Consider the following 56,459-nt stretch of genomic DNA (forward strand, 5'->3'; position numbering starts at 1 on the left):
CTCCACCTCGATGTGACCGCCGACGGGGCGAGGATGCTGCGGACGAAGTCGAAGAAGACCGGGTTCTTCCTGCGCGCGGAGACCGCGCGGCAGATGGTCGAGCAGGACCGGCTCGGCAAGAAATACCGCGCTCGGGCGGGCGACGTGCTGTCGATGAGCCACGGCCAGGGCTATTGGGCGATGTTCGCGGCAATCCTGAACGAGCCCGGCGTCTATCTTTTGGACGAGCCGGAGTCCGGGTTGTCGTTCGAGGCCTCGTTGCGCCTGGTCGCGCTGCTCTCCGAGGTGGCGGGCTCCGGCGGGCAGGTGATCTGCGCGACGCATTCGCCCGTGCTCAGCGCGGTGCCGGGGGCGCAAATCCTGGAGCTCGGCCCCCACGGCGTCCGGGAGACCACGTGGGAGCGGCTCGCTGTCGTCGACCAGTGGCGGAGGTTTCTCGCCGTGCCCGACAAGTACCTGCGGTCGTTGGCCTAGCGTGGCCGCTCGCGGCGGGAGCGGCTGGACCGGCAGGGAGAATTGCTACCATGGCCAGCTATGAGAATCAGCAAATGGACGCAGCCGCTGTTGTTGGCGGCCGTGGCGGCCGCCGCCACGACCCCTGTCGCCGCCGCTGCGCCTGACCAGCACGCGTGCCAGGCGTTGCAGTCGATCGGGTCTCCGTTCCACCAGCTCGACGAGAAACGAACCGCCCTGCAGAACCAGCTGAAAGCCTTGCACGGCTCGCATCCGCAGCAGGGCGACCTGGAGAAGTGGCGGGACCTGCAACGCCAGCTCGGCGGGTCGTTCCGCGACAGCCAGCAGCTCTTGGAGCGCACCGCGGACGGCGTCGCCAACGAGGCGGCCGAGAAGGCGCTGCGCGAGCAGGCCTCGGCGTACCAAGACCTCGCGGACGCCCAGGACGAGATCGTCTCGTCCGACGAAGACAGCGTTCGAGACGACGCCACGAACAAGTTCAACGCGGCGGCTGCCAGGGTCGCGCCTGCCGCAGACCGGCTGAACGTCGTCGAGCGGGACGTCTGCGCGAGCGGCTAAAGGCGGGCTCGCGCCGGTCCGGGCGCGCGGAGCTCCCGCTGGGCCGCTTCGCCGCGATGTCCGGCCCACACCGGGCTCTCGACGAAGTGGTTGTCGTAGCGCTCTTGCGCCGCGACTAGCTGGTCGGGGGCGGCTTCGCCCCGCGCGATCCGGTCGAGCAAGCGGAAATAGTCGAACCGCTGCGTGCCCGGCGCGAGCACCGTGAAGAGATGCGCCGGGCTGTCCGGCGCCGCGGCGAAGGCGTGGACGGTGTTGGGCGGGACGAAAGCTGTGTCCCCCTCGGACAACGTGTGGATCTTCTCGCCGCACAGGAGCTCGGCCTGCCCGGACACAACGTGGAACAGCTCGCCGGAATGTCGGTGGATATGCGGCGGAGCGCCGTGCCCGCCTGCGGCGAGACGGATCGCCAGTGCCCCCAGCAGGCCGTTCGTGGCTTCGGAGTCGAGAATCAGCCCGATCTGGTTCCCCTCGCGCGCCGCGCTCAGCTTTTCTTGGTCCGCGCTCCGGACGAGGGGGACCGTGTTCTCGGCGAAAAGCTCAAGCGCCATGAGGCTTCCTTTCTTCGGCTGTGCTTTCTTCGGCTGTGCTTTCTTCGGCTGTGCTTTCTTCGAAAATGCTCTCGTTCGCTTGCGACGCTAATACCTCAAGCGAGCTTGAGGTCAATGGGCCGATCCGGGGAGGGCTGCCGGCTCGGGGTGAGTTTTCGATCACTCTGTCATTGACCCTCGGGCCAATATCGCGCTACTGTTGAGAGGGTCTTGATAGTGCAAAATGTCGAGCCCAGGAGGAGCGCCATGGCGCCAGTTCAATCGAAATCCCCCACCGCGAAAGAGTCGGCGCGTGCCAAGGGCACGCCGTCGAAAGCGTCTGTGAGCAAGGCGAAGGCCACCACTGCGCTTCGGCGCAAAGGGGTGCGCGTGCTGGGCTCCGACCGGACCGAGCTCCAAGCCGATCTCAAAGCGAAATACGAGGCGGGAGCCAGTATTCGTAGCCTCGCGCAGGAGACAGGCCGCTCCTATGGCTTTGTCCACAAGGTGCTTGTCGAGTCGAAGACGGCGTTGCGCGCCCGTGGTGGGGCGCACACCTCTGAGCCAGAGCCCGCGAAAAAGTCGAGCGGCAAGAAGAAATAGCCGTTCTCCTCTCGCCCGTGGCGCGTCTGGCGGGAGAGGCGTGTCCGTTTCATGGGAGCCGCGGCGCTCGGGCTCGACGTGTCGCGGCGCCCGCCTGCCATGGCGTTGACGGATCCGCCTCGCCCGGCGCGTGATTTTTCCTCGCTAGGCAGGAGCGCGGTCGGCAGGTGGTTCCGCGCTCACCCGGATCGCCGTCTCCACCATGTCAAGGACTGCTTCGAGCCGGGCGATGTCCTCGCCGCTGGCGAGGTGGCTGACGAGCCCGTCGAGCATCAGCTGCAGGTATTCGTAAAGCACCTCGACCGGTATGTCGGCGCGCACCCGCCCGTCGCTCTGCTTGTGCGCCAAACGGGCGAGCGCGGCTTCGCGCACTGCGGTGGAGCGATGCGTCCAGCGCTCGCGGAACTGCGGCTCGGTGCGCAGCCGCCGGGTGATCTCAAGGCGCGTGGTCAGCCAGTCCAGCTCTTCAGGCCTGCGCAAAAGGTCGCGCATCACCTGCACCAGGCCGTGCGAGGCAGCGAGCTGCGCCATCCGCTCGTCGTCTTCTTTCGCGAGCGCGAAGAAGAGCTCGGCCTTGTCCTGGTAGTGGTGGAAGATCGCTCCTCGAGAGAGCCCGGTCGCCGCTTCGAGCCTGCGGACGGTCGCGCCGTCGTAGCCGTGCTCGGCGAAGCAGCGCCGGGCCCCGTCGAGGATCTGCCCCTTTGTCGCCGCGATGCGGTCGGGGCTTACTCGGGGCATGAGCCGGACTAGCCCGCGATCATGTTGCGGAGGACGAACTGCAGGATGCCGCCGTTGCGGTAGTAGTCCGCCTCGCCCGGGGTGTCGATCCGCACCACTGCGTCGAACTCGACCTTCGAGCCGTCTTCCTTCGTGGCCGTCACATGGACGGTCTTCGGGGTGACGCCCTCGTTGAGCTTCTCGATGCCGCTGATGTCGTACACCTCGGTCCCGTTCAGCTTGAGCGAGTACGCGGACTCGCCCTTCGGGAACTGCAGCGGGATGACGCCCATGCCGATGAGGTTCGAGCGGTGGATGCGCTCGAAGCTCTCCGTGATCACGGCGCGCACGCCGAGGAGCGTGGTGCCCTTCGCGGCCCAGTCGCGGGACGATCCGGAGCCGTACTCCTTGCCGCCGAGCACGACGAGCGGCACGCCCGCCTTCTGGTAGTTCACCGACGCGTCGTAGATGAACGCCTGCGGGCCGCCCGGAAGGGTGAAGTCGCGGGTGTAGCCGCCGGAGACGCCGTCGAGCAGCTGGTTCTGCAGCCGGATGTTGGCGAAGGTGCCCCGGACCATGACCTCGTGGTTGCCTCGGCGCGAGCCCAAGGAGTTGTAGTCCTTGGCCGCCACGCCGTGCGCGTCGAGGTACTGCGCGGCAGGGGTGCCCGGCTTGATCGACCCCGCGGGGGAGATGTGGTCGGTGGTCACCGAGTCGCCGAGCAGCGCCAAGACGCGGGCGCCGTGGATGTCGGCGACCGGCGCGGGCTGGAGCGGCATGCCGTCGAAGTACGGGGCCTTGCGGACGTACGTCGAGGAGTCCTGCCAGTCGAAGGTGTTGCCCTCGGGGGTGGGGAGCCCGCGCCAGCGCTCGTCGCCCTTGAAGACGTCGGCGTAGGACTTGGTGAACATCTCGCGGTCGATCGTCGCCTTGATGGTGTCCTCGATGTCCTTCGGCGAGGGCCAGATGTCCTTGAGGTACACCGGCTGGCCGTCCGTGCCGGTCCCGAGCGGCTCGTGCTCGAAGTCGAAGTCCATCGTCCCGGCGAGCGCGTACGCGATGACCAGCGGCGGGGAGGCCAGGTAGTTCATCTTCACGTCGGGGGAGATGCGGCCTTCGAAGTTCCGGTTGCCGGAGAGCACGGCGGTGGCGGTGAGGTCGTTCTCGTTGATCGCCGCAGAGATCTCCTCGGGCAGCGGGCCGGTGTTGCCGATACAGGTGGTGCAGCCGTACCCGCCGAGGTAGAACCCGAGCTTCTCGAGGTAGGGCCACAGGCCCGCCTTCTCGTAGTAGTCCGTGACGACCTGGGAGCCGGGCGCGAGGTTGGTCTTCACCCACGGCTTGGAGGCCAGTCCCTTCTCCACAGCGTTCTTGGCCAGCAGGGCGGCGCCGAGCATGACGGAGGGGTTCGAGGTGTTGGTGCAGGAGGTGATGCCCGCGACGACCACTGCGCCGTGGTCGAGGATGAACTCGCCTCGCTCGTCGGACTTGACCAGCACCGGCTTCGACGGGCGGCCCTCAGCGCCGTTCGCGGCGGAGAGCACCGGCACGGCGTCGTCCTCGGCGAAGGACAGCCGGGCTCCGGGGTCGCTCGCGGGGAAGGTCTCCTCGACCACTTCGTCCAGCTGGGTGTGCGGAGTCGGGGCCGACTCGCCGACGTAGTTGTGGATGTCCTTGCGGAACGCCACCTTCGACTCGGAGAGCAGGATCCGGTCCTGCGGGCGCTTCGGGCCTGCGATGGAGGGCACAACGTCGCCGAGGTTCAGCTCGAGGTACTCGGAGTAGGCGGGCTCGTGCGCGGCGTCGTGCCACAGGCCCTGCTCCTTGGCGTAGGCCTCCACGAGGGCGAGCTGGTGCTCGTCGCGGCCGGTCAGGCGCAGGTAGCTGATGGTCTCCTCGTCGATCGGGAAGATCGCGGCGGTGGAGCCGAACTCCGGGCTCATGTTGCCGAGGGTCGCGCGGTTCGCGAGCGGCACTGCCGCCACGCCTGCGCCGTAGAACTCGACGAACTTGCCGACCACGCCGTGCTTGCGGAGGATCTCGGTGATGGTGAGCACCACGTCGGTCGCGGTCACGCCCGGCTTGATGGAGCCGGTGAGCTTGAAGCCGACCACGCGCGGGATGAGCATCGACACCGGCTGGCCGAGCATCGCGGCCTCGGCCTCGATGCCGCCGACGCCCCAGCCGAGGACGCCGAGGCCGTTGACCATGGTGGTGTGCGAGTCGGTGCCGACGCAGGTGTCCGGGTAGGCCTGGCCGTTGCGCGTGAAGACGGTGCGGGCGAGGTACTCGATGTTCACCTGGTGGACGATGCCGGTGCCCGGCGGGACCACCTTGAAGTCGTCAAAGGCGCCCTGGCCCCACCGCAGGAACTGGTAACGCTCGGTGTTGCGCTCGTACTCGAGCTCGACGTTGCGCTCGTAGGCGTCGGCGCGGCCGAAGACGTCGAGGATCACCGAGTGGTCGATGACGAGCTCGGCGGGGGAGAGCGGGTTCACCTTGTCCGGGTCGCCGCCCAGCTCGGCAACGGCCTCGCGCATGGTGGCGAGGTCCACCACGCACGGCACGCCGGTGAAGTCCTGCATGATCACGCGGGCGGGGGTGAACTGGATCTCCACCGAAGGCTCGGCGGAGGGGTCCCAGTTGGCGAGGGCCTGGACGTGGTCCTTCGTGATGTTCGCGCCGTCCTCGGTGCGCAAGAGGTTTTCGGCGAGGACTTTGAGGGAGTAGGGGAGTTTTGCGAGGCCTTCGACGCGGTCGAGGCGGAAGATCTCGTACTCCTTGTCGTCGACTTTGAGGGTGTCGCGGGAGTTGAAAGAGTTGATGCTCGTGGCCATAGGAGAACCTCCTGTTATTGGCACCCGGCGCACGGACGGCTGGTCCGCCTCGTCGGATGACCCAGGGCTGGTGGGACGGAAACTATCGTAACAGTACAAGCATACTGCTATGCAAGGGGGTGGGTCAACGGGCGACGGGGCCGCGCGCTAGGGCTGCGTCGGGGGCGTTCGCGGTAGCATGCTTGGCATGAGCCCTCGCCCGTTGAAGCAAGACCTGCCCGCCGGGGCCGATCCGGCGGCGATCCGGGCCGACCTCGTCGCGACCGGCGTGCACGCGGGGCCCTCGGACCGCGCGGGCCTCGCCCAAGTCGTGGCGCGGGCGAAGGGCCAAGGCTTGGATTTCGAGGTCCTCGTCCTTCCCCCGGGCGATTACGTCCCCACGCAGTTGCGCAACCTCGCGACCGAGGTGGCCGGCCCGGACCACGTGACCGTGCTGGCGCTCGCGCCGGGCTACGTCGGGTCCTACTCCACGAGCGTCGCCAGGGTGAAGCTGGAGAACGCGCAGGACGAGCTGGACGCGAACCCGACGGTCGCGGCCAACCAGTTCCTCGACCGGCTGCTCGCCCCGAGCGTGCCGTGGACCGGGATCAGCGCGGGATTGTCCGTGGTGGTCCTCGGCGCGGTGGTCGCGGCGCGGCTCTCCCAGAAATTCGGCGGCTTCTCCCAGAAATTCGGACGCGGCAAAACTGCGAAAGCGGAAGCCGCCCCGGGCGTCGGGCAAGAGCGTCGCCAACATTAATTCGAACGTGTATTCCAGACACTTTTCGAATTCCCTCGAATTTTCGGCCGCTTTATAAATCGGAAATCTATAAAGCGTTACTGATCTGTTGCCAGAGTTGCGTAAGTTGTCCTTGGAACGCATGGTGTGCATGTGAAAGACTGACAGCGTCTGCCGGAGCGTGGCATGAAGAACGTGCCCGAGGGGAGATGCGCAGACACAAAGGAAGCGAGGTGCACATGGCTGGCATGAAGCCTGCGGGCGAAGAGCCCGCTCGGACCAACGGACGGCGAGGCACGTCCCGGCGGGCGTTCGTCGCGTTCGGGCTCGCGGCAGGGCTGCTGGCGGCTTCCGCGCCCCTCGCGGCCGCGGACCCCGACGCGCCTTCGGAGGCGCCGCCCGCTCCCGAGGGGCCTGCGGCCTCGCCGGACGTCGAGCAGCAGCTCGCCGCGCAGGTCGCGGCCCAGGACCCGGATTTCTCCAAGTACATCTACTACGGCCCGACCCCTGCGGCGGCCACGGCGCCCCCGCCGCCCTCGGCGGGCGGGTATGTGCCGAGGCTCTACGGCCAGCAGGCGGTGGAGACCGTGATCCGGCGCGGCCTCACGCAGCTTGGCCATATCTACTCGTGGGGCGGCGGCTCCGCGTACGGCCCGTCTCGCGGCGTCCACGACGGCGGCGTCGCGGACAGCTACGGCGACTACAACATCTCTGGCTACGACTGCTCGGGCCTGATGGTCTTCGCGTTCGCGGGCGCGGGCGTCCTCCTGCCGAAGTACAGCGGCAACCAGTACCGGTCCGGCAGGCACGTGCCTGTTTCGCAGGCGCGCCGGGGCGACATGCTGTTCTACGGCCCCAATGGGACCCAGCACGTTGCGCTCTATCTCGGCAACGGCTGGATGCTCGAATCCCCGGAGTCGGGCGAGCGGGTGCACGTCGCCCGAGTGCGCACCGGCGGGATGTGCCCGGACGCGGTCCGCCTGTTCTGATTCCTCTTTTCCGCGTCGGTTTTTTCTCGTCGGCAATTTTCGATAAAGCCGTATGGCGCAAGTGTTATCGACATGTTGTCGGAGATACGCATGTTTTTCCTGATGCAGATGATGTTTCTGTGAAACACTTGTGAACGTCCAAACAATTGAAGGCCGAAGTCGCCAAGAGAGACGCGCACATGAGGAGAACCATGAGACGGACGGCTCACGTCGGAACAGAAGCTTCTGATTTGGCGCGCACGGACCGGCAGCTCGGCGGCCTCCGCCGAGCGGTCGCCGCCCTGAGCATCTCGGCGGGAGTCGTGGTCCCGTCGATCCAGTTCGCCGTGGCGGACCCGGCCCCGGCCTCGGGCGACGTGGCCGCCGCAGACAGCGAGGTGGGCCGCGACCAAGCCGCTGTCAACGGCACAGTGAGCCAGCTGGCCGAGGCGAACGGCGAAATCGACCGCCTCGACGGCGAGGTCGAGGCGAAACAGCAGGCCGCGAACAAAGCCATTGAGGATTTGCGGTCGGCGCGCTCCTCCTCGGACGGGGCGCGTCAGCGCGCGAGCGCGGCGGGCGACGAATTGCGCGGCGCGCAAGCGAAGGCGCAATCCGCGCGGGCCCAGGCCGACGCGTTGGTCGAGCTCATGTACAGCAGCGGGCCTGCGCTGTCTCCCGAGCTCGCCCTCATCGGGGCGCCCAGCGTCGGCGACGGATTGGACCGGGCCGCCGTGGTCCAAATGCTCGCGTCAGACCAGCGCCGAGTCCTCGACGACGTCCAGCGCGCCCGCAACGACGAGGCGAACCGGACAGCTGCCGCGAACGCGGCCGACCGCGAGGCGCAGCAGGCCGTCGCAGCCGCCGAGCAGGCGAAGCAGGAGGCCGACCGCACAGTCGCCGGGGCGAAGGCCGCCGCCGACGCCGGGCGCGCCAAGCGGGACGAGCTCGTGCGGGCCCGAGACGAGGCCCAACGCAAGCTCGACGAGGCGAAAGCCGCGGCCCAGGCTGCTGCGGACCAACGCGCGAGCGCGCAGCAGTCCCAGTCGGAGCAAGCGGCGGAGCAGCAGTCCCGGCCTCCCGCAGCAGCGGAGCAAGCGGCAGCGCCTGCGCAGCTGCCGCAGGCCGAGGCGGCGCCGCCCGCGCCAGGGCCAAGCGCCCCGCAGGACGTCGAACAACAGCTGGCGCAACAAGTCGCCGCGCAAGACCCAGGCCTCTCCCAGCTGATCCTCTACGGGGCGACCCCGGCGGCGGCGGAGGCTCCCGCGCCGCAGGCTCCGACCGGGTACGTGCCGAGGCTCTACGGCCAGCAGGCGGTGGAGACCGTGATCCGGCGCGGCCTGTCTCAAATCGGCCGCATCTACTCGTGGGGCGGCGGCTCCGCCTACGGCCCGACCCGGGGCATCCACGACGGCGGCGTCGCCGACCGCTACGGCGACTACATGATCTCCGGCTACGACTGCTCGGGCCTGATGATCTACGCTTTCGCGGGCGCGGGCGTCCTGTTGCCGCATTACACGGGCTACCAGTACCGCGCGGGACGGCACGTCCCGGCGGCCGAGATGCGCCGGGGCGACCTGATCTTCTACGGGGCGAACGCGAGCGAGCACGTCGCGCTCTACCTCGGCAACGGCTGGATGCTGGAGTCCCCGCAGTCGGGCGAGCGGGTGCATGTCACCCGGTTGCGCACGGGCGGCATGTGCCCGGACGTTGTCCGCATGTTCTGATCCGTTGTGGCAGCGGCCCAGATGGCGGTCTGCGGCGTTCTCGGCTCCTCGCGTACCGGCGCTCGTTCCTCGCTCTTACGTACGCGTCGTCGCCTGCGGCCTTGCATCCCATCCATCTGGATCCGCTGCGGCTGACGCGGACCCCGCTGCGCGAGTGTCGCACTAGGGCGTTTCCCATTGCTTTTGGCTAGGATGTTCGTCAGCAGGCTCTCAGCTCTCGGGAGTAAGCTGTCGGTTTCGGCCCAAGCTGGCGCGCGGGCCGAGGTCTGCGGTCGTGACGAGCGTGGGCGTTGATGAAGACTTGAAAGGCGATAGGGCTGTAGTGAGCACAGATATTCAGGCGCAGGTTGCCAAGGACGCGAAACTCCTCGAGGAGACGATGTTCGAGGTCAAGCGTGTGATCGTGGGGCAAGAACAGCTCGTGGAGCGGATCCTGGTCGGACTTCTGGCCAAGGGGCACATCCTGCTCGAAGGCGTTCCGGGGGTGGCGAAGACGCTGGCTGTGGAGACGTTCGCCAAAGTGGTCGGCGGAAAGTTCTCCCGTGTCCAGTTCACCCCGGACTTGGTCCCGACCGACCTGGTCGGCACGCGCATCTACCGGCAGGGCAGGGAGGAGTTCGACACCGAGCTCGGCCCCGTGGTGGCGAACTTCGTGCTGGCCGACGAGATCAACCGTGCGCCCGCGAAAGTCCAGTCCGCGCTCTTGGAGGTCATGGCCGAGCGGCATGTGACCATCGGCGGGCAGACGTACCCGATGCCGAGCCCGTTCCTCGTCATGGCGACGCAGAACCCCATCGAGAACGAAGGCGTCTACCCGCTGCCCGAGGCGCAGCGGGACCGCTTCCTGTTCAAGGTGCTCGTCTCCTACCCAACGGTGGAGGAGGAGCGGGAGATCATCTACCGCATGGGCACCAAGGCTCCGACGCCCCGCCCGGTGCTGGACTCGGAGACGCTCCTGCGGCTGCAGGAGACCGCGAGCGAGGTTTTCGTGCACCATGCGCTGGTCGACTACGTCGTTCGGGTGATCGCGGCGACCCGCGACCCCCGCGCGCACGGCATGGCCGATGTGGCGACCTGGCTTTCGTACGGCGCCTCCCCGCGCGCCACGCTCGGCATCGTCGCGGCGGCCCGCGCGCTCGCCCTCGTCCGGGGCCGCGACTACGTCATCCCCATCGACGTGGTCGAGGTCATCCCTGACGTGCTGCGGCACCGCCTCGTGTTGAGCTACGACGCGTTGGCCGACGAGATCACCACCGAGCATGTCATCGCGCGAGTGCTCAAGACCATCGCGCTGCCGCAGGTGAGCGCGCACCCGGTGCCGCAGGGCGCCCCGGTCCCGCCTCCGGTCAGCAACGTGGCCGGGCAGTTCGCGGGACAGGCCTGACGTGCAACAGAGCACCCCGTCCTTCGCGCAGGGCTCGCTGCGAAACCCGAAGCTCGCGGCGGCGCTGAAGACATTGGAGCTGACCGTCAAGCGCAAGCTCGACGGCCAGTTGCACGGCGACCACCTGGGCCTGCTGCCGGGACCGGGCTCCGAGCCCGGCGATTCGCGCGTGTACGTGCCCGGCGACGACGTCCGGCAGATGGACTGGTCGGTGACCGCGCGGACCACGCATCCGCACGTGCGGCAGATGGTGGCGGACCGGGAGCTGGAGACCTGGATCGTGGTCGACCTCTCGGCGAGCATGGACTTCGGCACGACGAATTGCGAGAAGCGGGATCTGGCAGTGGCGGCGGCTTCGGCGATCGTCCACCTGACCACCGCGCCGGGCAACCGGCACGGCGCGGTCATCGCGACGGGGACGGACCTCGTCCGGGTGAACGCCCGCTCGGGAAGGCAGCACATCCAGACCCTGTTGTCGGCGATCGCGACCACCCCGAAGTCGGCGGAAGGCAAGCGGGGGAACCTCGCCGAGGCCATCGACTCGCTCCGCCGCCCGCAGCGGCGCAAAGGGCTCATCGTGGTCATCAGCGACTTCCTCGGCCAAGTCGACTGGGACCGCCCGCTGCGAGGCGTCGGGGGCAGGCATGAAGTGCTCGGCGTCGAAGTGCTCGACCCCAGGGACTTGGAGCTCCCCCCGGTCGGCGATGTCGTGCTGCGCGACGCGGAGAGCGGCGAGATCAAGTCCTACCGCATCAACGAGTCGCTCAGGGCCCGCTTCGAAGAGGCAGCTCGCGAGCACCAGGACCTCGTGCACCGGACGCTGCGCGGCGCGGGCGGCGGCGTGTTGTCGTTGCGCACCGACAAAGACTGGATCGCGGAGATCGTGCGGTTCGTCGCGGCCCGCCGTCGCGGCCTGGTGAACGGGGCGGCGTGACGTCGGTCAGGCCGTTCGCGCTCGGCAGCAGCGTCGGGCTCTCGGAGTGGGGCAATCCTTTCGAGCCCATGCACGCGTGGTGGTACCTCTTCGCGGTCGTGGTGGCGTTGCTGCTCGTCCTCTACGTCCTCGTGCGGCTCTACCGCCGTTCGCGCTACCTCCGGTTCGCGAACACCGAGATCCTCGACAAAGTCGCCCCGAAGCGCTCCAGATTCCTCACGCACATCCCGGTCGCGCTGCTGTTGATCGGGCTCCTGCTGCTGACGGTGGCGTTGAGCGGGCCGACGACCCTCGCGAGGGTCCCGAAGAACCGGGCAACTGTCGTCCTTGTCGTCGACATCTCGCTCTCGATGGTGTGCGACGACGTCCGGCCGACGCGGGTGGACGCCGCGCGCGAGGCCGCCATCAGATTCGTCGACGAGATGGAGCCGACGCTGCAGCTGGGCCTGGTCACGTTCGCCGGGACGGCGCAGACTCTGATCGCGCCCTCCTCGGACCACGAGATCGTCAAACGGGCGCTCGACGAGGCGATCCGCCCGGACAAGCTCGCCGCGCGCACCGCGACCGGCGAGGGGATCTACACGGCGTTGCAGCAGATCGAGACGCTCGAAGGCATCCTCGGCGGCAAGTCGAAGGCCCCGCCCGCGCGGATCGTGCTGGAGTCGGACGGCAAGGAGACGGTCCCCGACGACCTGAACGCGCCGCGTGGCGCGTTCACCGCCGCGAAAGACGCGAAGGCGAAGGACGTGCCGATCTATTCGATCTCGTTCGGCACGACAAGCCCGATCCCGTATGTGAACATCCAGGGGTCGAGGGTGCCCGTCCCCGCGGACGACGCCTCGTTGCAGAAGGTCGCCGAGCTGTCGGGCGGCAAGTTCTTCACGGCGAGCTCGCTCGACCAGCTTTCGGAGGTCTACAGCTCGCTGAACGCCGAAATCGGATACGACCTGGTCAAGCAGGAGTCCTCGCGGGCATGGATCTTGGCAGGGACGCTCCTGGTCATCGCCGCAGTCGCGTCAAACTTCTTCCTCGGCCGCGCGTTGCCCTAACGCGTCGTCCTCTTGCTCGTCGTCCGCTTTCGACAACCGGGTGTTGACGACGAGACCGATCAGGCCGACGGTGATACAGCAGGCGCTGACCAGGAAGAACGTCGGATCGAAATGCCCAGTCGTCGCGTCGCCCAAAAGGACGACGGCGGTGGTCATGGGGATGAGCCCCATGAACGAGGCGAGCGTGTAGGGGACGAGGCGCACCGTGGACACGCCGCACAGGTAGTTCTGCAGGGCGAACGGCACCGGGGCGATCAGGCGCACCGACCAGACGGCGAGCCAGCCGCGTTGGCTGAGCTGCTGCTGGACATGCTTGGCGAGCGGATGGCTGATGTAGGACTGCACGGGTTCGCCTGCGATCCGCCGGGCGAAGAGGAAGGCGAGCACGGCGGCGAGCGTGGAGGCGGTCACCGAGACCGCGACGCCCGGCAGCGAGCCGTAGAGCAGGCCGGACGCGAGGGTGAAGATGGTCCGGGGGACGGGGGTGACCGTGATGAGCGCGTAGGCCACGAGGAAAACGACCAGGCCGACCGCGCCGAAGGACTGCGCCCAGTCCCGCATCACGGCGGGGGACGGGATCGGCAGCCAGAACACGCAGGCCGCCATGATCGCGGCGCAGACCGCGAGGAGCGCGACAGTCCGCCCCGAGGGGCGGGGGACGAGTTCGATGGCGATCGCGACACGGCGTCGCGCGTTGTTGAATATGGGGGCCCATCGAGACATTAGTAACGAGCATAGGATGTCAACCATGTATGTGCGTAGTCCATATGACGGACGGGTCGTCGGAGAGGTCGCCCTCGCGGACGACGAAGAGGTCGAGCGGGTCGTGTCGGCGGCGCACGCGCTGCGCCGCCGCGCGATTCCCGCGCACGTGCTCGCCGGGGCGCTGCGGCAGATCTCGGACGAGATCGCCGCGCGCGCGGACGAGGCCGCGGCGATATTGACCGCCGAGAGCGGGAAGCCGGTCCAATGGGCCAGGGCCGAGGTCTCACGGGCGGTGTCGACCTTCGGATGGGCGGCGCAAGAGGCTCGGACGTTCTCCGGCGAGCTGCAACGCCTGGACACCGACCCTGGCGGCGTCGGGCGGCTGGCGATCACCCGTCGCGTGCCGATCGGCCCGGTCCTGGGGATCACGCCGTTCAACTTCCCGTTGAACCTGGTGGCGCACAAAGTCGCGCCCGCGCTCGCGATCGGCGCGCCGATCATCGTCAAACCGGCTCCGCGCACGCCGCTGTCGGCGCTCTTCCTCGCCGAGGTCGTGGCGAAGACCGATCTGCCGGAGGGAATGTTCGCGGTGCTGAACATCACGAACGAGCAAACCGTCGCGCTCGTTCGCGACCCCCGGCTGCCGGTGGTCTCCTTCACCGGTTCGGTGCCGGTCGGCTGGTCGATCCGAGACTCCGTGCCGCGCAAGAAGGTCGTCCTGGAGCTCGGCGGCAACGGAGCTGCCGTGGTCTGCCCGGACTGGAGCAGCGAGGAGGACTTGGATTGGGCCGCGACACGGATCGCGACCTTCTCCAACTACCAGGCGGGGCAGTCCTGCATCTCGGTGCAGCGGGTCTACGCGGACCGGGCGCTGCACGACGACCTGCTCGAACGCATTGTGGCCAAGACCGAGGCGCTCAAGACCGGCGACCCCGCGGACGAGGCGACCCAAGTCGGGCCGCTCATCGACGAGGATTCGGCCAAACGGGTCGAGGCGTGGGTCGAGGAGGCCAAAGCTGGCGGCGCGACCGTGGCGACCGGCGGGGTCCGGTCCGGCACGAGCTACGCGCCAACAGTCCTGACGAACGTATTGGCCGAAGCCAAAGTCCTCGCCGAGGAGGTGTTCGGCCCGGTGCTGTCGGTCCTCCCGGTCGACTCCGTCGACGAGGCGTTCGCGAAAGTGAACGAGTCTCGGTTCGGCTTGCAGACCGGGGTCTTCACCCACGATCTGCAGACCGCGTTCCGCGCGGGCCGGGAGCTCGAAGTCGGGGGAGTGATCGTCGGCGACGTGCCCTCGTACCGGGCCGACCAGATGCCCTACGGCGGGGTCAAGGACTCCGGAGTCGGCCGTGAGGGCGTGCGCAGCGCCATGAACGACCTCAGCGAGGAGAAAGTCCTCGTCCTCACCAACGTCCTGTAGCCGCCGCCTCGTCGGTTTCGACCGCTGCAAGCAGAGGCCGTGGCGTGCTGCTTGCAGCTCGTGTTCCACGCGCTCCGCTTTGCTGGGAATTCCCTGTGTTACCTGGCAATCTCCTGTGTTCCAAAATCTGCTAGCGCAAAACGCTTGCAAGTGCTAGCAGCGCGCGCTAGCATGGGGTCGTGAGCCGAGAGGTGAAAGAGATCTGGGACATCCGAGAGATCGGAGACATCGGTGAGTACATCCGTACTCAGCGGGAACAGGCGCAGGTCTCTTTGCGCCAATTGGCCCAGCGGGCCGGGGTCAGCAATCCGTACCTCAGCCAAATCGAGCGAGGACTGCGCAAGCCGTCCGCCCAAGTGATGGGACAGATCGCCAGGGCTTTGCGGCTCTCGGCCGAGGCTTTGGGCACGCAGGCCGAGTTCCTGGCGGAGCGCGAGCCGAGCCGGGTTCGCGAAGCCGTGCTGGTCGACGAGTCCATCACAGAGCGGCAAAAAGACGCGCTGATCCAGGTCTATGAAGCTTTTGTCCAGGAGACCTTGCGGACGCGAGAGCTCCAAACCGATTAACCCAACCCTACAACCAATGGAGATTGATATGGCTGAGAAAACCGAGAAGAAGAGCATCCCGTCCCTCGACATCAAGGCGCCGTTCTACGCCGCGGTCGGCGTGGGCGACCTCGCCGTCGCTGCGGTGAACGACATCGTCGAGAAGATCCGCGAGACCGCCGAGAACGCGACCAGCGAGGTTCTGGCGAAGGTCAACGAGGCGAGGGGCAAGCACCTGCCGGAGAAGGCCGAGAAGGTCGAGGAGAGCGACATCCGCGATCTCGTCACGAAGTTCTCGCCCGAGGAGCTGCGCAAGGTCGCCGAGGCGTACAGCAAGGTCGCGCTCGACATCTTCAACCTCCTCGCCGAGCGGGGCGAAGAGGCCACCAAGCGTCTGCTCAAGCAGTCCGACGTCGAGAGCGTGAAGAAGACCGTCACCGACAAGGTGGAGGAAGCGAAGACCGTCGTCGCCGACAAGGTCGACGAGGTCCGCGAGCTCACCGACGAGGCGCTCGGCAAGGTCGCGAGCGGCACCCGCGCGCTGGGCGAGCAGGTCACCAAGACCGCGACCAGCACCACCCGTCGCGCCACCCCCGCGAAGAAGGACGACTCCGCCGCCAAGTGAGCGGGACGCCCCGCCAAAACCGAAAAACGCCGCAGGTTCCTGCGGCGTTTTTCGGTTTTGGCATAATGCTGCTATGAGCGCTTTGTCCAGTCTGGTCCGTTTCGCGCTCCCGTCGGTTGGCGCGCTCGCGTCGGTCGTCGGGGGGAGCCTGCTGTGGCCGGTCAAGCCCGCGACGCGGGCCGACTTCGCCCCGCCCCGGACGCCTGGCCGCGAGTCATGGGTGGAGAGCTCGGGCGGAGCGAAGCTGCGCGTGGTGGAGCATGGCCCCGTGGACGCGCCGCCCGTGGTGTTCGTCCACGGCTGGACCTGCAACGCCGAAGTTTGGCTTCCCCAAGTGCACGCGCTCTCGGGCGAGTACCGGACGATCGCGTACGACCAGCGCGGGCACGGGCAGAGCGGGGGCAAGGAGGGCCCGTTCCATATGGACCTGCTCGCAGACGACCTCTCCGCAGTGCTGGCCCATGCGTTGCGCGACGGCGAGCGAGCGGTGGTCGCGGGGCACAGCATGGGCGGCATGACCATTATGGCCTGGGCGGAGCGTTACCCCGACGAGGTGGCGCGACGCGCGAAAGCGGTGGTGCTGACCGGCACAGCTGCGCGCGACCTGCCCGGCAGGATCGAGATCCAGCCGTTGGCGTTGCTCGGCTCGGCGAAGGGGGCGATGCTCCAGCGAGGCGTGTCCGTCATCAGCGCCGCATTTTCGGCGCCGTTGGACTTTCCGCTGCTCCGGAGGTCGTGGGCGGCTCGGCTCCTCGTCCGGCACAGCGTCTTATGCGCCGAGGCGAGGGACGCGGACGTGGATTTGACGGCCAAGATGGCATTGACGTGTCCGCCTGCGACGCGGGGCGGGTGGTTCCACGCGTTGGCTTTGGCCGACATCTTCGCGGGCTTGAAGAGTTTGACGGTGCCCACGGTCGTGGTCGCGGGGGCGCAGGACCGTCTGCTGCCGATCGCGCACAGCTACGAGATGGCGGAGGCGCTCGCTCAGACGGGGTGGTTGGAGCGGCTCGTCGTCTATCCGGGCTCCGGTCACATGATCAACTTGGAGGCCACAGAGCAGTACAACGCGCTCTTGCGAGAAGTCGCCGAGAAGACAACGGCCGCGACTGTGGGAGCGGGGCGATGAGCGAGCTGCGGCGCGCGGACGTCGCCGCGATGGTCGAGCACACGCTGCTCAAGCCGGAGGCGTTGCCCGAGCATGTCGCGGCGACGGTGGCGGAGGCGCAGTCGCTCGGGGTGCTCGGCGTGTGCCTTTCCCCGTCCGTGCTGCCGGTCCAAGCCGTTGGGCTGCTGCTGGTGACTGTCGTCGGCTTTCCCTCCGGCCGTCATCACGCCGAGGTGAAGGCAGCAGAGGCGGCGCTCGCCGCCCGGCAAGGAGCCCAAGAGATCGATATGGTCATCGACCTCTCCAACCCGCTCGTCGGGGACTACGAGGCGGTGGAGCGGGAGGTCGCGACGGTCCGCGCGGCATGCGGCGACGCGCTGCTCAAGGTCATCATCGAATCGGAGGCCCTGCTCGCCCACGCCCCGGACGGAGCGAAAGCGGTGACCGAGACCTCGCGCGCGGTCGAGCGCGGCGGAGCGGAGTTCGTGAAGACCTCGACGGGATTCCACCCTGCGGGCGGGGCGAGCGTCACGGCTGTGTCGCTCATGTCGGCAGCGGTCAGCTCGCGGGTGCTGGTGAAGGCGAGCGGGGGGATCCGCACGGCGGAGCAAGCCCGAGCCTTGATCGAGGCAGGCGCGCGCCGCCTCGGCCTCTCTGGCTCCAGGACTGTGCTCGACGGCTTCCCCGCTTAAAAAGCCGCTCAGAAGCGGCGATCTCCAGCTCTGTCCCTCGGGCGCGAGCTGCCCCACCGCTTCTCGCGGACCCTGCTCGTTCGTCGCGTGCTCACTCGAACCAGCGAAGGGCGGAGCACTTCGTCCCCTTCACCAGGGGGGCGTTGTCCGCGTAGAACTGGAAGACGATCGAGTCCGGCTTGACCTGCACAGATTTCGCCTTCAGCCCCATCGGGTAGCTCGCGACCCGCTTGGCGACCTGCTCGATGGCGGGCCGGGCGAGGGTGTTCACCACGCCGGACACGTCCAGCCCGATCTTGCGGAAGTCGGGGAGGTCGATGCTCTTGACGCGGATGCGCAGGTTGTGCTGCTTGTCGATCTCGGGCTGGATGACGATGACGGCACGGGCCTGGAGCACGCCGATCTTGCCGTTCACGTCGATGGAGAACTGGTTGTGCTCCTGGTCGAGCTTGACGGCGTTGACGGCGGTGATGGGGGACTCGGACTGGTTCGGGTCCTTCAAATCCCGGTTGGCCAGGGTCTGGCGAATGCCTTCCTCGGTCCAGACGACGTTGGTCGTCATATGACCGACGGAACCGCCGCCTTTCGTGACGTGCACATTCTCCAGCAGGGCCGAGACGTTCAGGCCTTTGATGGCCTCCTTGAGCTGGACCGTCCCGTCCTGGTCGAATTTGTCCACCGACCCGTTCTGCGCTCGGACCGTGAGATACGGGATCTCGTGGTCGAGCAGGCTCGAAAGCAGGAATTTGCTGTGGTTGTAGTCGACGTCGACCTTGGTGTGCAGGATGTTCTCGGCGGCCTCGTCGGCGCAGACTCCGAGCAAGTGCCGGGCGACGAGCTCGCCGCCGAGCACTCCGACGACCCCGAGCAGCAGCGCGACCACGAGGCCGAGCGCGATAGTTTTCAGCTTGCGTTTCGGCTGCCTCCCGCCGGCCGCCTTGCCGTCTTCGCCCGGCTCGGGCTTTTCGCCCGGCTCGTCCGCCGAGGCAGCTCCGGCTGCCGCAGCTGCGGGCAGCTCGGCCGTCTCGACCGAGGGCAAGACCGTGGTGGAGTCGGCTGGGACGGGGGAGGGGAGCTCTTGGGTGGAGTCCACGCCCTCCTGCTCGGCCATGGGCAGCTCGGTCGTCTCGTCCGGGGCGCTCGGCCGCGTCGCGGGGAGTTCGGCGGTGGCATCGGCTGCTTCCCCGACGGCGGGCAAGACGGTCGTGGCGTCGTCGGCGGCAGGCAGCTTCTCCGTGGGCGGCTCCTCCGCCGAACCGGCCACAGGGCGCTCGGCTTCCTCGTGCTGGGTGCCTTCGGCCGGGTCTTTCGGATCGGAATCGTTCGAGTCGCTCATCGCCTTCGCACTTTACCAGTGTTCGCTGTGGGGACCGGTGCCACAGCGTTTCCGCTGAGGACGGGGAGTGCTGCCCGAGCCTGGTCGACAAGGCCGAGGTCGAGGTCGACGACGAGCAACTCCGGCGCGGCGCCGGCCTCTTCGAGCACGTCGCCGAATGGCGAGACTGCCCGGCTGAACCCGACTCCGGTCGGGGCGTTCCCCGGCTGCGGGCCTGTTGTTGCTCCAGGGTCTGCCTGGTCGCAGGCGAGGACGAAGGAGGTGCTGTCCAGTGCGCGGGCGGCGGTGAGCAGGCGCCATTGCGCGACTTTGCGCGGGCCTGAGCCCCACGAGGCGCTGACCACCAGAATCTGCGCGCCTTTTCGGGCCAGCTCCTGGTACAGCCACGGGAAGCGCACGTCGTAACAGGTGGTGAGCCCGATCTTCGCGGCGCCGATGTCGATGACGACGAGCTCGTCGCCCGCTTCGACGGTGCGCGACTCGGCGAATCCCAGGGCGTCGAAGAGATGGATCTTGTCGTAGTGCCGGAGTTGCGCCCCGTCGGTGGCGAGCAATGTGTTGCGGACCCTGCTGTCGCCAGTCTCGGCAGGAGAAAACATGCCGACGACGATGGCGAGGCCCAGCTCGGCGGCGAGCTCGTGGATCCGGGTCGCCCACGGCCCGTCCACCGGTTCGGCGACCGGCGCGAGCGGCTCCCCGAACCGGCGCATGCTGGCCTCGGGGAAGACCACGAGCTGCGCGCCGCGCGCCTTCGCGGCGCGCGCGGCTTCCTCGACGAGCGCCGCATTGGCCGCGGGGTCGGGGCCGGAGAGGATTTGCGCCAGCGCGACGCGCACGGTGCTCATCGGCTCACCAGGTCTGGATGATGTCGGCCGCGCTCTGGGCGATCCGCTGCGCGGTCGCACGGGGGTCGTCCTCGTCCGGGCGCCATCCTTCGAAGAAGGCGTCCACCTCGTCCTGGGTCCAGGCAGGGGGGCGCGGCGAGAGCCACTGGCACAGGTACTCCGCCTCGCCTCGGACGAGCTCTTTGAGGTGCACCAAGATGAGCTGCTCGAGTTTGGGCCCGATGATCGGGACGAACACCCGGATGTTCATGCTCCGGCGGATGAGCGTCCCGCCAGAGCCGTTGTCGATCAGGCCGACGCCGCTTTCACGCGTCGTGAGCGAGCCGCCGAACCTGCCCGGCGCGGCAGGGACGGAGGCGGAGAAGCTGCCGTTGTTCCCCTCTTCGTCGGCGAGCCCGGGGCGCAGGAACTTCTCCCTGCGGGTGATGTGCATGTCCACCTTCATGATCGACTTGGCGATCGCCGGAAGGTACTCGTGCGGAAGCTTCTGCTTGATCTCGATCTCGACGTAGTCGTCGGTCTTCTCGAACTTTGCGATTTCCGACTTGTCGGTGAGTTGCAGCCAGAGCTTCATGAGGTCTTCCCAGAACTCTTGGCTGGAAAGCCCCTCGAAGACCCGCTCAGGCGTATGCCGGTACCGGACGGGAAGGTGCAGAGTGCGTGCCATGAGCAACCATCATACTGCTGCTCCGAGTGTGCGGATGCTGGCCGATAGCAGGCCCAGGCGCCGCGCAGTTCAGTGTTTGGCGAGCCAAGTGGTGGTGAAGTCCCGCTCTTTGTCGAGGAGTTCGAGGACCTGGCCGGAGAGGCCGGACTCGAGCTTCGCGCCGAGGAAGGGCACGCTCACCTTCACCTCGCCGCTGTAGCGGATCGTGGAGCCGTTCTCGTTCGGGACGAGCTCGCCGTCGCCGCGGATGCGCGCGGGAGTCCCGGGGACGCTGACGGTGAACCAGCCGACGGCGTTGCCGTCTTCCAAGGGGCCCCAGTGCTCGCTGCGGTGGATGACCAGATCGCCGCTGCGCAGTTTCGCGATCATCGGGGGCAGCTCTTCCGCCGGGATGACATGGCTGGACCGGACCGAGAACCAGCCCTCGCCCACCGGCTCGCCGTCCGGGTCCGGGCTGAAATCGAGCGTCGCGCCCTCGCCTCCGACCTCGTTGATCCGGTCCGACCAGTAGGCCTGGTCGGTGAGCACATCATGCAGTCGCTTCGAGTCAACAGAGAACTCGGCGGAATAGTCAACGGGAGTCGCCACTAGGGCAGGCTACCGTGTCAGGTGATGGAAAGCGTGCGCCTCCCCCAAGAATTGACCGCCCTCGGCGTCGAAACGCGTGAAGACGCGACGTTCGCTCAGCTCACAACCCTGCGGGTCGGCGGGCCGATCGGACTGCTCGTGGACTGCCCCACGCGGGAGAGCGTGTTCGGAGCCGTGGAGGCGCTCGCGTCCGCGCAGGTGCCGACGATCTACCTCGGCGGCGGGAGCAACCTCGTCGCCGCCGACCAAGGCTGGGCGGGCGCGGTGCTGCGCGTCACGAGCGAGGGGCTCTCCAGCACGCTGGACTCGGACGGCGGCTTGGTGCTCGCGGACGCGGGAATCGGCTGGGACGAGCTTGTCGCTTTCACCGTGGAATCGGGGCTCGGCGGCCTGGAGTGCTTGTCCGGGATCCCCGGCAACGCCGGGGCGAGCGTGAAGCAGAACATCGGCGCGTACGGGGCGCAGCTCTCGGACTGCCTGGAAGCGGCCGAACTGTGGAATTGGAGCACCGGCGAGCGCCGATGGGCCACGGCGGAAAGCCTTCGGCTCGGCTACCGCTCTTCGGCGATCCGGCACGAGGAGTGCGTGGTCGTGCTGGGCCTGCGCCTGAGGCTCGCCTCGGACGGGTTGTCCGCGCCGATCCGCTACCGCGAGCTGGCCGCCGCCGTCGGGGTCCGAGAAGGCGAGCGAGCGCCCGTCCAGGACGTCCGCAAGGCCGTCTTGGCATTGCGGGCGGGCAAGGGGATGCTGCTCGACGCGGACGACCACGACACGTGGAGCACCGGCTCGTTCTTCGTCAACCCGGTGCTGGCGCTGCCCGAGGCCGAGCGGCTGTTCCCGAGCGAGCGGCGGCCCGAGCGCATGCCGTGGTACCCGGACAGTGGCTCGGTGAAGCTCTCGGCGGCCTGGCTCATCGAGCAGGCGGGTTTCGCCAAGGGCTTCCCCGGCGAGGGGGCGCCGGTCCGGCTCTCCACCAAGCACACCCTTGCGATCACGAACCGGGGAACAGGGACCGCCGCCGACGTGGTCGAACTCGCCAAGCAGGTCCGCGCGGGCGTGCTCGAAACCTTCGGCGTGCTGCTCGAGCCGGAGCCGATCCTGCTCGGGGTCAGCCTTTGATGGTGGCCGCGTCGACCACATAGCGGTAGCGGGCTTGCTTGTCGACGACCTTCTTCCAGATATCGCCGATCTGGTCGGCCGCGATCACCTGGGTCTGCGGCCCGATCTTGTTGGCGGCGCAGAAGTCGATCGCCTCCTGGGTCTCGCGGATCCCGCCGGTGTTCGAGGCGGCGATCACGACCTGGTTGCCGAAGATCGACATCTGCCCCCACTCGTTCGGCGTGGCGAGCTTGCCGAGGCCGACGCGGCAGAACACCCGCTGCCGCTTCATCAGCGGGAAATATGGTTCGAGGTTGTGCGCGTAGGGGACGGTGTCGAGGATGAAGTCGAACGACCTGCGCATGCCGTCCATCTGCGTTTTGTCCTCGTTCACGACCACAGCGCCCGCGCCGAACCGCTCGGCGTCGGCGGCTTTGTCGGGCGAGGTGGTGAAGGCGACGACCTCGGCTCCGAGCTTCTTCGCGACCTGCACCGCGAAATGGCCGAGGCCGCCGATCCCGACAACGCCGACCCGCCATCCTTCGCGCACGCCCCAGGCCCGCATCGGGGAGTACACGGTGACTCCGGAGCACGCCATCGGCGCCAGTTGTGCCAAGTCGAGCCCTTGCGGCGCTTTGAGCACGTAGTGCTCGCGCACGACGATGCTGTTCGAATAGCCGCCCTGGGTGTAGCCGCCGGGGTCCTGCGACTTCGCCCCGTAGGTGTGGGTGTACCCGTTGAGGCAGTAGACCTCGTTCCCGCCGACGCATTCCGCGCAGTGCCCGCAGGAGTCGACCACCGTGCCGACCGCGACCTGGTCGCCCGGTCGGAACCGGGCGACCGCCGATCCGACCTCGACGACGACTCCGGCGATCTCGTGCCCTGGCACGAGGGGATAGGGCGGCGTGCCCCAGTCGGCGTGCCCGAAGTGGACGTCCGAATGGCAGACCCCGGTGTATTTGACATCGATCCGGACGTCGTCGGGACGGACCGCGCGCCGCTTGAACGTGATCGGGGAGAGGCTCCCCGATGCGTCGTGCGCGGCCCAGCCCCGCGCGTCGGTCTCGCCGGAGGCGGCGGACGGGGTGTTCGGCGTCGAAGCGGCAGAGGCTCCGGCCGAGGAGTTCGCGGCATGGTAGCCGCCTGCCGAGGGGTTCGGCTTCGACGCGCACGCCGCGGCCCCGGCTCCCGCGACAGCGGTGGCGAGAGCGGCGCCGCGCAGGAACCCGCGCCGGTCGAAGCCGCCGGTTTCGGGATCCGTGGGCGAGAGGTCCGCTGGTCCGGCGCTGCCAGGCTCGTCGAGCTGTTCGTCGGGCATCTCGCCTCCTTCGTCAGAGATGGTCGGGATATCGCGGTGCTCGCATACGAAGTCTAGTGGAGGCTGCGCAGCCAGCCAGATGTCGCCTATAGGGCCGCGTTCGTGTCGATGGCAGCACGGAACCGTCGCGACAAGGTAACCTTTCATTCGTGGACGGACAGTTCCGTAGATTGACTGACGAGGCCGCGCGGGCTTGGGAGGCCGCGCCGGTCTCTCGTCGTGCCGCGCTCGTCGCGTTGACCGGCGCGACGGCGTTCGCCGGGTTTTTCTCGTGCGGACACCCGGACGAGAACGGCAAGCCCTCGGCCCCGACGACGCGGGCGAATCCGAGGGCGGGGCTCGCCTTCGAGCCCGCGGACGGCGCGAAAGACGTGATTCCGTCGAGCGCGACGAAGATCGTGGCGACCGGCGGGACGCTGGTGCAAGCCCATCTGATCAGCGACGACGGCAAGGTCGTCGAAGGCAAGCTCGGGCAGGACGGCACGAGTTTCGAGACCAGCGCGCCGCTCGAATTCAGCCGCAAATACTTCTTCACCGGCCAGTCGAAGGCGCCGGACGGCACGCCTGAGCCGTTCCTCTCCTCGTTCGCGACGCTCGTGCCGAAACAGGTCGCCGAGGTCAACGTGAACATCGGCGACGGGCAGCCGGTCGGGGTCGCCGCGCCGATCATCCTGCGCTTCTCCGCGCCGATCAAGAACAAGGCCGCGATCGAGCACCGGCTCAAGGTGAGCTGCGAGCCCGCGACGGAGGGCTCGTGGGCGTGGCTGCCCGACGCGGTCGGCGAGCAGGCGCACTGGCGCTCGAAAGAGTACTTCGAGCCGGGCACCAAGGTGCATCTCGAGGTGCCGCTGTTCGCCGAGGACTTCGGCGATGGCGTCTACTGCGGGACGGAGACCCTCACCAGCGACTTCACCATCGCGCGCCATCAGCTCGTGAAATGCTTCGTGCCCTCGCACCGGATGCAGGTGTACCGGGGCGATGCGGTGATCATGGACTTCCCCTGCAGCTACGGCGAGGGCAACGAGACCCGCAACACCACCCGAACCGGAATCCACGTGGTGACCGAGAAGTACGCGGACTTCTACATGTCCAACCCGCCGTACTACACCAACGCCCACGAGCGCTACGCGGTGCGGATCTCCAACAACGGCGAGTTCATCCACGCCAACCCGAACACCATCGGGGACCAAGGCTCGACCAACGTGTCGAACGGATGCGTCAACCTCTCCACAGAGAACGCGCAGCAGTACTTCGGCACGGCGCTCTACGGCGACCCGGTCGAGGTGACCGGCACCTCGGTGCAGCTCTCTCCTTCGGACGGCGAGATCTACGACTGGACGTACGACTGGGAGACCTGGCGGGGCATGAGCGCCCTCGGCTGACGGAGCCGCGCACGGGGCTTTTCTGTAGACTGGAAGCTGGCATCTCGAACCAGGAGGCATCATGCCCGGCAAACTCTTTCGCGCGGCCGCGTCGGCGCTCTGCGTCGTCGCCGCGCCGTTGTGGGCCTCGGCCGCTCAGGCGGGGCCGCCCGGCTCGCCGGGGTACTGCCCCGGGGACGGGCTCATGCACGATTGGGACAACGGAAAGGCGTTCGCGCCGTGCCCGATCGGCGGAGGGCTGGTGAGCACCCCGAAGGGCAATGTCTGGGTGGACCGCAACGGGACCGTCCATCAAGCCGCGACCCCGCAAGGCGGGGACCAGCGGGTCGGCCCAAACCCAGACGAGTACGCGCAGGACAGCGACGGCGAGCCGAACCACAGGTCGGCGCACGTCCAGCCGGGCGCTCCGCCGCCCACCCCGCAGGGGAACGCCAGCGTGGCAGGCGGCAGGCCGTAGCGGGACGCGGTATCTCGAACAAACTTTCGCGAAACGCTGATCGGGCTGCCGTCGGGAAGGGCCGATTCTCGGTAACCTCGATATCCTCATGAACGCGTCCGAGCAGATCCTCCAAGGCCTCAACCCGCAGCAAGCCGAAGCCGTCGTGCATCTCGGCGCGCCGCTGTGCATCATCGCTGGCGCGGGCTCGGGCAAAACCTCGGTCATCACCAGGCGGGTGGCGTGGCTGCTGGCCGAGCGCCAGGCGCGTCCGAGCGAAATCCTCGCGATCACGTTCACCAACAAGGCCGCAGGAGAGCTCAAGGAACGGGTCGGAGCACTGGTCGGTGGCCGGATGTGGGAGATGTGGGTCTCCACGTTCCACTCCTCCTGCGCCCGTTTGCTCCGCGCCGAGGCGGGGCAGGCTGCGGGCTTCGACCGGAACTTCACCATCTACGACGCGGACGACTCCAAGCGCTTGCTCACGATGGTCGCGGAGGAGTTGGAGCTCGACACGAACCGGTTCCCGCCGCGCATGCTGGCGGCCAAGATCGGCGAGCTCAAGAACGAGCTCATCACCCCCGAGGCGGCGCTGAAGGGCGTGGACGACCCGTTCGACCTCATTCTCGGCCAGGTGTACCGGCGCTATCAGGAACGCCTCTCCTCGGCGAACGCGATGGACTTCGACGACCTGATCATGCGGGCGGTGCAGCTGCTGCAGACGGACCCCGAGGCGGGCGGGCGGTGGCGCGAGCGGTTCCGCCACGTGCTCGTGGACGAGTACCAGGACACCAACCACGCCCAGTACGTGCTGATCCGCGAGCTGGTCGGCGCGGGCGCGGGGACCCAGGTCGGGGCGGAAACGTCCGCCTTGACCGTCGTCGGCGACTCGGACCAGTCCATCTACCGGTTCCGGGGCGCGACGATCCGCAACATCGAAGAGTTCGAGCGCGATTTCCCCAATGCCCGCACGGTGCTCTTGGAGCAGAACTACCGCTCGACGCAAAACATCCTCTCCGCGGCGAACGCGGTCATCGCGCACAACCAGGGGCGCAGGGAGAAACGGTTGTGGACCGAGGCGGGCGACGGGCAGCAGATCACCGGATACGTCGCCGACCACGAGCACGACGAAGCCGGGTTCGTCGCGACAGAGATCGCCGAGCTGGTCCGGTCGGGGGCCAAGCACGGCGACATCGCGGTCTTCTACCGCACGAACAACGCGTCGCGCGTGTTCGAGGAGGCGTTCATCCGGCACGCCGTGCCGTACCGGGTGGTCGGCGGCCAGCGCTTCTACGACCGCAGAGAGGTCCGCGACGTGATCGCCTACCTGCGGGTGATCGCGAACCCGTCGGACGCGGTCAGCCTCTCGCGGATCATCAACACGCCCCGCCGGGGGCTCGGCGACAAGGCTCAGGCGCAGATCGCGGCGTGGGCAGGCGCGCGGGGGAAGACCTTCTGGGAGGCATGCCAGGCGGCGGCTGGCGGCACGATCGCCGCGCTCGCGGCCCGGTCCCAACGCTCGGTCGCGGATTTCGTCGCGATGATCACCGGTCTGCGCGACGAGCTCTCGTCGGGAAGTCTGACAGTGGGCGAGCTCGTCGCGCAGACGGTGGAGCGCAGCGGCTATCGCGCTGTGCTCGCCGACAGCACGGACCCCCAGGACGGCGCGCGGCTGGAGAACCTCGACGAGCTCGTCTCGGTCGCGGTCGAGTACGGAGAGCTCGTGGCGGGGCGGGAGGACGGCGCCGTCGCCGACGGGCTGGCGGGCGAGATCCGTGTCGGCCTCCCCGTCGAGGAGGACGACGACCAAGGGATGGCCAAGCTGCGGGAGTTCCTCGAACAGGTCTCGCTTGTCGCGGACTCGGACCGGCTGCCCGAAGGCGGCTCCGAATCGGGCGTGGTCACGTTGATGACGCTGCACACCGCGAAAGGACTGGAGTTCCCCGTTGTGTTCCTGACGGGGCTAGAGGAGGGGCAGTTCCCGCATCTGCGCTCGCTCGGCGACCCGGTCGAGCTCGCCGAGGAGCGCAGGCTCGCGTACGTCGGGATCACCAGGGCGCGGGAGCGGCTCTATGCCAGCAGGTCGATCACCCGCACGCTGCGGGGCTCGCCGATGACCAATCCGCCGTCCCGGTTCTTGCTGGAGATCCCGCCGCACCTGGTCGCCTGGCGCCGCGGCGAGCCCGACCAGACCTGGGCGGGCTTCACGCGCAGCGATTTCGGCTCGGTGTCCGCGCCGAGGGCTGATAGCGCGGTCTCGTTCCGGAAGCAGCCTGTCGAGCGAGGCCCACGGGCGAGGCCGAACCTGCGCCACGAGAGCTTCGAGGTCGGCGACCGTGTCAACCACGACAAATACGGCCTCGGCACCGTGACCGCCAGCAGCGGTCACGGCCAGGCGGCCACGGTCACCGTCGATTTCGGCAGCGGGGGCACGGTGAAGCTGATGCTCATCGGGGGAGTCCCGATGTCGAAGCTCTGATTCCCGCAGTTCTCCCCCAGGCTCGTTAAGCTGCTGAACATGGATTTCTCGTCGAGGTTGTTGGAGCAGTTCGTCGTTTTGGCGGAGGAGAAGCACTTCGGGCGGGCTGCGGAGCGGTTGTCGATGAGCCAGCCGCCGTTGAGCCAGGCGATGCGGCGGTTGGAGCGGGGGATCGGGGTCGAGCTTCTCGCGCGCAGCACGCGAGAGGTGCGTCTCACCGCTGCGGGCAAGGCGTTCGCGGAGGACGCGAGGCGGTTGCTCGAGAGCCAAGCGGGCGCGGTCGAGCGGGCGCGGCGGATCGCCAAAGGGCTCGAAGGGGAGCTCCGGATAGGGTACGTCCCAGGCCTGGGGTATTGGTTCGTGCCGCGATTGGTGGGATTCGCCGCTGAAGAGCTTCCCGGGCTGCGCGTCCAGCTGCGGCAAGGGCGCAGCAGCGCTCTTCTGGACGAGGTTCGTTCTGGCGCTGTGGACGTCGCGTTCATTCGCAGGCCCCCGCGCAAGGCAGAGGAGGCAGATGGGATCGAGGTCCGGCTTTGCGCCGAGGAGCGGTTGTGCGTCGACGTGCCGCCGGGGCACCGGCTTGCGGGAGCCAAGTCGGTCCGGCTCGCCGAACTCGCCGACGAGGAGTTCGTTCTGCCGTCGCCCCGGACATTGCCGGAGCTGTACCACCAGGTGGTGGGAGCGTGTCAGCGCGCTGGATTCATGCCGCGCATCCGAGTCCACGCGGACGATCTGCTCGGCATCGTCAGCTACACAGCTGCGGGGCTTGGTATCAGTTTTGTCCCCGAGCCCGCCGCGGTCCTTGGCCACGGCATGGTGCTGACCATTGCGCTGGAGGAAGACGCGGGGGTCGGAGCGGCGCCTGTTTTCTCCGTGCATCGGCGAGAGCCGGATGTCGCTGTCGCCCGGCTCCTCGATCTTGTGCGTCGTCGTCGCGAGGAGTTCGAGTGGAGGGGCGTCCGCGAGGGGGGACCAGAAACTCCGGACCCCTCGTTGGGCAATGTTTGAAGGACCATCGCGCACCGGGCTTTTGGTCGAGCGCCAGTGCGCCGTCCACGGAACATAGTGTCCAACATATTTTGATGCCCGTTTTTATATCCTCAAGGATATGAAAACGGGCATCAAACGTATTCTGCTGCCCGTTTTTATATCGTACGGGATATGAAACCAGTTCAAATGTGGGATCTGACAGAAATAATCGAGATCTCTTGAGGGAACAAGTTCGCCAAATTAGAATCTCAGACGTGGCGGCCTCGCTGGCGGGCACGCGATTGTTTCCGGCGGGCACACGGTTGTTTCAAATTATTTCAGAATTGAGATTCAGGAGCCTTTTCTATGGCAGCAATTGATGGTCAAAATCACGACAGCGCCACTGGCGAGCAGCCCCTCATCGATGTCGTCCGCTCGCGCGGCTTCGTGACCATCACGCTGGACTCCCCGCACAACCGCAATGCTTTGGGGCTCCCGCTCATCGCGCAGCTCAAGGCCGCTTTGAAGGCGGCAGGGGACGATCCGTCTGTGCGCGGGGTGGTGCTGACCCATCGTGATGGAGCTTTCTCGGCAGGCGCCGACCTCACCCGCGCCACAAAGGTTGGGGAGTCCTCCACGGAGGACGATTCTGCGGTCGTGCAGCTCGCGAGCTTGTTCCGGACCATCCTCGAGCTGCCGAAGCCGGTCGTTTCGGCGATCGACGGCGCGACCCGCGGCGGGGGCGTTGCGCTGGCGGCGGCCTCCGACATCGTGATCGCCGGTCCGAACGCGCATTTCGGCATGCCAGAGGTGCGTCTCGGTTTTGTGCCGACCACGGTGTCCCTGGTCATCCTGCCCAGGGTCGACAATCGCGCGATCAGCCGCTACTACCTCACCGGCGAGAGTTTCGACTCGCAGGAGGCGAAGCGTATCGGGCTTGTCACAATCGCCACGGACGATGTGGCGGGAGAGCTGGAGCGCGTCAAGGAGAACCTGATCAAGGGGTCCCCGCAAGGGCACCACGAGGTCAAAAAGCTCGTCAACCAGCGGTTTCTGGACAACTTCGACAAACTCCCCGAGCTCGCCGAGTTGAGCCTGCGCCTGATCACGACTCCGGAGGTCCAGGAGGGGCTGACCGCCTTCTTCCAAAAGCGACAGCCTTCCTGGGCCGTCGTCTCGGATTGATCCGCTCCGGGTCCGCGCAGGCGCCCCTTGGCGTGAGGGCCGCTCGGCTCGAAGCGGCCTCGGCCGTTCCGTGAGGCCGAGCACAATACAAAAGAATATTGGCTTTAGGCACAAATATAAAACTGGATTGGTCCAACTGAATTGGTTCAGAATGACGGTAGCCGCCCCTCTAGTTGACAGATTTTTATTTATGGCAAGGAATACGGCTAATTCGAGTTGCGCGTACGAGTCTGTCGAGTATCGTGTAGTCGGAGCACGAGAGAACGCAACCCGATTCTTGGATCAAAACAAGGCCGTGGTTGCGCGCGGAGCTATGGGTTTCTCGTCAGTTCTCATATGTGCCATTCACATTTTGTTCATAATGAATCGCTATTGTTAAGCACTCATCGAAAGGTCGTCGAGGCGTGGTCGGTATTGGTTCGCCCGTTGATTTCCATGCGAAATCGTCGCAAGAGAACTATGCGCATCAGCAAGATCTCAAGAAGCGGCTCGCCGAGTGGCGCGATCATGCGATCTCGGGCGGGAGCGAGCGCTCTAAAGAGCGGCACAAAGCCAGGGGGAAGTTTCTGGTGAGAGAGCGGATCCAGAAGCTTCTGGATCCGGCGACGCCGTTCTTCGAGATCGGCCAGATCGTCGGAGAGGGCGTTTACGACCCGCCCATCCCGTCTGCCGCCATCGTCACGGGCATCGGCTACGTCAACGGCTCGCTCGTGGCCATCTACGCGAACGACGCCACGGTCAAAGGCGGGACGTACTATCCGCTGACCGTCGACAAGACGCGGCGTGTGCAGGAGCTCGCGAGGGAACTGGGGATACCGTCCGTGTACCTCGTGGACTCGGGCGGGGTGAACGTCCAGATGCAAGACGGCGTGTTCCCGCAGACCCTCGGCGCGGTCTTCCGGAACATTGCCCAGATGTCGGCGCTCCAGCTGCCGCAGATCGGCGCCGTGCTGGGGTCGTGCACCGCCGCTGGCGCTTATATCCCCGCCATGTGCGATGAAACCGTCATCACGGACAAGCTCGGGACGATCTTCCTCGGCGGCCCCGAGCTCGTCGAAGCGGCGACCGGGATCGCCGTCGACGCGGAAACCCTCGGCGGCGCGGCGCTGCACGCGAAACAGAGCGGCGTCGTCGACCATGTCGGAGCGACGGAGGAGGACTCGTTGCTCACGGTGCGGGCGATCCTGGACCGCAACGTGGCGAAACGCAGCCCCGAGGCTCCGCCGTTCGCGCCGAGGCAGCCGCGCTACGACATCAACGATCTGCCGTATCTGATCCCGGTGAACCCGACGCGCAAGCAGATGGACATGTTCGATATCTTGGCCCGTATCGTCGACGACAGCCAGATCGTCGAATACAAAGCCCAGTACGGAACGTCGCTCATCTGCGCCACGGCCCGGATCTCGGGCTATCCCGTCGGCATCCTCGCGAACAACGGAATCCTGTACGAGGACAGCGCCGCCAAGGGCGCGAACTTCATCGAAATCTGCTCTCAACGGGGCATTCCGCTGCTCTATCTGCACGACATCAACGGGTTTATGATCGGAGAGAAGTACGAGGCTTCGGGCATTGCCCGACAAGGCGCGAAGATGATCACCGCCGTCAGCACCGCTTCCGTGCCGAAGATCGTCCTCATGTTGGGCAACAGCTACGGGGCGGGGCATATTGCGATGTGCGGACGGTTCCTCGACCCTCTGGTCATGGGCGCGTGGCCTACGGTGAAGGGCGGCGCGGTCGGCGCGGAGCAGGGCGGGGCCGTGATGGCCATGATGTACACCAAGCAGGTGCTCGCCTCGGGGAACCCCGCTCCCACCGAGGAGGAGCTGGCGCAGCTGAAGCGTCCGATCGAAGAGGCGCTCAACGAGGTGGGCAGCGCGAAGAAGCTCGCCTCGCTGCTTATGGTCGACGACATCGTGCTGCCGGAGGAGACCAGGGATTGGTTGACCACCGCTTTGCAGCTCGCGACTTTGGTTCCGGCCGAAAAACCCAACTTCGGAATCTTCAGGATGTGAGAGAAATGATCAAACGCATACTTATCGCCAACCGCGGTGAAATCGCCATCCGCATCGCTCGGACCTGTAAAACGCGGGGCATCCCCGTGGTCGCGGTCTTCTCGCCCGACGACGCCACGAGCGAGCACATCACCTTCGCCGATTCGGCGGTCCGCCTGCCCGCCGGGCCCCTGGAGGCGAACTACCTGAACATTCCGGCCATCATCGAGGCGGCTCGGAGCGCTGGGGCGGACGCCATCCATCCGGGCTACGGCTTCTTGTCGGAGAGCCCGTCGTTCGCTCGGGCGGTCGAGGCGGCAGGACTTGTGTTCATCGGCCCGGCCCCGGACACCATCGACGAGATGGGCGACAAAGCGAACGCGAAGCGGATCATGCGCGAGCGCGGAGTCAGCGTGGCTCCGGGCTCGACGGAGCCGACCGAGAACATCGACGAGCTCTTCGAGACGATCAAAGAGATCGGCACCCCCGTCATCTTGAAGCCGACAGCGGGCGGCGGCGGGAAAGGGATGCAGGTCATCCGCGACCCCGACCCCGAGCTGGTCCGGTCGGCCTGCGAGTCCGCCATCCGTGTCGCGACGAACACCTTCGGCGACGGGCGGCTGATCGTCGAACGCTACATCGAGTCCCCCCGCCATATCGAGGTCCAGGTCGCCGGGGATGGGAATGGCGAGGTCATCCATCTGTTCGAGCGGGAATGCAGCGTGCAGCGCCGCCACCAGAAGGTCATCGAGGAGGCTCCAGCTCCGAACCTGCCCGAGGCGACGCGCCAGGCCGTCATCGAGGACGCGGTCAGAGGCGCCCGCGCTATCCGGTATCGGGGCGTTGGGACCTTCGAGTTCGTGGTCGGGGCGAGCGGCGACCATTACTTCCTCGAGGCGAACACCCGCATCCAGGTCGAGCATCCGGTGACGGAGGAAGTCACCGGCGTCGACCTGGTCGGGTTGCAGATCGACATCCTGCAGGACGGGAAGCTCCCGTTCGCGCAAGAGGAGATCACGGTGTCCGGGCACGCTATCGAGGCGCGCGTCTACGCGGAGGACAGCGAGAACAACTTCCGTCCGTCCCCAGGGGTGCTCCACCGCGTCGTGTGGCCGCTCTCGTCGGTGCGAGTCGACTCCGCGTACTTCCAGCCCGGCTCGGTGAGCACCTCGTTCGACCCGATGATCGCGAAGCTGATCAGCTCGGGCCGCTCGCGCCGCGAGGCGATCCAGAAACTGGTCGTCGCGTTGAACTCCACGACGCTGCACGGATCGATCACGAACCTCGGCTTCCTGGTCCAGCTGCTGACTTCGCGGGAGTTCCAGATGGGCGAGGCCACGACGGGGTTCGTCGACGCCTTCCAGAAGGAGCGCCTCACGGGCGAGCTCATCACGAAACGCCGCCAAATCGCCGCGGCCTCTGCGGCGCTCCGCATTCTCGTCGAGCGCTACCGCAAGCACTACCCGTTGTCCCCGGGGAGCGGCAGGATCAGCGAGCCCAACAGCGATGTGCTGAACCTCGGCGAGTTCGAGCTCACCGTGAACGGGTCGGACCCGGTGCGAGTGCGAGCGAGGGAGGAGCATAAGGCCCAGCTGGTCGTCACGATCGACGATGACCGGGACTATGCCTTCGGCATCCGGCACGGCGAGCCTTATGGCGGGGCGAGCATCGAGAACCACGTGGTGAAGCTGTTCGAGATGGAAGACAGCTTCGACGTGTCGATCGACGGCTACTACTACAAGGTGCGCCGACACGTCAGAGTCCCCTCCAGCGGCGGATCGGGCTTCGGCGAGAGCGGCTCGGTCGTCAAATCGGAGATCCCGGGCACGATCACCGCTGTGTTCGCGAAGAACGGCGACAAAGTCGACGCCGGCCAGGCCCTGCTCGCGCTTGAGGCGATGAAGATGGAGTACGAGCTGAAAGCGTCGTGCGAAGGGTATGTGAGCGGATTGACCGTGCGGGTCGGCGACCGGGTCGACGGGGGCATCCCGTTGGCGTACGTGCTCGCCGAAGAGCCTGCGGCCGAGTGACGAGGCCTGCGGGCGGCGAATGTGGAGGTTCACGGATGAAAGAGCAAAGGTGAGTGGTCGCATGGTTGTGCCCGCGCAGGAGCAAGCGGTTGCGAGCGTGAAAATCCAGATGAAATCGCGCGAGTTCCGGCGCGCGACCGCCGGGCTATCCCTGATATCTGCGGCCTCGTTCAGCGAGCTGTACTGCACGCAGGGCGTTCTCCCGCAGATCGCGGCGGCATTGCGGGTCTCCAGCGGAGACAGCCAGCTCACGGTGCTCGTCGCGACCGCTGGGCTCGCGGCAGGGATGATTCCGGCGAGCCTGCTCTCCGAGCGCAAGGGGAGGCGCAACGTCATGCTCGCCTCCGCCGTGCTCTCAGCGCTGGTCGGCGTGTTCATACCGTTCTGCCACTCGTTCGTCGACCTCATCGCGCTCAAGGCGGCGCAGGGTTTCCTTCTCGCGGGAGTGCCTGCTGTCGCCCTCGCGTACATCAGTGAAGAATTCGAGCCCGCAGCTGTCATGCCTGCTGTGGGGAGATTCGCGGCGGGCACCGCGCTGGGCGGGGTGCTCGGGCGGATGCTGCCGGTATGGGTCGCCGCGGGCACCGGCTCGTGGCGTTGGGCGATGGGCGCGGCGACACTGTTGACGCTCGTGTTCACAGCGGCTTTCGTCCTGACGCTGCCGCATTCCAAGTCCTTCAAACCCACGACGGCCTCCTATCTCGGCTCGGCCCGGCTGTTCGGGTCGCATCTCGCCAATCCGAGCCTTCTGGCCATCTACCTCATCGTTTTCTGTGTCATGGGCGCGTACGTCTCGATGTACAACGGGCTCGCGTTCCATATCGAAGGCGCCCCGTTCAACATTCGTCCGGGCGTCTACAGCTTTTTCTTCCTGGCGAACCTGGTAGGCGTGGTGGCTTCGCCGAAAGCGGGAACGATAGCGGGAAAGATCGGTCCGAAGCGCACGCTTGCGTTCGCGATCGCCATCATGCTCGTCGGCGTCGTGCTGCTCGCCACGCCGTCGGTGTGGCTGATCGTGCTCGGCACCGTGTTCGTGATCGCGGGAGGCTTCGCCGGGCACACGTGCCTCACCGGCCTCATTGCGATGATCGCGAAAGAGGGGCGGGCGCAGGCGGCCACGTTGTACTCGGTTTCGTTCTACGGGGCGAGCGCAGTCGCGGGATTCCTCGGCAGCCGGGTGTTCGGCTATGCCGGTTGGACTGGCCTGGTGGCGTACACAGGGGTGCTGATCCTGGTCGGGGCCGTCATCGCGGCGACTATCCGCGTCACTCCCAAAGCCCAGCAGGAAGATTGAAAAACTGACATGAGAGGCGGTCAGCGATGACAGCTGGAACAGTATTGCCGAGTAGGCGGTTGGCCCCGTCTGAGGAGTTGTTCGCGTTCCGGGCACAACATGTCCGGTACACGCTCTGGTGCGAAGGCGCGTTGGACCTCGACGCGCTTTCCGGCGCGTTCGAGGCCCTGCTCCTGGCCCATCCGGCGTTGGGCGGCGGATTGCTCCGGACTGAGGACGGCGGCTGGGAGTTTGTGCAGGCCCGAAGCGGGGCCGCCCCGGCTCGGACGAGGGTGTATCACGGCGACCCCGACGATCTCGACGAAGGTTTCACCGAGTTGGACCAGACGTACGAGCTGTCGGGTCTGGACGTGGTGGTCCAGGGGGCGGCGGCGCGCGTCTGTTTGCAGGCCCACCATGCCGTGGCGGACGGACGGCACGGGTTGGTGCTGCTCGCCGAACTCTGGTCGCACTACACAAACATCGTCACGACCGGAAGCACAACGCCTGCGCCGCACCCGGCGCCGATGTCGATGGAGCACCACTTCGCGGCGCGGGGGATCGAGCGGATCCAACCGGTCGCGTTCAAGCGGTATGCGGCGCACGCGGCGCAGCTGGTGGCTGCGGCGGAGCACGAGGTCCCGGCTCAGTTGTCCTCTGCGAGGGTGCGGTTGAGCAAGGCGGAAACGGAATCGTTGGTCTTGCTGGGGCACAAGGAAGGGCTGACTCTCAACGGCCTGGCCTCGGCCGCATTTTTGCTCGCGAGGGCGCAGGTCGTCGGAGAACCGGTCGTGGCAGTGCCCTACCAGTTCGCCATCGACCTTCGCACTCGGGTGGAGCCGCCGATCTCTATGGTGGAGGGCACCGTGATCCAGGGCATGATGGCGTTCGTCGCGGAGATCACCCCGCAGACGGACGCCGTGGAGCTCGCCCGCGAGGTGAACCGCGCCCTGGCAGAGGACCTCGACTCCGGTGCGATTCAGAAGTCGGTGCTGAATATGGTCGACGAAGTGCTCGCAGGGAAGAAACTGCCTGTTTTCCGTCATGCGACTGGAAGCACGAACTGGGGCAGGGTGCCCGACCTTGCGGTGCCAGAGGGCCTGCGGATCGTCGATTTCCGGGGACGGTTGTCCAAATGGCCAGGAGTGCAGCCCGACCCAGAGGTCAAGGCTCCTTCCGACTTCTACATCCTCAGCTCGTTCGACGGGCAATTCAGCGCGGAGCTCTTCGTTTCGACCGTGGGCTCGGGGGAGCAGCTGGCCGACGCGGTGCGCGAGCAGTTCGCCGCTCTTATCGAGCGCGTTCAATAAACTTGCTGAGCCCGCTCTTGTCGAGCGGGCTCAGCAAATTCTGTCGTCGGCCGAAGCCGCCGCTGCCTACCACCAGGCGAGCGGTGATGCGCCTAGCGGCTCCGACGAGCGTGTCAGACGAGGAGCCAGCGTCGAGTACGAGATCTGGGTCGGAAGATAAGAAATGGCGCCCCACGGCCCGTCGACACTGGCGAGACCGTCGATGTGGCCCCCAAGGCGCGGGAGCGGCAGATGGCTCACCTCGTCCCTTGGGAACAGCCCAAGGTCCTGGATCCACATGCTGATCCGAGCAAGATCGATATGCACGCGGTAGCTGCCGCCCTCACGCTCTCGGCGACGCAGCGCTTCTATTGCGCCAGCAGCGCCAAGGAAGCTGGCCAAGTAGTCGTTCAACAAATGGGTCGGCGGCAGCTTCGGCCCATCGAACGATCCAGCCTCGACGGCGATCCCGGTTGCCGCGCAGACCGGTTGGTCGAAGCCGCCTCGCTGAGACCAAGGGCCTGTCGTCCCCCAGCTGTTGTAGTCCAGCACCACCAGTCCTGGACGGCGCTCGACAAGCGCGAGCGGGCCAAAACCTTTGGCGTCCAGGTTCAAATAGCTGTTGACGTAGATATCGGCCCCAGCGAGCACTTGCCAGAATTGACGAGCCTGCGCGGCTTCGAGCAAATTGCAGAAAGCGGCGCGTTTGCCAATGCCGGTGTCGATAATCATGCTGTTGGAATCCGGGTGTCCGGGAGCGGATATATGCAAAACATCTGCGCCGAGTTCCGCGAACATCCGAGCCGCGACAGGGCCGGCGATGACATGCGTGTTGTCCAGCACTCGCAGGCCTGCGAGCGGGCCTGCGGCAGTGGCCAGGTCGATATCGGGGAACGGCTCCGGGGCGCTGTCGCCAATCTTCTCGATATGGATCAGCGGGCTGTCCGCGAGCAGTTTCCCTTGCGGGTGCGCGCGCCATTCCTCTTTCGTGCGCACAGCTGCGGCAGAGCCGCCGCGCGAACAAATGGCCTCCTCGAGCTCGAAAGGGTCCCATCGAGCGATCGCGTCGGCGATACGTTTCTTGCTTTGCGGGCAGTCGAGCAGGTCGCAGGCGATATCGCGCAAGGCCGGGTACGTCAGCACCACATGGAAGTAGCGTCCTGTGGCGGAACGATAAAAACCGGTGTTCTCGAACAAACTGGGGTCTTCTGCGATCTGGAAGATGCTGACCCCGTTGACGCTGGTGAAGAAGACTGCCGTGAGCTGGCGAACAGCCGAATCAAGAGAGACGGTCACGTCTTGGCCGTCGCCGCCCCGCGCTCGCCAGAGCGCGGACACCTCGGTGCCGAAGGCCGCCAGCGCCGCCGCGCTCGCGTCGCCGACCCGGTGCACCGACGGAGCGACCGGGTCTGATCCGAGGATCGTCACTTTGCCGCCTGCATCGGCTTCTGCGCAGCCGAGCTGCTGGAAAAGGAATTGGAGAGGGCTTGTGTTCTCCACGCTCTGCGAGTCAATGTGCACCAAGGCTTTTCGGCCCTTTCTTATATCGACGAGTGCCGTATGAATTGGATAGTCGAAATTGCTCACGTTTAGTAGACATGGCGGACTAACCCATGTCAATCATTACGCGCGACGTATGATTACAAGCACATCGCGGAATTGCTGAATCGAAAACAGGGCGTCGCCCGTGTGGCGCTTAATTCGTGCTATTAAATAACACTATTTACGGACGTCTTCTATATCCTCAAGGATATAAATAGAGTTCGAGGCCGTCTCGCGACCGGGAATTATTAGCGCGCCCACGGATTAAACAACTAAAGAAACCCTTAGCGCGGATTTCTAAAATGTGAGAATATCGTGACCAAGCGCGGAGCGGCGATCGGCGGGTCGTCCGCCAGGCGGGAGCCTACTGCTTGCTGGCGGGGGAGCCCGCGACGTACGGCGTGCCGTCGAACTTCACGCCGCGCGCGGCGAGCCAGCGCACCGGGTCGACCTTGTCTTTGCCGTTGAGCCAGATCTCAAGGTGCAGGTGGGTGCCGGTGGAGAAGCCGAGATTGCCCATGCCCGCGATCCGGTCGCCCGCGAGGACCTTCTGGCCCGCGCGCACATAGATCGCGCTGATGTGGCCGTAGACGCTGATCGTGCCGTCTTCGTGCTGGATGCGGATCCACTGCCCGAACCCAGAGGCGGGGCCTGCCTCGACGACCGTGCCGTCCGCGACCGCGACGATCGGGCTGCCGTACGCGCCCGCGATGTCGGCTCCCGCGTGCAAGCTGCCCCAGCGGTAGCCGAAACCGGAGGTGAAGGTGCCGAAAGCGGGGGGAGTGTACAGGGGGCGCAGGTGCGCGGCCTCCTGCTGCTCGCGCTCGTGGGAGAACTCGGCGCCGGTCGCGAGCTGGTCGAGGTAGCCGGAGAAATCGGCGTGGGGGATGACGGCGGCCTGGTCGTCCGCGCCCGTCTCGCCGACGGGCTGGCTGTTCGAGGCCCCCGTGAGCTGGGTCGTCACGGAGTTCTGCGCGGTGTTGCCCGATTTGGCGGACTCAAGTCCGCATGCTCCGGCGAACGAGGCCCCGACGATGACGGCTCCGATGCCCACCGGGGTGGCGCGGAGGGATCTGGCGCGGTGCGCGGTCCGAGAAGGGTCCGGCCGCGAGGCTTCTTCGGGCTCTCGTCCGCCGCCGTGCACCTTGGCGACGAGATCGGCGACGGAGAGGGGGCGCTCGGCGGAGGAGCCGCAGTGCGCTGCGGGACGCGACTCTTCGCTCGGCTGCTCAGCGAGCTGTCCGAGGGGGGAGCACTCGGGGATGTCGGCCATCCGGAAGGGTGCGTAAGCGGTTTGTTCCGTGCGCTTCGCGCGACGCGGCAGCATGAACACCGCTCATTTCCTCCTGAGGTCAACGTCAATCTAGGAATCTGCGGGAGCGCCTGTTCTTCGTGTTGAACAGACATACGAAGCGTGACCGTTGTCGCCACTTTGTCGTAATAACTCCGTGATTCTGTCCACAGGAGACTATCCAAACCCACAGGGGCGGCGCAACTTCTCTGGAGGCTTCTTACAAACTTCTTATGAATTATCTGAGTCTTGGCTGTGCCCGCCCTGGGCCTCGGGGCGCGCTTCCCGGCCCTGCCGGAGCAGCGGTACGGTCGAAGCGATGTCAGCGCTTTCCATTTCCCACCGCGTCGCGGGCGGCCTCGGCCTCGCCGCCGGGGTTTCGGCGGTCCTCGGCGGGTCCGGCCCGCTGCTCGAAGTCCGTTCGGCCTCGGCGTTGGGCGTGCTTTTGGGAGACGCGCCCGCGACAGCGCCGGATGTGCCGGCGGCGCGCTGGGCGATTGCGGCGGGCGTGCTGCTGGTCGTGGCGGGGGCCGGGCTCCTGGTTCCCAGGGCGGCCGGGCGGCTCCGCCCCGCGCTTTCGGTGCTCTGGGCCGCTCCGATCCCCGCCGCGCTCTCGGCGCTGCGCACCGCCTCGGCGGCGGTCGACGCCTCGGTGGACCCCGACCCGTTCCTGCGGCTTGCCGCGCCGACGCTGGGGCTTGGCTGGGGCGCATGGCTGCTTGTCGCGGCAATAGCGCTGGCGAGCGCCACGGGCTTGGCCTGCGTGGTCGCCGGAGTTTTCGACCGCGAGGAATGGGATGGGGCGCGCGAGCTCGCCGCGAGCGCAGAGCGGAGCAAGAACAGCAAAGACAAAGAGGGCAAGCGAAAAGGGCGAAAGGCCCGCGGCGCGGCGGAGCGGGAAGTGGAGGCGGACCCCCGCGAGGGCCCGCTCGACCGGCGGGCGTCGGCCCTGTGCGCGGCTGCCGGGGTGTTCGGGGTGTTGGGCCTGCTGCTGCCGCTGTACGTCGGCCAAGGGTTTTGTTCCACATGGTTGCCGGACGTCCCGTTCTCGTCGCAGGCGTTCGGGCAGTTCCTTCTCGCGCTCGTGGTCGCCGCCGCGGCAGTCGTCGGCGCGAGGTCTCGCCTCAGCAGGCGGCCCGCGCTCTGCGCGGGCGCGGCGCTCGCGTTAGTGGCGTACGTCGCTGGCTATCCGTTCCTCTCGGCCAACCAGCCGGGCTCGTCCCCTGGTCCGGGGTTTTGGGCGTGCCTCGTCGCGGCGGCGGCATTCGTCGCGGCGGCAGGGGCGCCGTCGCGGCTCTCGGGGCAGTCGCTAGGCTCCTTGCGACGAGATCAGAGAGATCAACGAAAGACATAGGCGGTGAGCATGGATCTCTTCGAGTACCAGGCGAAGGAGCTGTACCTCAAGCACGGCGTGCCGACCACGCCAGGCGCGGTCACCGACACCCCCGAGGGGGCGAGGGAGATCGCCGAGCGGATCGGGAAGCCCGTGATGGTGAAGGCCCAGGTGCAGGTCGGGGGCCGAGGGAAAGCAGGCGGCGTCAAATACGCCGCCACTCCTGAGGACGCGTACGAGCACGCGAAGAACATCCTCGGCCTCGACATCAAGGGGCACGTGGTCAAGCGGCTGCTCATCGCGGAGGCCGCGGACATCGCCGAGGAGTACTACTTCTCCTTCCTTCTGGACCGCTCCATCGGCGGCTTCATCGCGATCGTCTCTTCTGCGGGCGGCATGGAGATCGAAGAAGTGGCCCACGCCACTCCCGAGAAGGTCGCGAAGATCCCGGTCGACTACAACGAAGGCGTCGACGTGGCGAAGGCCCGCGAGCTCGCCGCGGCGGGCGGCCTCCCCGAGGCGGTTTTGGACAAGGCCGCGGTGACCATCGCCAAACTGTGGGAGGTCTTCGTCAAAGAGGACACGACCCTCGTCGAGGTCAACCCGCTCGCGCGCACCCCGAACGACGAGATCCTGGCCCTGGACGGCAAGGTCACGCTGGACGGCAACGCCGAGTTCCGCCACCCGGACCACGCGGAGTTCGCCGCCGTGGCCGAGCAGGACCCGCTCGAGGCGAAGGCGAAGGCCAACGACCTCAACTACGTCAAGCTCGACGGCCAGGTCGGCATCATCGGCAACGGCGCGGGCCTGGTGATGTCCACGCTCGACGTGGTCGCCTACGCGGGGGAGGAGCACAAGGGCGTGAAGCCCGCGAACTTCCTCGACATCGGCGGCGGCGCCTCGGCCTCGGTCATGGCGGCGGGGCTGGACGTGATTTTGGGCGACAACCAGGTCAAGAGCGTCTTCGTGAACGTCTTCGGCGGCATCACCGCTTGTGACGAAGTCGCCAAGGGCATCGTCGGCGCGCTCGATGTTATCGGCGACGCGGCCACCAAGCCCATCGTGGTCCGGCTCGACGGCAACAACGTCGAGCTTGGCAGGCAGATCCTCGCCGAGCGGGCGCACCCGCTCGTGACCGAGGTGGGCACCATGGACGAGGCCGCCGACAAGGCCGCCGAGTTGGCCGCAGGCGAGTAAAGGAAACAAGGGGCTAGAGAAGAATGTCTATTTACCTGAACAAAGACTCCAAGGTCATCGTCCAAGGCATCACCGGAGCCGTCGGCACCAAGCACACCGCGCTGATGCTCGAAGCGGGCAGCCAGGTGGTCGGCGGCGTGAACGCCAAGAAGGCGGGCACCACGGTCGCGCACAAGGACAAGGACGGCAACGACGTCGAGCTGCCGGTGTTCGGCACGGTCGCCGAGGCCATCGAGAAGACCGGCGCGGACGTGTCGATCATCTTCGTCCCGCCCGCGTTCACCAAGGGCGCGATCATCGAGGCGATCGACGCCGAGATCCCGCTCCTGGTGATCATCACTGAGGGCGTGCCGGTGCACGACACCGTCGCGGCCTTCGCGCACAACAAGGCCAAGGGCTCCAAGACCAGGGTCATCGGCCCGAACTGCCCGGGGATCATCACGCCGGGCGAGTCGCTCGTCGGCATCACCCCGGCGAACATCGCGGGCTCCGGCCCGATCGGCCTCGTGTCGAAGTCCGGCACGCTCACGTACCAGATGATGTACGAGCTGCGCGACTTCGGCTTCTCCACGGCCATCGGCATCGGCGGCGACCCGGTCATCGGCACCTCGCACATCGACTCGATCAAGGCGTTCCAAGAGGACCCGGCCACCGAGCTCATCGTCATGATCGGCGAGATCGGCGGCGACGCCGAGGAGCGCGCGGCCGCGTACATCAAGGAGAACGTGACCAAGCCGGTCGTCGCCTACGTCGCGGGCTTCACCGCGCCCGAGGGCAAGACCATGGGCCACGCGGGAGCCATCGTCTCCGGATCGGCGGGCACCGCCGAGGCGAAGAAAGTCGCGCTCGAGGCGGTGGGCGTGAAGGTCGGCAAGACCCCGTCCGGCACCGCCGCGTTGGCTCGGGAAATCCTGACCAGCAAGGCTTGATTATCTTTGATGCCAGTGTGGCGTCTGTTTTCGAGTTGTACTAACGTCAGTGGCACTGGCCGGTTCCATGCCGGGCATGTGAGATTTGAACGAGGGAGATATTCGCAATGAGCTACCCACAGCAAGGCTATGGAGCCCCGCCGCAGGGCGGATACGGAACGCCGCCGGCCGGGTACGGCCCTCCTCCGGGTCCCCAGGGCGGATACGGCTACGGACAGCCCGGCCCGTACGGCCTCCCGCCGCAGCCGAAGGAGCCTGCCGACCTCGGCAAGATCTTCGGGTTCTCCGTGCTGGGCCTCGGATCGCTGATCGGACTGCTCTTCCTGGTCCTGGCTTTCCTCGGGGTCGAGGGGCCGCAGATCGTCGCCCCGACGGCCGTTGCCGAGCTGTCGGCGGCGTTGATTGTCGCTTTCGGGCTCGCGGCGAAATCCGCGCCGAAGAGCTCGGTCGTTGTGGCGGGGCTGAGCGTCGCAGGCGCGGTCGCCGGAGTGGTGGCCGTTGTTGTCGGCTACGGCACGGACCCCGCGAAGCTGGAGTCCACGTCGTGGATCCTCCTCATCGTCGTGTTCGTCCTGGCGCTGGTCCAGGCGGGCCTCGCGGCTGCGACCGTGTTCGTCGACAAGGGCGACGACGAGGGGGACGTGAAGACGGAGACCCCGCCTTCGCAGACCCAGGCGAGCCCGTACGCGGGACCGCAGCAGCCGATTGCCCCGCAGTCCTACGAGCAGCCTGTCTCGCAGCAGCACGCTCCGCAGCAGTCCTACGCGCAGGCTCCGGCCCAGGCGCAGCAGCACGGACAGCAGCACGCCGCCGCGCCGAGCCCGTACGCGCAGCCGGTCGCGCCCGCGCCGCAGGCTCCGTCCGCTCCGCAGCCGCAGGCCGCCCCCGCTCCGCAGGCGCCTGCGACTCCGCCGCCCGCGCCCGCCTCGCCGTACGGCATCCCCGCTGCGGGAGCGAGCGCCCAGCCGCCCGCTTCTCCGGCGCAGCCGCAGATCAACCTCGGTCTCGGGGAGCCGCCGCGCGCTCACTAAATTTCCTGTGGCTCAAACGGCGATCTGCTTCGTTGCTCCTCGCCTTATGTAGGCCTCTTTCTACACGGCGGCTCGGTGCGCCTTGCATCTCATCCGTTTGATCTCCCAGGAAATAGCTCTTCGTAGTTCAGGCTCGTCGTTCGCGGCGAGCCTGAACTGTTTTCGGGGGAGTGTTTGCCACACTGGGGCAAATGGTTGCTCGCACGGTTCCCCGGACCTCGGCCCGACAGGGCGAGGTCACGCCGAATAGGACCCGTGTCCGAAATTTCAACTCGAATCCGAACGCGCTCAGCGTGCTGAGGGACGCGTTGGTCTGGTCGGAGTCGCGGACCGCGCGAGAGCCCAGGTCGCTCTTCACCGTCGCCTTCGCCCCGTCCGGCGTGTTGCTCGGGCTCATCGCGGCCCTTTCGCTGGTGACCTTGGTGAGCGTCGACAGCGACTTGCAAGGGGCCTTCGGGGCGATCGCGCTGGTCTGGCTCGCGGTGCACCAGGTGCCGGTCTCGATCGCCGACATCGCTCTCGGCGCGCTGCCCCTCGCCCCAACGGCCCTGGTCATGGTCGTCGTCGCCCGGATATCGGCGCAAGCGGCCTCCACCCGGCCCACGCATCGGGAACTGCGGCAAGTGCTCGCGGCCGCGATGGGCGGCCCGCTTGTGATCACTATGATTCTGCTCGCGACGGCGAAAGACGCCGCGACGGTCGTCCCGCTCAACTCGCCGTCGCCCGCGCCCGCGCTGGCATGGGTGACGGGAATCCACCTTGTCGCCGCTGGAGCGGGAATCTTGTGGTCGCGGCGCGAGGGCTTCGCGCAGGCGCTTCCGGCATGGGGGCCTTCCGCGTTGGCGCTCGGCGCTCGCGGGGCGCTCTGGCTGTTCGTCGCGGGCGGGGGACTCGCGGTTCTGAACATGATCGCGCACTGGGGCAGGCTCGCCGAGGGGTTCGGCGCGGCCTCCGGCCCCATCGGGCTGGTCGGAGTCCTCGTGATCAGCGTCCTTTATTTCCCGAACGTCATGGTGTCCGGGATCGATGTGCTCCTGGGCGCGACGGTGCGGCTGGGCGCCACGTCCGTCGGCGTCGCCCATGCCCATATAGGGCAGCTCCCGCTCCTGCCGGTCTTCTCCCCGCTCGTCCCCTGGCATTTCGGGAATGCCGCCTTCGCGGCGCTCGCGATCCCCGCGCTGGTCGGGGCATGGCTCGGCTCCGAATGCGCGAGGGCGGCCGGTTCCGTCGCCGCCTCGGTGCGCGCCTCCGCCACGTCTGCGGCGCTCGCCTCGGCGATCGTCCTCGTCGGCTCTGCCACGATGTGCGGGAAAGTGGGCGTGATCGGCCGATGGTCGGTGAGCCTGCCGCTCGTCGGGATCGCGGCATTCGTCCTCCTCGCAGTGCCCGCGATCGTGGTCGCCGTCGCTACCACCGCCCCTGCGGCGCTGCGCGACAAGCCCGAGCCCGTCGTCGTCATCTCTCCTGCGCGGGACAAAGACTCGTGGGAGGACTCGGCCGAAGAGGACGAGGCGGCTGATGCCTCGACGGAAGCAGCGGAGGCCGGGGGCACGGCTTCGGAGCCCGAAACCGCAGAGCCCGAGGAAGCCGCAGAGCCTGAGGAAACAAGGCCCGAAGCAGGTGGCGCGCCGCGCGCCGAGTAGGCTCTGCTGGTGATTCACAACGGTTCCGAGCCTCCTCGGTCAGCGCGTATCGCTGTCCTCGCCTCAGGAACCGGCAGCCTCTTCAAGGCGTTTCTCCACGCCGCCTCCGCTGAGAACTACCCAGGCCACGTGGTCGGCCTCGTGGTGGACCGGGAGTGTTTGGCCGAGTCCATCGCGCACGACGCGGGCGTCGCGACGCAACGCGTTGACCCCGGCGCGTGGTCGGATCGGGCCTCCTGGGACGAGGCGCTCACTCGGGCGGTGGCTTCGACGGAGCCGGACGTTGTGGTGTGCGCAGGGTTCATGCGGGTGCTCGCGAGGAGCTTTGTCGACCGTTTCCCGAACCGGATCGTGAACTCCCACCCCGCGCTGCTGCCGTCGTTCCCCGGCGCGCACGCGGTGCGGGACGCCCTCGCCTACGGGGTGCGGGTGACCGGGACGACCATCCACTTGATCGATTACGGCGTGGACACCGGGCCGGTCCTCGCCCAAGAGCCGGTGCCGATCCTGGCCCAGGACACCGAAGAGACGTTGCACGAGCGGATCAAAGAAGTCGAACGACGGCTGCTGCCACAAACCGTGGCGGGGCTCATCACCGGCGCGGTCGCGCCGCCCTATCGGAAGGAGCAGGATCGTTGACGAGCGATGAGCGGCGTGGGATTCGCCGAGCGCTGGTGAGCGTGTCGGACAAACGCGGGCTGGCCGAGTTCGCGGCAGGCTTGGCCCAGCGCGGGGTGGCTTTGGTGGCGACCGGCTCCACCGCCAATCTCATCGAAGAGTCCGGTGTCGCGGTGCAGCGGGTGGAAGAGCTCACCGGGTTCCCCGAGGTCCTCGACGGGCGGGTCAAGACCCTGCACCCGAAGGTGCACGCAGGCGTGCTCGCCGACACCCGGCTCGAGTCGCATGTGCGGCAGTTGGCGGAGCTCGGGATCGAGCCGTTCGACTTGGTCGTGGTGAACCTGTACCCGTTCTCGGCGACGGTGGCCTCCGGCGCCGGGTTCGAGGAGTGCGTGGAGCAGATCGACATCGGCGGCCCCTCGATGGTGCGGGCCGCCGCGAAGAACCACGCCAGCGTGGCCATTGTGGTCGACCCGGACCTGTACCAGGAGACATTGGCCGAGGTCGACGAAGGCGGCTTCACCGCGCAGCGCCGCCGCGAGCTCGCGGCCAAGGCTTTCCGGCACACGGCCGAATACGACTCCGCGATCGCCAACTGGTTCTCGGCGCAAGAGTCGGGCGACGAGCCGCCTGCGTGGGCGAGCCTGACGCTGCGCCGGGCAGACGTGCTGCGGTACGGGGAGAACCCGCACCAGCGCGCCGCGCTGTATGTCAACGCGACCGCGCGCGTCGGGCTGGCGCAGGCGGAGCAGCTGCACGGCAAGCAAATGAGCTACAACAACTACACCGACGCCGAAGCCGCGTTGCGCGCGGCGGGGGAGCACGAGGGCCCGGCCGTCGCGATCATCAAACACGCGAACCCGTGCGGGATCGCGGTGGGCGAGACTGTCGCCGAGGCGCACCGCAAAGCGCACGCCTGCGACCCGGTGAGCGCGTTCGGCGGTGTGATCGCGGTCAACCGCGAAGTGGACGAGGCGCTCGCGGCCCAGATCGCCGAGGTGTTCACAGAAGTGGTGGCCGCGCCGGGCTTCACCGAGGCGGCGAAGGAAATCCTGTCCCGCAAGCCGAGCATCCGGCTCATCGTCGTCCCCGAAGCCCCCAAGCCGGGCTGGCAGCTCAGGCCGATCCCCGGAGGCGCGCTCCTGCAGGAGTTCGACGCGCTCAAAGCGCCGGGCGACGCCACGTCGGCGTGGCGGCTCGCGACGGGCGCCCCAGCCGATCCGGAGACCCTCGCGGACCTGCAGTTCGCGTGGCGCGCCTGCCGTTCGGTGAAGTCCAACGCGATCGTCCTCGCCAACGGGCTCGCCACGGTCGGGGTCGGCATGGGCCAGGTGAACCGGGTGGACTCGGCTCGGCTCGCGGTGGCGCGGGCGGGGGACCGGGCGCGGGGGTCGGTCGGAGCCTCGGACGCTTTCTTCCCCTTCCCGGACGGGCTCGAAGTCCTCGCGGAGGCCGGGGTCAAGGCGATTGTCGCCCCAGGCGGCTCGGTGCGCGACGGCGAGGTCGCCGAGGCCGCGGAGCGGGCTGGCGTGACGCTGTACCTCACCGAGGTCCGGCACTTCTCGCACTGATCCCGGCGATATCGGCGGTGTGAGGAAGGCTGCGGGAGACGCAGCGGTTAGGCTAGGAGCCGTCGGCCCCTGACGAGCAGGGCTGTCGCAGCGACTTGAAGAAGGAGAGGCCGCCCATGGCGAGCATTGAGGACGTTCACGCGCGGGAGATCCTTGACTCTCGGGGCAACCCGACGGTCGAGGTCGAAGTCCTGCTCGAAGACGGCAGCGCGGGACGCGCGGCAGTCCCGTCCGGAGCGTCCACCGGCGAGCACGAGGCAGTGGAGCTTCGCGACGGCGGCTCGCGCTACGGCGGCAAGGGCGTGGAGAAAGCCGTCGAAGCGGTGATCCGCGAGCTCGGCCCGGCAGTCCTGGGCTTCGAGGCGGAGGACCAGCGCCTGGTCGACCAGGCGCTCATCGACGCGGACGGCACCCCGGCGAAGTCCCGGCTTGGCGCGAACGCAGTGCTCGGGGTCTCTCTCGCGGTGGCGAAAGCGGCGGCGAACTCCGTCGGACTGCCGTTGTACCGCTACCTCGGCGGGCCGACCGCGCACGTCCTCCCGGTGCCGCTGCTCAACATCTTGAACGGCGGCGCGCACGCCGACACCGGCGTGGACGTGCAGGAGTTCATGATCGCCCCGATCGGCGCCCCGAACTTCAAAGACGCGCTGCGCTGGGGCACCGAGGTGTACCACGCGCTGAAGGCGGAGCTGAAGAAGCGCGGCCTCGCGACCGGCCTCGGCGACGAGGGCGGGTTCGCGCCCCAGGTGGCGGGCACGCGCGAGGCGCTCGACCTGATCGACGCCGCTATCGGCTCGACCGGCCTCAAGCTCGGCACGGATGTGGCGCTCGCGCTGGACGTCGCCGCGACGGAGTTCTTCGTCAAGGGCGAGGGCTACAAGTTCGAGGGCAAAGTCCGCCAGGCGGACGAGCTCGGCGAATTCTACGAGAGCCTGCTCGCGGACTACCCGCTCGTGTCCATCGAAGACCCCCTCGCCGAGGACGACTGGGACGGCTGGGTCGCGCTGACCGAGCGGATCGGCTCGAAGGTGCAGCTCGTCGGCGACGACCTGTTCGTCACGAACCCCGAGCGGCTCGAAGAGGGCATCATCAAGGGCGCGGCCAACGCGCTGTTGGTGAAGGTGAACCAGATCGGCTCGCTCACCGAGACCTTCGACGCGGTCACCCTTGCGCAGACCAGCGGGTACAAGACCATGATGAGCCACCGTTCCGGCGAGACCGAGGACACCACCATCGCGGACCTCGCCGTCGCGACCTCGGCAGGCCAGATCAAGACCGGCGCCCCGGCGCGCAGCGAGCGTGTCGCCAAGTACAACCAGCTCCTCCGTATCGAGGAGGGCCTCGGCGACGCGGCCCGGTACGCGGGCGAGCTCGCCTTCCCCCGGTTCGAGAAGGCCTGAGAGAAGAGGCCGCATGTTCCAAGCGATGTTCGCCCGCCGGGCGGTTGTGCTCGCGCTGGTGGTCTGCGGACTGGCATTGACCCTGGCCGGGCCGCTGCGGGTGTATCTCACCCAGCAGCACGAGATGGCCCAGCTGGCGGCGCAGGAGAAGCAGAAGCAGACGGCCATCGACTCGTTGCGGTACCAGCGCGCTCGTCGCGACTCCAACGCGAACGAGGTCATCGAGGCCAGGGGCATGGGCTACGTCTTCCCCGGGGAGACTCCGGTCCAGGTGATGCTCCCGTCGCACGGCGAACAGCAGTCCGCGCCTTCGGCCCCGGAGCGCCAAAAAGAAGGCCCCTGGTACGGACAGGTGTGGAACAGTATCGCCGTCCCTGCGGCGCCGTGACGGTTTCCGACGACGACCTCTCTGCCATCGCGGAGCAGCTCGGACGTGTGCCGCGCGGGGTGCTGGAGGTGGCTTTCCGATGCCCGGACGGCAGCCCCGGAGTCGTGCTCACCAGTCCGCGCCTGCCGGACGGCACCCCGTTCCCGACGCTGTACTACTTGACCGATCCGAGGCTGACCGCGGCGGCGGGCCGGATGGAGTCGGTCGGCACGATGGCGGTCCTTGCCAAGGCGTTGGCCGAGGACTCCGAACTGGCGGCCGGGTACCGCCGCGCCCACGAGGCGTTTCTCGCCAAGCGCGACGAGGCCGCCGAAATCGCGGGCGTGGCGAATTTGGAAGGCGACTTCAGCGCGGGCGGTATGCCGGACCGGGTGAAGTGCCTGCACGCCCTGATCGCCCAGTCGCTGGCGGAAGGGCCGGGGCTCAATCCCATCGGCGACGTGGCTGTTGCGCTCGGCCGCCATTTGGCAGGGGAGCGCGAGAAAGGCTCGTGGCCGAGCGGATGGCCGCAGCTTGCGGATTGGCCGGGGCTGGCGGAGCAGTTGGTGGCCGTGAATGCCTGAGGCTCGGATCCTCGCAGCGGTGGACTGCGGGACGAACTCGCTTCGGCTTCTGATCGGCGAGGCCGGGAACGGCGGCGTTCGCGCCGTGCGCCGGGAGACTCGGATCGTGGGACTGGGCACAGGGGTGGACACGACCGGCCGTATCGCCCCAGAGCCGATGGCGCGCGCCATCGCGGTTTTGGAGGACTACGCCCAGCTCATGCGGGATGCTGGTGTCGTCGAGGCGGCGATGGTGGCGACCTCGGCCTCCCGCGACGCCGTGAACGCCGAGGAGTTCCTTGGCCGAGCGCGGGACGTCCTCGGCGCTGCGGTCGCAGCGCCCGATGTCCGGGTGATCAGCGGGCAGGAGGAGGCCGCGCTGAGCTTCGCTGGCGCCACCGGCGGATTTTCGTCCGAAGCCTCGGCGGCCCCCGGCCCGTACGTTGTCGTGGACGTCGGCGGCGGCTCGACAGAGTTTGCGGTCGGCTCGGAGACCGGTGTGGACGCGACTGTGTCGCTGGACATGGGGTGTGTGCGGCTCACCGAGCGCTTCGTGCGCTCTGATCCGCCTGCGGCGGCCGAAATCGACCGCATACGGTCGTATGTCAAGAGTTTTCTCGAAGAGACCGAGATCGCAGGCTTGCCGGAGGCGCGCACAGCGGTCGCGGTGGCGGGCACCGCGCTCACTGTGGCGGCGGTCGCGCTGGGCCACACAGCTTTGGAGCCTGGCCCGCTCTCTCGGGAGCGAGTCCCGGTCTCGCAGCTTGTGACGACGGCGGGTCTGCTCAGCTCGATGACCCTGGCCGAGCGGACTGCGCTCGGGCCGATGGACGCGGGCCGCGCCCCGGTGATCCCGTGCGGCGCCTGGATACTCGCGGAAGTCGGCCTCTATCTGCAGGAGCGCGCGGGCGTCACAGAATTCCTGGTGCGAGAAGAGGACATCCTCGACGGAGTTTTGCTCCAGATTGCCGCAGGAACGGGCGGCTAAGGGCACGAGCCGGGCACGGTGAAGAGAGCCTGGTGGGCATATGCGGCATATGCCCACCAGGCTCTCGGTCGTAGCTTTTCAGCGCTGCCGCCTTAGCTTTTCAGCGCTGCCGCCCACAGGCTCTCCGCTAGCATCCCGCAATGAGTTCGCCGAAGAAGGCCCCCACCTTAGCGCCGACCTCGCCGCTGTTCAGCTCGTGTTGATGGGTGGTGCCAGAGATCACTCGCCTGTAATCCTCGCACGCCTTGGTGTGGTCGCCTTTCCGGTATTCCGCCAAAATAGCTGGAATTGATCCGCATTGGAGGCCGCAGAAGGTGTGCGGATCGTTCAACTTCGGCACCGGCATCGGCACGCCGCGCGGCTGGACCGGCTGCGGAGCCGGGGTCGGGGTCGACGGAGTCGCGTCAGACACGCTGACCCCGAACCCGACGACCGAAAAAATAGCTGCTGCCGCAACAGCGGACCATTGTGCTGTGATCATTTTGGCTTCTTCCCTTTTTCTCGAATGATGAGGGTGCAGCGTTCTTGCTGGGCTCGTGGTTCTGCCGAGCTCACCCGCGACGAGCATTCCTTGGGAGCAGTCCTGGCGGCAAGAGTTTTATACCGCCCTTATGGCTTGTTGAGCCCCGCCTACGCTTGCGGGGAAGCCGACAACGATGTTCACCGTCCCGCCGAACGCGCGGGACGCGGTGGAATGCGGAGCAGGACGGCTCTTTAGCCGCGTTTGCGGGTGAGGAAGAAATAGGTGAGCGTGCCGGCCGCGGCCGCAGTGATGGAGCCCGCCGCCGAGATCAGCGCGGCACGGCCCTTCGGCAGCTGCTGCGCGGTGCGGGAAAGAATCCGGGCGCGGAGCGACACGGGGTTGGAGAAGGAGAGGACCGGCCAATCGCGCTTGCCTGCGGCCTTTCGCAACGCCCGGTCCGGGTTGACAGCGGTCGGGTTGCCGACGGCGGTCAACATCGGCAGATCGGTGATGGAGTCCGCGTAGGCGTAGCTGGTCGAGAGATCGAAGTCCTCCTGCTCGGCCAACGCCGCCATCGCCTCGACCTTGCCCTCGCCGAAGCAGTAGAAATCCACCTCTCCGGTGTATTTGCCCTCTTGGACGGACATCTTCGTCGCCATGGCGTGGTCCGCGCCCAGCAGTTTCGCGATCGGCTCGACCACTTCCTGGCCGGAAGCGGAGACGATGACGACTCGGTGCCCCCGCGCTTTGTGCGCGGCGATGAGCTCGGTCGCCTCGGCGAACACCATGGGCTCGACGATGTCGCGCAACGTCTCGGCGACCACGGCCTTCACCTCGGCGACGTCCCACCCCGCGCACATGTCCGCGAGATGCTTGCGGAGCCGGTCCATCTGCTGATGGTCGGCTCCGGAGAGCTGGAAGAGGAACTGCGCGTAGCTGCTCTTGAGGACCGCTCTTCGTCCGACGAGCCCCTGCTCGTAGAAGGGGCGGCCGAACGCGAGCGAACTCGATTTCGCGATCAGTGTGCGGTCGAGGTCGAAGAAAGCCGCCGGTTGGGACACGTCTTCAGAATAACGTTCTCCGGAAGGCGCCGCACCTCCGCGTGATCAAAGCCCGATGAGCTGCTGATCACCCTCTCGATCCGACAAAAGCCGTGGCCCCGGACGCTCTGTCCTGGCCGCCGCTCGGCCGCCGCCACAGGCCACGGGCCGTGAGGATCGGCAGCACGCCCTCGCCGAACCAATACGCCTCCTCGACGTGCGGATAGCCAGAGAGGATAAAGTGGTCGATCCCGAGCTCCGCGTATTCCGCGATGCGGTCGGCGACTTCCGCGTGCGAGCCGACGAGCGCGGTGCCCGCGCCGCCTCGGACCAAGCCGACCCCCGCCCACAGGTTCGGAGCGATCTCCAAGTTGTCGACGCTGCCGCCGTGCAGGGCGAGCATGCGCCGCTGGCCCTCGGACTCGCTTCGGGAGAGATTGCGCTGCACCCGCTCGACGTCGGCGGGGTCAACACCCGCGAGCAGCCGGGCGGCCTCGGCCCAGGCCTGCTCGCTCGTGTCCCGCGAGATGACGTGGATGCGCAGGCCGTAGGACAGCTCGCGGCCTTGACCGGCCGCGAGCGAGCGGATCCAGTCGATTTTCTCGCGCACTGCGTCCAGCGGCTCGCCCCACGTGAGATAGGTGTCCGCGTGCGCCGCGGCGACCGCGCCCGCCTCGGGGGAGGAACCGCCGAAGAACACCGGCGGGACCGGGTCGGGCCTGCGGGCGAGGAGCGCTTCGGAGACGCGGATGTGCTTGCCGTCGAGGCTCACCGGCTCGTGGGAGGTCCAGAGCCTGCGCACCACGTCGAGGAATTCGGCGCAGCGCTCGTAGCGCTCGGCTTTCGGCAGGAAGTCGCCGTAGGCCTGCTGCTCGTGCGCCTCGCCCCCGGTGACGACGTTGAGCAGGAGCCGCCCCTCGGAGTGCCACTGGTAGGTGGCGGCCATCTGCGCGGCGAGGGTCGGGCTGATCAGGCCGGGGCGGAATGCGACGAGGAACTTGAGCGTTTCAGTCGACTCGACCAGCAGCGCCGTGGTGAGCCACGCGTCCTCGCACCACGCGCCGGTCGGCGTGAGCACCGCTTCGAAGCCGTTCTCCTCCGCTGCCAGGCTGATCTGCTTGAGATAGCGCAGGGTCGCGGGGCGGTCGCCGGACATGTGGGTGCCGTGGCCGCCCGCGATGAGGCCGCGAGAATCGCCGTAGGTGGGGAGGAACCAATGGAAGGAGAGCGGGGCGCGGGAAGTCACCCGGGCAGGCTAGACGAATTCCGGCTCGCTGATCGAGACGTGCCCGAACGCGGAAACGAGGAGCTGCTGCTTCGCTTTTGCTCTCGATGATTCTGCGTTCCCGGCGATCTTGCGTCATCGCCCCTGTCCTGGGCGTTGCCGAGGGGGAAGCCACTGGCTAATCCATGGCCCAGACGGTAGACTTGCAGTACACCTCGACACTGTGACCAGGAGACCACGATCCACAAGACGAAAGACGACCTCAGCAGCGGAGCAGCCCTGTGAGCAGGGATCACCGCGAAGCCCACCGGGAGGCGGCGACCGCTCGCCCCGTATTGGCCGCCATACCGAGCGGCACGGGCGAAACCAGGCCAGTCCGCCGCAGGATCAACGTCGATCCGAAGACCATGCTGGTCTTGCTCGGGTCGATGGACGCGAACCTCCGGGCCCTCGAGCAGATTCTGCCGGTCGATTTCCACGCCCGGGGCGACGTGCTCTCGTTGACCGGCGCGCCCGCCGACGTGGCCCGCGCGGAGAACGTGGTCGGCGAGCTTGTGGAGCTCGCCGAACGGGGCGGCGCGCTCACCCCCGATGCGGTCCGCCAGGTCGCGCGCATCGAGACCGTGACCGACGAGTCGCCCGCCCAAGTCCTCGGCCACGGCGTCTTCTCCCGCAGCGGCAAGACGATCCGGCCAAAGACGCTCGGCCAGAAGCAGTATGTCGCCGCCATCGACGCGCACACCATCGTGTTCGGCTCCGGGCCCGCGGGCACGGGGAAGACCTACTTGGCCATGGCCAAGGCGGTGCAGGCGCTGGAGTCCAAGCAGGTGCGGCGCATCGTCCTGACCCGTCCTGTGGTGGAGGCTGGCGAGCACCTCGGCTTCCTGCCGGGGACGCTGCACCAGAAGATCGACCCGTACCTGCGGCCCCTCTACGACGCGCTGCGGGAGATGATGGCGCCCGAGACCGCCGCGAAGCTTCTTGAGACCGAGGTCATCGAGGTGCTTCCGCTCGCGTACATGCGCGGTCGCACTCTCAACGACAGCTTCATCGTCCTCGACGAGGCCCAGAACACGACCGCGGAGCAGATGAAGATGTTCCTCACCAGGCTCGGGTTCGGCTCGAAGATGGTGATCACAGGCGACCTCTCCCAAGGCGACCTGCCGCACGGCAGGCGCAGCGGGCTCGCGCAGGCGACCAGCCTTTTGCGCGAGGTCGACGACATCGCGATCGTGAACCTGACGAACGCCGACGTGGTGCGCCACCGGTTGGTCGCGCAGATCGTCGAGGCGTACGAGCGGGCGGAGACAGAAGCCGAGTCGCAGCGGACCCAGACGCGCGCCCAGACGAAAGAGACACGGACGAAGGGGACGCGCGGATGAGCGTGGAGTTGGCGAACGAGTCGGGCGCCGCCGCGCCAGAGGGCATGCTGATCCACGTGGCGCAGTTCGCCCTCGACCAGATGCGGGTCAACCCGGCCGCGGAGCTGTCCATGCTCTTGGTGGACACGACCACGATGACGCATCTGCACCAGCAGTGGATGAACCTCCCCGGGCCGACGGACGTGCTCTCCTTTCCGATGGACGACGCGGAGCCGGACGGGCGCCCGGACGCGGTCGAGGTCGCGCAGACCCTGCTCGGGGACATCGTGCTCTGCCCAGAGGTCGCCGCGGAGCAGGCGCAGACCGCCGGGCACAGCACGGAGCACGAGCTCATCGTCCTGACCGTGCACGGCGTGCTGCACATCCTCGGCTACGACCACGCCGAGCCGGAGGAAGAGGCCGAGATGTTCGCCCTGCAGGGCAAACTCGTCGAGCGCTGGTACGCGAATGTGAAAGCCCAGGCCAAAGCGGAAGCGCTCGGCAAACGAGACGCGAAGCTATTGCGCAGCGTCGGGTTGGAAGCCGAAGGCGACGGCTGAGCCGTGAGCGTTTCCGACTCCCTCGCCTCTGTTGTCGGCCCCGCCCTCGGAGGACTTGGGTGCGCCTGCCTCGCGGGCGTGTTCGCGAGCCTGGACGCGGCGGTCAACTCCATCTCGGCGGCGCGGGTCGAGGACCTCGCGGACGGGGAGCGCCCCGGCGCGGCGCGCCTGTTGCCGATCATCGCGGACCGCGCGCGGTACGTGAACCTGCTCGTGCTGCTGCGCCTGGCGTTCGAGATCACCGCGACTGCGCTCGTCGTCTCCGTGTCCAGGGAGTTTTTCAGCTTCGGCGCGAGCCTCGCGATCGCGACGACAGTGATGGTCCTGGTCAGCTACGTGCTCATCGGGGTGGGGCCCCGCACGGTCGGCCGCCAGCACGCCTACGAGATCGCGATCGCCGCCGCGATCCCGCTGCGGATCATCGGCAGGCTCCTCGGGCCCCTGTCGAAGCTCCTCATCCTCCTCGGCAACGCGCTCACCCCCGGGAAAGGCTTCCGCGAGGGACCGTTCGCCTCGGAGATCGAGCTGCGCGAGCTCGTCGACTTGGCGCAGGAGCGAGGCGTGGTGGACGACGAGGAGCGCCGGATGATCCAGTCGGTCTTCGAGCTCGGCGACACCACGGCGAGAGAGATCATGGTGCCCCGCCCGGACATGGTCTGGATCGAGGCGGACAAGACTGCGGCGCAGGCGCTCACCCTCGCCGTGCGCAGCGGCCATTCGAGGATCCCGGTCATCGGCGAGACCGTTGACGACGTGGTCGGGGTCGCCTATCTCAAGGACCTGGTGGAGCACACGGTGCAGAGCGCGAACGGGGGGCTTGTCGGCAAAGACGGCCAGACGACCCCGGTCTCCGAGTTCATGCG

Annotated in this window: 52 protein-coding genes (2 of these 52 only partly in view); 38 read left to right on the top strand and 14 right to left on the bottom strand. The window is 67.5% G+C overall.

Going from position 1 to position 56,459, the window contains the following annotated elements:
• Positions 1-474, top strand: partial view of an AAA family ATPase gene (locus ACRC20_RS00910; RefSeq protein WP_438684436.1) — the 3' portion only. Its footprint begins 306 nt before the window's first position; 474 of the gene's 780 nt are visible here — the last part of the coding sequence; its start codon lies beyond the left edge, outside the window; its stop codon occupies positions 472-474.
• Between the two features lie 60 nt (positions 475-534).
• Positions 535-1,032, top strand: coding sequence for a hypothetical protein (locus ACRC20_RS00915; RefSeq protein ID WP_438684437.1), 498 nt, complete (start codon positions 535-537; stop codon positions 1,030-1,032).
• On the opposite strand, the gene ACRC20_RS00920 is transcribed toward ACRC20_RS00915, so the two are convergent.
• Positions 1,029-1,580: a cupin domain-containing protein gene (locus ACRC20_RS00920; protein ID WP_438684438.1), complete on the bottom strand. Its 552-nt coding sequence runs from the start codon at positions 1,578-1,580 to the stop codon at positions 1,029-1,031. The genes ACRC20_RS00915 and ACRC20_RS00920 overlap by 4 nt on opposite strands.
• A 321-nt stretch (positions 1,581-1,901) precedes the next feature.
• Here ACRC20_RS00920 and ACRC20_RS00925 point away from each other — a divergent pair, with 321 nt between their 5' ends.
• The gene (locus ACRC20_RS00925; RefSeq protein WP_438684652.1) at positions 1,902-2,162 is read left to right on the top strand and encodes a helix-turn-helix domain-containing protein; all 261 of its coding nucleotides are present in this window, start codon (positions 1,902-1,904) and stop codon (positions 2,160-2,162) included.
• Positions 2,163-2,306: 144 nt separating this feature from the next.
• On the opposite strand, the gene ACRC20_RS00930 is transcribed toward ACRC20_RS00925, so the two are convergent.
• A complete protein-coding gene (locus ACRC20_RS00930; RefSeq protein ID WP_438684439.1) occupies positions 2,307-2,900 on the bottom strand; it encodes a TetR/AcrR family transcriptional regulator in 594 nt (197 codons plus the stop codon).
• A gap of 8 nt (positions 2,901-2,908) precedes the next feature.
• Positions 2,909-5,716, bottom strand: coding sequence for an aconitate hydratase AcnA (gene acnA / locus ACRC20_RS00935; protein ID WP_438684440.1), 2,808 nt, complete (start codon positions 5,714-5,716; stop codon positions 2,909-2,911).
• Positions 5,717-5,903: 187 nt separating this feature from the next.
• Between acnA and ACRC20_RS00940 the strand changes: the two genes are divergently transcribed.
• The 6 genes from ACRC20_RS00940 (at position 5,904) to ACRC20_RS00965 (ending at position 12,496) form a co-directional block, all read left to right on the top strand.
• Positions 5,904-6,455, top strand: a complete 552-nt coding sequence (locus ACRC20_RS00940) for an Rv1476 family membrane protein (RefSeq protein WP_438684441.1) — start codon at positions 5,904-5,906, stop codon at positions 6,453-6,455.
• Between the two features lie 218 nt (positions 6,456-6,673).
• Positions 6,674-7,423: a C40 family peptidase gene (locus ACRC20_RS00945; RefSeq protein WP_438684442.1), complete on the top strand. Its 750-nt coding sequence runs from the start codon at positions 6,674-6,676 to the stop codon at positions 7,421-7,423.
• A 191-nt stretch (positions 7,424-7,614) separates the two neighbouring features.
• Positions 7,615-9,129, top strand: a complete 1,515-nt coding sequence (locus ACRC20_RS00950; RefSeq protein WP_438684443.1) for an NlpC/P60 family protein — start codon at positions 7,615-7,617, stop codon at positions 9,127-9,129.
• A 322-nt stretch (positions 9,130-9,451) separates the two neighbouring features.
• Positions 9,452-10,513, top strand: coding sequence for a chaperone MoxR1 (moxR1, locus tag ACRC20_RS00955; protein ID WP_438684444.1), 1,062 nt, complete (start codon positions 9,452-9,454; stop codon positions 10,511-10,513).
• 1 nt (position 10,514) lies between these two features.
• The gene (locus tag ACRC20_RS00960; RefSeq protein ID WP_438684445.1) at positions 10,515-11,447 is read left to right on the top strand and encodes a DUF58 domain-containing protein; all 933 of its coding nucleotides are present in this window, start codon (positions 10,515-10,517) and stop codon (positions 11,445-11,447) included.
• A gap of 68 nt (positions 11,448-11,515) precedes the next feature.
• A complete protein-coding gene (locus ACRC20_RS00965) occupies positions 11,516-12,496 on the top strand; it encodes a VWA domain-containing protein (RefSeq protein WP_438684653.1) in 981 nt (326 codons plus the stop codon).
• Here ACRC20_RS00965 and ACRC20_RS00970 read toward each other — a convergent pair.
• Positions 12,464-13,219 carry a TVP38/TMEM64 family protein gene (locus tag ACRC20_RS00970; RefSeq protein ID WP_438684446.1) on the bottom strand — a complete coding sequence of 252 codons (756 nt, stop codon included), beginning with the start codon at positions 13,217-13,219 and terminating at the stop codon, positions 12,464-12,466. The genes ACRC20_RS00965 and ACRC20_RS00970 overlap by 33 nt on opposite strands.
• Positions 13,220-13,244: 25 nt before the next feature.
• Here ACRC20_RS00970 and ACRC20_RS00975 point away from each other — a divergent pair, with 25 nt between their 5' ends.
• The 5 genes from ACRC20_RS00975 (at position 13,245) to deoC (ending at position 17,588) form a co-directional block, all read left to right on the top strand.
• A complete protein-coding gene (locus tag ACRC20_RS00975; protein WP_438684654.1) occupies positions 13,245-14,621 on the top strand; it encodes an aldehyde dehydrogenase family protein in 1,377 nt (458 codons plus the stop codon).
• A gap of 179 nt (positions 14,622-14,800) precedes the next feature.
• Positions 14,801-15,187 carry a helix-turn-helix domain-containing protein gene (locus tag ACRC20_RS00980; RefSeq protein ID WP_438684447.1) on the top strand — a complete coding sequence of 129 codons (387 nt, stop codon included), beginning with the start codon at positions 14,801-14,803 and terminating at the stop codon, positions 15,185-15,187.
• 28 nt (positions 15,188-15,215) lie between these two features.
• Positions 15,216-15,791, top strand: coding sequence for a heparin-binding hemagglutinin (locus tag ACRC20_RS00985; protein WP_438684448.1), 576 nt, complete (start codon positions 15,216-15,218; stop codon positions 15,789-15,791).
• 73 nt (positions 15,792-15,864) lie between these two features.
• Positions 15,865-16,917 (top strand): alpha/beta fold hydrolase, encoded by a 1,053-nt coding sequence (locus ACRC20_RS00990; protein WP_438684449.1) that lies wholly within the window; start codon positions 15,865-15,867, stop codon positions 16,915-16,917.
• Positions 16,914-17,588, top strand: coding sequence for a deoxyribose-phosphate aldolase (deoC, locus tag ACRC20_RS00995; protein ID WP_438684450.1), 675 nt, complete (start codon positions 16,914-16,916; stop codon positions 17,586-17,588). Before ACRC20_RS00990 ends, deoC begins: the two co-directional genes overlap by 4 nt.
• A 91-nt stretch (positions 17,589-17,679) precedes the next feature.
• Here deoC and ACRC20_RS01000 read toward each other — a convergent pair whose 3' ends face one another.
• The 4 genes from ACRC20_RS01000 to ACRC20_RS01015 form a co-directional block, all read right to left on the bottom strand.
• Entirely contained in the window at positions 17,680-18,924 is a 1,245-nt protein-coding gene (locus tag ACRC20_RS01000; RefSeq protein WP_438684451.1) for an LmeA family phospholipid-binding protein, read from the bottom strand.
• On the bottom strand, positions 18,921-19,760 hold the full coding sequence (locus ACRC20_RS01005) for a carbon-nitrogen hydrolase family protein (protein ID WP_438684655.1): 840 nt from the start codon (positions 19,758-19,760) through the stop codon (positions 18,921-18,923). The genes ACRC20_RS01000 and ACRC20_RS01005 overlap by 4 nt, the downstream gene beginning before the upstream one ends.
• A gap of 13 nt (positions 19,761-19,773) precedes the next feature.
• Positions 19,774-20,436, bottom strand: a complete 663-nt coding sequence (locus ACRC20_RS01010; protein WP_438684452.1) for a DUF2505 domain-containing protein — start codon at positions 20,434-20,436, stop codon at positions 19,774-19,776.
• 69 nt (positions 20,437-20,505) lie between these two features.
• Positions 20,506-21,024, bottom strand: a complete 519-nt coding sequence (locus ACRC20_RS01015) for a DUF2505 domain-containing protein (RefSeq protein ID WP_438684453.1) — start codon at positions 21,022-21,024, stop codon at positions 20,506-20,508.
• Between the two features lie 24 nt (positions 21,025-21,048).
• Between ACRC20_RS01015 and ACRC20_RS01020 the strand changes: the two genes are divergently transcribed.
• The gene (locus ACRC20_RS01020) at positions 21,049-22,143 is read left to right on the top strand and encodes a UDP-N-acetylmuramate dehydrogenase (RefSeq protein WP_438684454.1); all 1,095 of its coding nucleotides are present in this window, start codon (positions 21,049-21,051) and stop codon (positions 22,141-22,143) included.
• Here the strand turns inward: ACRC20_RS01020 and ACRC20_RS01025 are convergent.
• The gene (locus ACRC20_RS01025; protein ID WP_438684455.1) at positions 22,133-23,440 is read right to left on the bottom strand and encodes an NAD(P)-dependent alcohol dehydrogenase; all 1,308 of its coding nucleotides are present in this window, start codon (positions 23,438-23,440) and stop codon (positions 22,133-22,135) included. The two genes, ACRC20_RS01020 and ACRC20_RS01025, sit on opposite strands and share 11 nt — an antisense overlap.
• A 170-nt stretch (positions 23,441-23,610) precedes the next feature.
• Here ACRC20_RS01025 and ACRC20_RS01030 point away from each other — a divergent pair, with 170 nt between their 5' ends.
• The 9 genes from ACRC20_RS01030 to ACRC20_RS01070 all read left to right on the top strand — a co-directional run bounded on the left by ACRC20_RS01030 (position 23,611) and on the right by ACRC20_RS01070 (position 36,495).
• A complete protein-coding gene (locus tag ACRC20_RS01030) occupies positions 23,611-24,822 on the top strand; it encodes an Ig-like domain-containing protein (RefSeq protein ID WP_438684456.1) in 1,212 nt (403 codons plus the stop codon).
• A gap of 61 nt (positions 24,823-24,883) precedes the next feature.
• Entirely contained in the window at positions 24,884-25,279 is a 396-nt protein-coding gene (locus ACRC20_RS01035) for a hypothetical protein (RefSeq protein ID WP_438684457.1), read from the top strand.
• An 88-nt stretch (positions 25,280-25,367) separates the two neighbouring features.
• Positions 25,368-27,737, top strand: a complete 2,370-nt coding sequence (locus ACRC20_RS01040; protein ID WP_438684458.1) for a UvrD-helicase domain-containing protein — start codon at positions 25,368-25,370, stop codon at positions 27,735-27,737.
• A 39-nt stretch (positions 27,738-27,776) separates the two neighbouring features.
• Positions 27,777-28,745: a LysR family transcriptional regulator gene (locus ACRC20_RS01045; protein ID WP_438684459.1), complete on the top strand. Its 969-nt coding sequence runs from the start codon at positions 27,777-27,779 to the stop codon at positions 28,743-28,745.
• 327 nt (positions 28,746-29,072) lie between these two features.
• Entirely contained in the window at positions 29,073-29,891 is an 819-nt protein-coding gene (locus ACRC20_RS01050; protein WP_438684460.1) for an enoyl-CoA hydratase family protein, read from the top strand.
• A gap of 404 nt (positions 29,892-30,295) precedes the next feature.
• Positions 30,296-31,903, top strand: coding sequence for an acyl-CoA carboxylase subunit beta (locus ACRC20_RS01055; protein WP_438684461.1), 1,608 nt, complete (start codon positions 30,296-30,298; stop codon positions 31,901-31,903).
• Between the two features lie 5 nt (positions 31,904-31,908).
• On the top strand, positions 31,909-33,912 hold the full coding sequence (locus tag ACRC20_RS01060) for an acetyl/propionyl/methylcrotonyl-CoA carboxylase subunit alpha (protein ID WP_438684462.1): 2,004 nt from the start codon (positions 31,909-31,911) through the stop codon (positions 33,910-33,912).
• A 61-nt stretch (positions 33,913-33,973) separates the two neighbouring features.
• The gene (locus ACRC20_RS01065; RefSeq protein WP_438684463.1) at positions 33,974-35,206 is read left to right on the top strand and encodes an MFS transporter; all 1,233 of its coding nucleotides are present in this window, start codon (positions 33,974-33,976) and stop codon (positions 35,204-35,206) included.
• Positions 35,207-35,265: 59 nt separating this feature from the next.
• The gene (locus ACRC20_RS01070) at positions 35,266-36,495 is read left to right on the top strand and encodes a phthiocerol/phthiodiolone dimycocerosyl transferase family protein (RefSeq protein ID WP_438684464.1); all 1,230 of its coding nucleotides are present in this window, start codon (positions 35,266-35,268) and stop codon (positions 36,493-36,495) included.
• A gap of 66 nt (positions 36,496-36,561) precedes the next feature.
• Here ACRC20_RS01070 and ACRC20_RS01075 read toward each other — a convergent pair whose 3' ends face one another.
• Entirely contained in the window at positions 36,562-37,974 is a 1,413-nt protein-coding gene (locus ACRC20_RS01075; protein ID WP_438684465.1) for a CoA transferase, read from the bottom strand.
• Positions 37,975-38,380: 406 nt separating this feature from the next.
• Complete coding sequence (locus tag ACRC20_RS01080; protein WP_438684466.1) at positions 38,381-39,349, bottom strand: M23 family metallopeptidase; 969 nt, start codon at positions 39,347-39,349, stop codon at positions 38,381-38,383.
• 277 nt (positions 39,350-39,626) lie between these two features.
• On the opposite strand from ACRC20_RS01080, the gene ACRC20_RS01085 reads away from it, so the two are divergent.
• The 11 genes from ACRC20_RS01085 to ACRC20_RS01135 all read left to right on the top strand — a co-directional run bounded on the left by ACRC20_RS01085 (position 39,627) and on the right by ACRC20_RS01135 (position 50,947).
• Positions 39,627-40,661: a hypothetical protein gene (locus tag ACRC20_RS01085; RefSeq protein ID WP_438684467.1), complete on the top strand. Its 1,035-nt coding sequence runs from the start codon at positions 39,627-39,629 to the stop codon at positions 40,659-40,661.
• A 9-nt stretch (positions 40,662-40,670) separates the two neighbouring features.
• Entirely contained in the window at positions 40,671-41,837 is a 1,167-nt protein-coding gene (gene sucC, locus ACRC20_RS01090; protein ID WP_438684468.1) for an ADP-forming succinate--CoA ligase subunit beta, read from the top strand.
• Positions 41,838-41,860: 23 nt separating this feature from the next.
• Positions 41,861-42,766, top strand: coding sequence for a succinate--CoA ligase subunit alpha (gene sucD / locus ACRC20_RS01095; protein WP_438684469.1), 906 nt, complete (start codon positions 41,861-41,863; stop codon positions 42,764-42,766).
• A 107-nt stretch (positions 42,767-42,873) separates the two neighbouring features.
• Positions 42,874-43,797 (top strand): hypothetical protein, encoded by a 924-nt coding sequence (locus ACRC20_RS01100; RefSeq protein WP_438684470.1) that lies wholly within the window; start codon positions 42,874-42,876, stop codon positions 43,795-43,797.
• 191 nt (positions 43,798-43,988) lie between these two features.
• The gene (locus ACRC20_RS01105; RefSeq protein ID WP_438684471.1) at positions 43,989-45,440 is read left to right on the top strand and encodes a cell division protein PerM; all 1,452 of its coding nucleotides are present in this window, start codon (positions 43,989-43,991) and stop codon (positions 45,438-45,440) included.
• A 9-nt stretch (positions 45,441-45,449) separates the two neighbouring features.
• Positions 45,450-46,079 carry a phosphoribosylglycinamide formyltransferase gene (gene purN, locus ACRC20_RS01110; protein ID WP_438684472.1) on the top strand — a complete coding sequence of 210 codons (630 nt, stop codon included), beginning with the start codon at positions 45,450-45,452 and terminating at the stop codon, positions 46,077-46,079.
• Positions 46,076-47,629: a bifunctional phosphoribosylaminoimidazolecarboxamide formyltransferase/IMP cyclohydrolase gene (purH, locus tag ACRC20_RS01115; RefSeq protein WP_438684473.1), complete on the top strand. Its 1,554-nt coding sequence runs from the start codon at positions 46,076-46,078 to the stop codon at positions 47,627-47,629. The genes purN and purH overlap by 4 nt, the downstream gene beginning before the upstream one ends.
• Positions 47,630-47,745: 116 nt before the next feature.
• The gene (gene eno / locus ACRC20_RS01120; RefSeq protein ID WP_438684474.1) at positions 47,746-49,029 is read left to right on the top strand and encodes a phosphopyruvate hydratase; all 1,284 of its coding nucleotides are present in this window, start codon (positions 47,746-47,748) and stop codon (positions 49,027-49,029) included.
• Positions 49,030-49,042: 13 nt separating this feature from the next.
• Positions 49,043-49,417, top strand: coding sequence for an FtsB family cell division protein (locus ACRC20_RS01125; protein ID WP_438684475.1), 375 nt, complete (start codon positions 49,043-49,045; stop codon positions 49,415-49,417).
• On the top strand, positions 49,414-49,980 hold the full coding sequence (locus ACRC20_RS01130; RefSeq protein ID WP_438684476.1) for a DUF501 domain-containing protein: 567 nt from the start codon (positions 49,414-49,416) through the stop codon (positions 49,978-49,980). Before ACRC20_RS01125 ends, ACRC20_RS01130 begins: the two co-directional genes overlap by 4 nt.
• Positions 49,973-50,947, top strand: coding sequence for a Ppx/GppA phosphatase family protein (locus tag ACRC20_RS01135; RefSeq protein ID WP_438684477.1), 975 nt, complete (start codon positions 49,973-49,975; stop codon positions 50,945-50,947). The genes ACRC20_RS01130 and ACRC20_RS01135 overlap by 8 nt, the downstream gene beginning before the upstream one ends.
• 127 nt (positions 50,948-51,074) lie before the next feature.
• On the opposite strand, the gene ACRC20_RS01140 is transcribed toward ACRC20_RS01135, so the two are convergent.
• The 3 genes from ACRC20_RS01140 to ACRC20_RS01150 all read right to left on the bottom strand — a co-directional run bounded on the left by ACRC20_RS01140 (position 51,075) and on the right by ACRC20_RS01150 (position 53,696).
• Positions 51,075-51,428 (bottom strand): hypothetical protein, encoded by a 354-nt coding sequence (locus ACRC20_RS01140; protein WP_438684478.1) that lies wholly within the window; start codon positions 51,426-51,428, stop codon positions 51,075-51,077.
• Between the two features lie 233 nt (positions 51,429-51,661).
• Positions 51,662-52,471 carry an HAD family hydrolase gene (locus tag ACRC20_RS01145; RefSeq protein ID WP_438684479.1) on the bottom strand — a complete coding sequence of 270 codons (810 nt, stop codon included), beginning with the start codon at positions 52,469-52,471 and terminating at the stop codon, positions 51,662-51,664.
• A 67-nt stretch (positions 52,472-52,538) separates the two neighbouring features.
• Positions 52,539-53,696 carry an LLM class flavin-dependent oxidoreductase gene (locus tag ACRC20_RS01150; RefSeq protein WP_438684480.1) on the bottom strand — a complete coding sequence of 386 codons (1,158 nt, stop codon included), beginning with the start codon at positions 53,694-53,696 and terminating at the stop codon, positions 52,539-52,541.
• A gap of 260 nt (positions 53,697-53,956) precedes the next feature.
• Here ACRC20_RS01150 and ACRC20_RS01155 point away from each other — a divergent pair, with 260 nt between their 5' ends.
• The 3 genes in view from ACRC20_RS01155 to ACRC20_RS01165 are tightly spaced (at most 3 nt apart) and all read left to right on the top strand, a layout consistent with a single transcriptional unit that may run on beyond the window.
• On the top strand, positions 53,957-55,057 hold the full coding sequence (locus tag ACRC20_RS01155; RefSeq protein WP_438684481.1) for a PhoH family protein: 1,101 nt from the start codon (positions 53,957-53,959) through the stop codon (positions 55,055-55,057).
• On the top strand, positions 55,054-55,596 hold the full coding sequence (gene ybeY, locus ACRC20_RS01160; protein WP_438684482.1) for an rRNA maturation RNase YbeY: 543 nt from the start codon (positions 55,054-55,056) through the stop codon (positions 55,594-55,596). The genes ACRC20_RS01155 and ybeY overlap by 4 nt, the downstream gene beginning before the upstream one ends.
• 3 nt (positions 55,597-55,599) lie before the next feature.
• Positions 55,600-56,459, top strand: the 5' portion of a protein-coding gene (locus ACRC20_RS01165; protein WP_438684483.1) for a hemolysin family protein. It continues 529 nt past the right edge of the window; the window shows 860 of its 1,389 coding nt (coding positions 1-860); the start codon lies at positions 55,600-55,602; its stop codon lies beyond the right edge, outside the window.

Source organism: Segniliparus sp., from assembly GCF_051660745.1.
In the GTDB taxonomy this organism is placed as follows: Bacteria; Actinomycetota; Actinomycetes; order Mycobacteriales; family Mycobacteriaceae; genus Segniliparus.

What these genes read in the sequence shown, in the direction of transcription:
- ACRC20_RS00915 (WP_438684437.1), top strand. Translation starts at nt 535, where the DNA reads ATGAGAATCAGCAAATGGACGCAGCCGCTGTTGTTGGCGGCCGTGGCG.
- ACRC20_RS00920 (WP_438684438.1), bottom strand. Translation starts at nt 1,580, where the DNA reads ATGGCGCTTGAGCTTTTCGCCGAGAACACGGTCCCCCTCGTCCGGAGC.
- ACRC20_RS00930 (WP_438684439.1), bottom strand. Translation starts at nt 2,900, where the DNA reads ATGCCCCGAGTAAGCCCCGACCGCATCGCGGCGACAAAGGGGCAGATC.
- acnA (WP_438684440.1), bottom strand. Translation starts at nt 5,716, where the DNA reads ATGGCCACGAGCATCAACTCTTTCAACTCCCGCGACACCCTCAAAGTC.
- ACRC20_RS00940 (WP_438684441.1), top strand. Translation starts at nt 5,904, where the DNA reads ATGAGCCCTCGCCCGTTGAAGCAAGACCTGCCCGCCGGGGCCGATCCG.
- ACRC20_RS00945 (WP_438684442.1), top strand. Translation starts at nt 6,674, where the DNA reads ATGGCTGGCATGAAGCCTGCGGGCGAAGAGCCCGCTCGGACCAACGGA.
- ACRC20_RS00950 (WP_438684443.1), top strand. Translation starts at nt 7,615, where the DNA reads ATGAGACGGACGGCTCACGTCGGAACAGAAGCTTCTGATTTGGCGCGC.
- ACRC20_RS00965 (WP_438684653.1), top strand. Translation starts at nt 11,516, where the DNA reads ATGCACGCGTGGTGGTACCTCTTCGCGGTCGTGGTGGCGTTGCTGCTC.
- ACRC20_RS00970 (WP_438684446.1), bottom strand. Translation starts at nt 13,219, where the DNA reads ATGTCTCGATGGGCCCCCATATTCAACAACGCGCGACGCCGTGTCGCG.
- ACRC20_RS00975 (WP_438684654.1), top strand. Translation starts at nt 13,245, where the DNA reads ATGTATGTGCGTAGTCCATATGACGGACGGGTCGTCGGAGAGGTCGCC.
- ACRC20_RS00985 (WP_438684448.1), top strand. Translation starts at nt 15,216, where the DNA reads ATGGCTGAGAAAACCGAGAAGAAGAGCATCCCGTCCCTCGACATCAAG.
- ACRC20_RS00990 (WP_438684449.1), top strand. Translation starts at nt 15,865, where the DNA reads ATGAGCGCTTTGTCCAGTCTGGTCCGTTTCGCGCTCCCGTCGGTTGGC.
- deoC (WP_438684450.1), top strand. Translation starts at nt 16,914, where the DNA reads ATGAGCGAGCTGCGGCGCGCGGACGTCGCCGCGATGGTCGAGCACACG.
- ACRC20_RS01000 (WP_438684451.1), bottom strand. Translation starts at nt 18,924, where the DNA reads ATGAGCGACTCGAACGATTCCGATCCGAAAGACCCGGCCGAAGGCACC.
- ACRC20_RS01010 (WP_438684452.1), bottom strand. Translation starts at nt 20,436, where the DNA reads ATGGCACGCACTCTGCACCTTCCCGTCCGGTACCGGCATACGCCTGAG.
- ACRC20_RS01020 (WP_438684454.1), top strand. Translation starts at nt 21,049, where the DNA reads ATGGAAAGCGTGCGCCTCCCCCAAGAATTGACCGCCCTCGGCGTCGAA.
- ACRC20_RS01025 (WP_438684455.1), bottom strand. Translation starts at nt 23,440, where the DNA reads ATGCCCGACGAACAGCTCGACGAGCCTGGCAGCGCCGGACCAGCGGAC.
- ACRC20_RS01035 (WP_438684457.1), top strand. Translation starts at nt 24,884, where the DNA reads ATGCCCGGCAAACTCTTTCGCGCGGCCGCGTCGGCGCTCTGCGTCGTC.
- ACRC20_RS01040 (WP_438684458.1), top strand. Translation starts at nt 25,368, where the DNA reads ATGAACGCGTCCGAGCAGATCCTCCAAGGCCTCAACCCGCAGCAAGCC.
- ACRC20_RS01045 (WP_438684459.1), top strand. Translation starts at nt 27,777, where the DNA reads ATGGATTTCTCGTCGAGGTTGTTGGAGCAGTTCGTCGTTTTGGCGGAG.
- ACRC20_RS01050 (WP_438684460.1), top strand. Translation starts at nt 29,073, where the DNA reads ATGGCAGCAATTGATGGTCAAAATCACGACAGCGCCACTGGCGAGCAG.
- ACRC20_RS01060 (WP_438684462.1), top strand. Translation starts at nt 31,909, where the DNA reads ATGATCAAACGCATACTTATCGCCAACCGCGGTGAAATCGCCATCCGC.
- ACRC20_RS01065 (WP_438684463.1), top strand. Translation starts at nt 33,974, where the DNA reads ATGGTTGTGCCCGCGCAGGAGCAAGCGGTTGCGAGCGTGAAAATCCAG.
- ACRC20_RS01085 (WP_438684467.1), top strand. Translation starts at nt 39,627, where the DNA reads ATGTCAGCGCTTTCCATTTCCCACCGCGTCGCGGGCGGCCTCGGCCTC.
- sucC (WP_438684468.1), top strand. Translation starts at nt 40,671, where the DNA reads ATGGATCTCTTCGAGTACCAGGCGAAGGAGCTGTACCTCAAGCACGGC.
- sucD (WP_438684469.1), top strand. Translation starts at nt 41,861, where the DNA reads ATGTCTATTTACCTGAACAAAGACTCCAAGGTCATCGTCCAAGGCATC.
- ACRC20_RS01100 (WP_438684470.1), top strand. Translation starts at nt 42,874, where the DNA reads ATGAGCTACCCACAGCAAGGCTATGGAGCCCCGCCGCAGGGCGGATAC.
- ACRC20_RS01105 (WP_438684471.1), top strand. Translation starts at nt 43,989, where the DNA reads ATGGTTGCTCGCACGGTTCCCCGGACCTCGGCCCGACAGGGCGAGGTC.
- eno (WP_438684474.1), top strand. Translation starts at nt 47,746, where the DNA reads ATGGCGAGCATTGAGGACGTTCACGCGCGGGAGATCCTTGACTCTCGG.
- ACRC20_RS01125 (WP_438684475.1), top strand. Translation starts at nt 49,043, where the DNA reads ATGTTCCAAGCGATGTTCGCCCGCCGGGCGGTTGTGCTCGCGCTGGTG.
- ACRC20_RS01135 (WP_438684477.1), top strand. Translation starts at nt 49,973, where the DNA reads ATGCCTGAGGCTCGGATCCTCGCAGCGGTGGACTGCGGGACGAACTCG.
- ACRC20_RS01140 (WP_438684478.1), bottom strand. Translation starts at nt 51,428, where the DNA reads ATGATCACAGCACAATGGTCCGCTGTTGCGGCAGCAGCTATTTTTTCG.
- ybeY (WP_438684482.1), top strand. Translation starts at nt 55,054, where the DNA reads ATGAGCGTGGAGTTGGCGAACGAGTCGGGCGCCGCCGCGCCAGAGGGC.